The 57,671-nt window shown below is 55.5% G+C and carries 40 protein-coding genes (2 of these 40 only partly in view); 26 read left to right on the top strand and 14 right to left on the bottom strand.

All coding sequences use genetic code 11. From position 1 onward, the window contains the following. From prc to AC2D8U_RS05350, 15 genes are all read left to right on the top strand, one after another. A protein-coding gene (gene prc / locus AC2D8U_RS05420) for a carboxy terminal-processing peptidase (RefSeq protein ID WP_484618036.1) crosses the window boundary here: on the top strand, positions 1-1,594 show its 3' portion. Its footprint begins 446 nt before the window's first position; 1,594 of the gene's 2,040 nt are visible here — the last part of the coding sequence; the start codon falls outside the window, past its left edge; its stop codon occupies positions 1,592-1,594. 129 nt (positions 1,595-1,723) lie between these two features. Next, positions 1,724-3,097, top strand: a complete 1,374-nt coding sequence (locus AC2D8U_RS05415; protein ID WP_484618035.1) for a sodium-dependent transporter — start codon at positions 1,724-1,726, stop codon at positions 3,095-3,097. Between the two features lie 173 nt (positions 3,098-3,270). Continuing rightward, the gene (pepN, locus tag AC2D8U_RS05410) at positions 3,271-5,874 is read left to right on the top strand and encodes an aminopeptidase N (protein ID WP_484618034.1); all 2,604 of its coding nucleotides are present in this window, start codon (positions 3,271-3,273) and stop codon (positions 5,872-5,874) included. Positions 5,875-5,915: 41 nt separating this feature from the next. Further along, the gene (locus AC2D8U_RS05405) at positions 5,916-6,137 is read left to right on the top strand and encodes a DUF2835 family protein (protein ID WP_484618033.1); all 222 of its coding nucleotides are present in this window, start codon (positions 5,916-5,918) and stop codon (positions 6,135-6,137) included. 305 nt (positions 6,138-6,442) lie between these two features. Further along, positions 6,443-8,614 carry a DUF1302 domain-containing protein gene (locus AC2D8U_RS05400; protein ID WP_484618032.1) on the top strand — a complete coding sequence of 724 codons (2,172 nt, stop codon included), beginning with the start codon at positions 6,443-6,445 and terminating at the stop codon, positions 8,612-8,614. 10 nt (positions 8,615-8,624) lie between these two features. Beyond that, entirely contained in the window at positions 8,625-9,989 is a 1,365-nt protein-coding gene (locus tag AC2D8U_RS05395; RefSeq protein WP_484618031.1) for a DUF1329 domain-containing protein, read from the top strand. A 44-nt stretch (positions 9,990-10,033) separates the two neighbouring features. Further along, a complete protein-coding gene (locus AC2D8U_RS05390; RefSeq protein WP_484618030.1) occupies positions 10,034-11,050 on the top strand; it encodes a WD40/YVTN/BNR-like repeat-containing protein in 1,017 nt (338 codons plus the stop codon). Positions 11,051-11,058: 8 nt separating this feature from the next. Further along, on the top strand, positions 11,059-13,398 hold the full coding sequence (locus AC2D8U_RS05385; protein WP_484618029.1) for an efflux RND transporter permease subunit: 2,340 nt from the start codon (positions 11,059-11,061) through the stop codon (positions 13,396-13,398). A 276-nt stretch (positions 13,399-13,674) separates the two neighbouring features. After that, positions 13,675-18,525, top strand: a complete 4,851-nt coding sequence (locus AC2D8U_RS05380) for an NAD-glutamate dehydrogenase (protein WP_484618028.1) — start codon at positions 13,675-13,677, stop codon at positions 18,523-18,525. 63 nt (positions 18,526-18,588) lie between these two features. Beyond that, positions 18,589-19,614, top strand: a complete 1,026-nt coding sequence (pyrD, locus tag AC2D8U_RS05375) for a quinone-dependent dihydroorotate dehydrogenase (protein WP_484618027.1) — start codon at positions 18,589-18,591, stop codon at positions 19,612-19,614. A 187-nt stretch (positions 19,615-19,801) separates the two neighbouring features. Then, positions 19,802-20,341, top strand: coding sequence for a cell division protein ZapC domain-containing protein (locus AC2D8U_RS05370; RefSeq protein ID WP_484618026.1), 540 nt, complete (start codon positions 19,802-19,804; stop codon positions 20,339-20,341). A 372-nt stretch (positions 20,342-20,713) separates the two neighbouring features. Further along, the gene (gene rlmKL, locus AC2D8U_RS05365; RefSeq protein WP_484618025.1) at positions 20,714-22,819 is read left to right on the top strand and encodes a bifunctional 23S rRNA (guanine(2069)-N(7))-methyltransferase RlmK/23S rRNA (guanine(2445)-N(2))-methyltransferase RlmL; all 2,106 of its coding nucleotides are present in this window, start codon (positions 20,714-20,716) and stop codon (positions 22,817-22,819) included. After that, positions 22,806-23,042, top strand: coding sequence for a glutaredoxin family protein (locus tag AC2D8U_RS05360; RefSeq protein WP_484618024.1), 237 nt, complete (start codon positions 22,806-22,808; stop codon positions 23,040-23,042). Before rlmKL ends, AC2D8U_RS05360 begins: the two co-directional genes overlap by 14 nt. Continuing rightward, a complete protein-coding gene (uup, locus tag AC2D8U_RS05355) occupies positions 23,039-24,949 on the top strand; it encodes an ATP-binding cassette ATPase Uup (RefSeq protein WP_484618023.1) in 1,911 nt (636 codons plus the stop codon). Before AC2D8U_RS05360 ends, uup begins: the two co-directional genes overlap by 4 nt. A 9-nt stretch (positions 24,950-24,958) precedes the next feature. Further along, positions 24,959-27,061 carry a DUF3466 family protein gene (locus AC2D8U_RS05350; protein ID WP_484618022.1) on the top strand — a complete coding sequence of 701 codons (2,103 nt, stop codon included), beginning with the start codon at positions 24,959-24,961 and terminating at the stop codon, positions 27,059-27,061. A gap of 49 nt (positions 27,062-27,110) precedes the next feature. Here AC2D8U_RS05350 and AC2D8U_RS05345 read toward each other — a convergent pair whose 3' ends face one another. Together AC2D8U_RS05345 and AC2D8U_RS05340 are read right to left on the bottom strand one after the other, a co-directional pair. After that, on the bottom strand, positions 27,111-30,032 hold the full coding sequence (locus AC2D8U_RS05345) for a sialate O-acetylesterase (protein WP_484618021.1): 2,922 nt from the start codon (positions 30,030-30,032) through the stop codon (positions 27,111-27,113). Positions 30,033-30,154: 122 nt separating this feature from the next. After that, positions 30,155-30,658: a TlpA family protein disulfide reductase gene (locus tag AC2D8U_RS05340; protein ID WP_484618020.1), complete on the bottom strand. Its 504-nt coding sequence runs from the start codon at positions 30,656-30,658 to the stop codon at positions 30,155-30,157. A 499-nt stretch (positions 30,659-31,157) separates the two neighbouring features. On the opposite strand from AC2D8U_RS05340, the gene rmf reads away from it, so the two are divergent. Beyond that, positions 31,158-31,334 (top strand): ribosome modulation factor, encoded by a 177-nt coding sequence (rmf, locus tag AC2D8U_RS05335; RefSeq protein WP_484618019.1) that lies wholly within the window; start codon positions 31,158-31,160, stop codon positions 31,332-31,334. Between the two features lie 133 nt (positions 31,335-31,467). On the opposite strand, the gene fabA is transcribed toward rmf, so the two are convergent. The 4 genes from fabA to AC2D8U_RS05315 all read right to left on the bottom strand — a co-directional run bounded on the left by fabA (position 31,468) and on the right by AC2D8U_RS05315 (position 35,848). After that, on the bottom strand, positions 31,468-32,004 hold the full coding sequence (gene fabA / locus AC2D8U_RS05330; RefSeq protein WP_484618018.1) for a bifunctional 3-hydroxydecanoyl-ACP dehydratase/trans-2-decenoyl-ACP isomerase: 537 nt from the start codon (positions 32,002-32,004) through the stop codon (positions 31,468-31,470). Between the two features lie 67 nt (positions 32,005-32,071). After that, positions 32,072-33,805 carry a S16 family serine protease gene (locus AC2D8U_RS05325; protein ID WP_484618017.1) on the bottom strand — a complete coding sequence of 578 codons (1,734 nt, stop codon included), beginning with the start codon at positions 33,803-33,805 and terminating at the stop codon, positions 32,072-32,074. Between the two features lie 246 nt (positions 33,806-34,051). After that, positions 34,052-35,104: a tyrosine-type recombinase/integrase gene (locus AC2D8U_RS05320; RefSeq protein WP_484618016.1), complete on the bottom strand. Its 1,053-nt coding sequence runs from the start codon at positions 35,102-35,104 to the stop codon at positions 34,052-34,054. A 339-nt stretch (positions 35,105-35,443) separates the two neighbouring features. Then, positions 35,444-35,848, bottom strand: coding sequence for a hypothetical protein (locus AC2D8U_RS05315; RefSeq protein ID WP_484618015.1), 405 nt, complete (start codon positions 35,846-35,848; stop codon positions 35,444-35,446). Positions 35,849-36,102: 254 nt separating this feature from the next. On the opposite strand from AC2D8U_RS05315, the gene AC2D8U_RS05310 reads away from it, so the two are divergent. From AC2D8U_RS05310 to AC2D8U_RS05295, 4 genes are all read left to right on the top strand, one after another. Further along, on the top strand, positions 36,103-36,300 hold the full coding sequence (locus AC2D8U_RS05310) for a hypothetical protein (protein ID WP_484618014.1): 198 nt from the start codon (positions 36,103-36,105) through the stop codon (positions 36,298-36,300). A 664-nt stretch (positions 36,301-36,964) separates the two neighbouring features. Next, positions 36,965-38,029 carry a DUF2804 domain-containing protein gene (locus tag AC2D8U_RS05305; RefSeq protein WP_484618013.1) on the top strand — a complete coding sequence of 355 codons (1,065 nt, stop codon included), beginning with the start codon at positions 36,965-36,967 and terminating at the stop codon, positions 38,027-38,029. 39 nt (positions 38,030-38,068) lie between these two features. Continuing rightward, positions 38,069-38,950: a sterol desaturase family protein gene (locus AC2D8U_RS05300; protein WP_484618012.1), complete on the top strand. Its 882-nt coding sequence runs from the start codon at positions 38,069-38,071 to the stop codon at positions 38,948-38,950. 333 nt (positions 38,951-39,283) lie between these two features. Continuing rightward, complete coding sequence (locus tag AC2D8U_RS05295; protein WP_484618011.1) at positions 39,284-40,507, top strand: hypothetical protein; 1,224 nt, start codon at positions 39,284-39,286, stop codon at positions 40,505-40,507. A 296-nt stretch (positions 40,508-40,803) separates the two neighbouring features. On the opposite strand, the gene AC2D8U_RS05290 is transcribed toward AC2D8U_RS05295, so the two are convergent. After that, on the bottom strand, positions 40,804-42,105 hold the full coding sequence (locus tag AC2D8U_RS05290) for a tyrosine-type recombinase/integrase (RefSeq protein ID WP_484618010.1): 1,302 nt from the start codon (positions 42,103-42,105) through the stop codon (positions 40,804-40,806). Between the two features lie 329 nt (positions 42,106-42,434). Here AC2D8U_RS05290 and AC2D8U_RS05285 point away from each other — a divergent pair, with 329 nt between their 5' ends. Beyond that, on the top strand, positions 42,435-43,475 hold the full coding sequence (locus AC2D8U_RS05285) for an alpha/beta hydrolase (protein ID WP_484618009.1): 1,041 nt from the start codon (positions 42,435-42,437) through the stop codon (positions 43,473-43,475). Between the two features lie 344 nt (positions 43,476-43,819). Then, positions 43,820-45,475, top strand: a complete 1,656-nt coding sequence (locus AC2D8U_RS05280; protein WP_484618008.1) for a mechanosensitive ion channel family protein — start codon at positions 43,820-43,822, stop codon at positions 45,473-45,475. Positions 45,476-45,492: 17 nt separating this feature from the next. Here AC2D8U_RS05280 and AC2D8U_RS05275 read toward each other — a convergent pair whose 3' ends face one another. The 4 genes from AC2D8U_RS05275 to AC2D8U_RS05260 all read right to left on the bottom strand — a co-directional run bounded on the left by AC2D8U_RS05275 (position 45,493) and on the right by AC2D8U_RS05260 (position 49,968). After that, positions 45,493-46,431, bottom strand: coding sequence for a LysR family transcriptional regulator (locus AC2D8U_RS05275; RefSeq protein ID WP_484618007.1), 939 nt, complete (start codon positions 46,429-46,431; stop codon positions 45,493-45,495). Positions 46,432-46,721: 290 nt separating this feature from the next. After that, complete coding sequence (locus AC2D8U_RS05270) at positions 46,722-47,813, bottom strand: calcium:cation antiporter (protein ID WP_484618006.1); 1,092 nt, start codon at positions 47,811-47,813, stop codon at positions 46,722-46,724. Positions 47,814-49,115: 1,302 nt separating this feature from the next. Beyond that, positions 49,116-49,460 (bottom strand): hypothetical protein, encoded by a 345-nt coding sequence (locus tag AC2D8U_RS05265; protein WP_484618005.1) that lies wholly within the window; start codon positions 49,458-49,460, stop codon positions 49,116-49,118. A gap of 316 nt (positions 49,461-49,776) precedes the next feature. Continuing rightward, positions 49,777-49,968 carry a hypothetical protein gene (locus AC2D8U_RS05260; RefSeq protein ID WP_484618004.1) on the bottom strand — a complete coding sequence of 64 codons (192 nt, stop codon included), beginning with the start codon at positions 49,966-49,968 and terminating at the stop codon, positions 49,777-49,779. A gap of 161 nt (positions 49,969-50,129) precedes the next feature. Here AC2D8U_RS05260 and AC2D8U_RS05255 point away from each other — a divergent pair, with 161 nt between their 5' ends. Both AC2D8U_RS05255 and AC2D8U_RS05250 read left to right on the top strand, forming a co-directional pair. After that, on the top strand, positions 50,130-51,368 hold the full coding sequence (locus AC2D8U_RS05255) for an NnrS family protein (RefSeq protein WP_484618003.1): 1,239 nt from the start codon (positions 50,130-50,132) through the stop codon (positions 51,366-51,368). Positions 51,369-51,377: 9 nt separating this feature from the next. Further along, positions 51,378-52,754, top strand: coding sequence for an ammonia-forming cytochrome c nitrite reductase subunit c552 (locus AC2D8U_RS05250; protein ID WP_484618002.1), 1,377 nt, complete (start codon positions 51,378-51,380; stop codon positions 52,752-52,754). Positions 52,755-53,118: 364 nt separating this feature from the next. Here the strand turns inward: AC2D8U_RS05250 and purU are convergent, their stop codons facing one another. From purU to AC2D8U_RS05235, 3 genes are all read right to left on the bottom strand, one after another. Continuing rightward, complete coding sequence (purU, locus tag AC2D8U_RS05245) at positions 53,119-53,982, bottom strand: formyltetrahydrofolate deformylase (RefSeq protein WP_484618001.1); 864 nt, start codon at positions 53,980-53,982, stop codon at positions 53,119-53,121. A 136-nt stretch (positions 53,983-54,118) separates the two neighbouring features. Then, positions 54,119-55,144 carry a LacI family DNA-binding transcriptional regulator gene (locus AC2D8U_RS05240; protein WP_484618000.1) on the bottom strand — a complete coding sequence of 342 codons (1,026 nt, stop codon included), beginning with the start codon at positions 55,142-55,144 and terminating at the stop codon, positions 54,119-54,121. A gap of 161 nt (positions 55,145-55,305) precedes the next feature. After that, on the bottom strand, positions 55,306-55,734 hold the full coding sequence (locus tag AC2D8U_RS05235) for a hypothetical protein (RefSeq protein ID WP_484617999.1): 429 nt from the start codon (positions 55,732-55,734) through the stop codon (positions 55,306-55,308). Positions 55,735-55,964: 230 nt separating this feature from the next. Here AC2D8U_RS05235 and ccoN point away from each other — a divergent pair, with 230 nt between their 5' ends. Together ccoN and ccoO are read left to right on the top strand one after the other, a co-directional pair. Next, positions 55,965-57,395, top strand: a complete 1,431-nt coding sequence (gene ccoN, locus AC2D8U_RS05230; RefSeq protein ID WP_484617998.1) for a cytochrome-c oxidase, cbb3-type subunit I — start codon at positions 55,965-55,967, stop codon at positions 57,393-57,395. A gap of 13 nt (positions 57,396-57,408) precedes the next feature. Further along, a protein-coding gene (ccoO, locus tag AC2D8U_RS05225; protein ID WP_484617997.1) for a cytochrome-c oxidase, cbb3-type subunit II crosses the window boundary here: on the top strand, positions 57,409-57,671 show its 5' end (the start). It continues 352 nt past the right edge of the window; the window shows 263 of its 615 coding nt (coding positions 1-263); the start codon lies at positions 57,409-57,411; its stop codon lies off the right edge, out of view.

Below are 57,671 nucleotides of genomic sequence, written 5' to 3'. Positions count from 1 at the left end.
TCGTGAAGAGGCCGCCTGGCCCAAAACTGAGGCAGAGCTGGATGAGCTGTGGCGTCAACGGGTCAAGTATGATGCGTTGAACCTGGCGATGACCGGCAAGGAGTGGGATGAGATCCAGTCCATGCTGACCAAGCGTTACAATAACGCCATCAAACGTCTGACTCAGACTCAGAGTGAAGATGTCTTCCAGTCGGTGATGAACGCCTTTGCCTACACGGTTGAACCTCACACCAGTTATCTTTCGCCACGTAACGCGGATCGTTTTCAGCAGGAGATGAACCTCTCTCTTGAGGGGATCGGAGCTGTGCTGATGATGAACGATGACTACACGGTGATCCGTTCTTTGGTGACCGGTGGCCCGGCTGATCGTCAGGGCGAACTCAAACCGGATGACCGCATTATCGGTGTGGGCCAGTCCGGTAAAGAGATCGTCGATGTGATCGGTTGGCGCCTGGACGACGTGGTGGAGCTGATCAAGGGACCCAAGGATACTGTGGTGACCCTGGAGATCTTGGCGGCCAAGGACGGTAATAATGCCCGTGCCCGCACCATAGAGATCACCCGTGACAAGGTGCGCCTCGAGGACCGCGCGGTAAAATCCGAGGTGCTGGATATTGATCAGGGTAATGGCCAGGCACGCCGCCTGGGCGTGATCAATATTCCGAGCTTTTACATGAACATCAGCCAGGACGTCCTGACTGAGTTGGTGAAACTCGAGTCGGAAAGTGTTGAAGGGATCATCATTGATCTGCGCGGTAACGGTGGGGGCGCCCTGAGTGAGGCCAGCCTGCTGTCCGGGCTGTTTATCCGCCAGGGTCCTGTGGTCCAGATCCGGGATCAGCGTGGACGCATCACGGTGAACGGCGATAGCGATGGCAAGTTGGCTTACGACGGTCCCTTGACTGTGCTGGTCGATCGCTACAGTGCGTCTGCTTCCGAGATCTTCGCCGCTGCGATGCAGGATTATGGCCGTGCTCTGGTACTGGGAGAGCAGACCTTTGGCAAGGGCACGGTGCAGCAGCATCGGCAGCTAGGCCGGATCTACGATCTGTATGACAAGCCTATGGGCAATGTCACCTACACCATTGCGAAGTTCTACCGGATCAATGGTGGCAGTACCCAGCTTAAGGGGGTGATGCCGGATCTCCAGTTCCCTAGCTATGTGGTGGACGGTGAGTTTGGCGAATCTCAGGAGAAGAACGCCTTGCCGTGGGACAGTGTGCCACGGGCCCGTTACGGTACTCTCAACCGGATCGACGCTAAGATGTTGGCGCAGTTGGAACAGCGTCATCACAATCGGATCGGCGATGAGATGGAGTTCTCCATGCTCAAAGACGACATCCAGCGTTACCGGGAGAACAAGGATCGTCAGTGGGTCTCCCTGGTGTTGGCTGAGCGCCGTGCCGAGGAGCAGGAAGACGATGATCGGGCGCTAGAGAGACTGAACCTGCGGCGCCAGCTGCAAGGGATGCCTGCCGTCGAGGAGTTGGCGGATGCGGATGAGATGGAGTTGCCCGACTATCTGCTGGACGAAGCCGGTGCCATCACCTTGGATATGGTGGACTGGACCTTGACGGCCAAACAGCAAGATTGATCTTAAACCCTTTGATCTAAAAACAAAAAGCGTCGCCTTAGGGCGGCGCTTTTTTGTTCGCTTCGCTTGCGGTCGGGGGAGCCTGGGTGTAGAACAGGAAAGGGTCTGCAAGGAATAACAGGACGTGATATGAGCCAAAACAGGGTCACCCATGCCCGTTGGTCGAGTCGTTTCAGCTATGTGCTCGCGGCAACGGGAGCCGCCGTCGGACTGGGTAACATCTGGAAGTTTCCCTATATCATGGGGGAGAACGGAGGCGGCGCTTTTGTCCTGGTTTATCTGCTGTGCATCGTGTTGATCGGGATCCCTGTGATGATGGGGGAGGTGATGATCGGCAAATTCGGTCGCCAGGCCCCGGCCCGCAGTGCCCATCTGATGGCCGAGGCGTCCGGTGCCAGGGGGTATTGGGCTGCGGTGGGGTGGTTCGGTGTCTTGGCGGGTTTTTTGATCCTCAGTTTTTATGTGGTGATCGCCGGTTGGGCGCTGGCTTATACCTATTTTGGTTTTACCGGTCGTTTTACCGGCTTGGATCCACAGCAGATCCAGCAGGTGTTCGGCGAACTGAACGCCGATCCCAAGCCGCTGATGGGCTGGAGCGGGATCCTGTTGCTCACTACGGTGATGGTAGTAGGTAAGGGGGTACGGGAGGGGCTGGAGCGAGCAGTAAACTGGATGATACCTGTGCTCTTTGTCTTGTTGGTCATCATGGTGGTGTATGCCGCAAACCGGGGAGACTTTGGCCAGGCGTTTTCCTTCATGTTTAATGCCGATTTCTCCAAATTAACCTGGCAGGGGGTGCTCATTGCCCTGGGCCACAGCTTCTTTACCCTCTCCCTGGCCTCCGGGATCATGACCATGTATGGCGCCTATCTGCCCGAGGGGACTTCGTTGATCAAGACCTCGGTGTGGATCGCCTTTATGGATACCCTGGTGGCGGTGATGGCGGGGCTGGCGATCTATCCCATTGTCTTTGGCCATGGACTGGAGCCCGGTGCCGGGCCCGGGTTGATCTTTATCACTCTGCCCATCGCCTTTGCCGAGATGCCTTTTGGTGCCCTGTTTGGAGGGTTATTTTTCTTGATGTTGGTGGTGGCGGCACTGACCTCGGCGCTGGCGTTGATCGAGTCGTCGGTTGCCTGGTTGGTGGAACGCCGAGGCTTTCATCGAATGAGGGCGGCTCTGACTGCCGGGACCGGGATCTGGCTGGTTAGCCTGTTGACCATCTTTTCTCTTACCGGCTCGGATTGGGCGACATTCCAATTTGGTGAAGGGACGGTGACCCTGTTTGATGGCCTCGATTTCCTTACCTCCAGCCTGATGCTGCCATTAGGAGGACTGATCACCTCGATATTTGTCGGTTATGTCGTCAGCAAGGGGATCAGCTGTCGCACCCTGGATACCTATCCGGCTCTGTACAAACTGTGGCGCCTGTGTGTGCGTTATATCGCGCCCGTCGCCATCGCCATGGTGTTCCTGCAACTCTCAGGATTGATCGATCTTTAATCTTACCTAGGTCGCGTTGTTGGTACGAGAACCTCGGTCAGTACAAAGAGTGAGCAGTTGCGTTGGCCTAGGGTTTCGTGTCCTGTTCGCCCTTTATTCGCTTGATATACTCAATGCCGTAATTGGACCGGCCTCGGGTCGGCCTCGCCTGTAAAGTAAGGAGACTGCAACCGATGCAGGAAATACTCGCCAAGCGGCGGTGCGACTACCGTGCGCCAGAATACACCATTGAAACCGTATCTCTCGATGTCCAGTTGGATGACCATGCAACCCTGGTTACCGCTCGTTCTCTGGTACGCCGCTGTGATCCAAACGCGAAGGTGCTGATCCTTGATGGGGAGCAATTGGAACTGGTTTCAGTTGCCATTGATGACCAGGCGCTGACGGTCGAGCAATACCAGTGTGAAGGGACCCAACTGGCTGTCGATGTGGACAAGGAAGAGTTTGAGCTGGTTATAGTGACCCGGATCGATCCGGCCAACAACACGGCGCTGGAAGGTTTGTATAAGTCCGGAGGTGCTTTCTGCACCCAGTGTGAGGCGGAAGGGTTCCGTCGTATTACCTATTTCCTTGATCGGCCCGATGTGCTGGCCCGTTACACCACACGGATCGAGGCGGACAAGGCGGCTTACCCGTATCTGCTGGCCAATGGCAACAAGGTTGCCGAAGGCGAGCTGGAAGGGGGCCGCCACTTCTGTCAGTGGGAAGATCCCTTCCCCAAGCCCAGTTACCTGTTTGCCCTGGTGGCGGGCGATTTTGATCTGCTGTCCGATCACTACACCACGGCCAGCGGTCGAAAGGTGGCTCTGGAGCTGTTTGTGGATCGTGGCAACCGGGAACGGGGCCAGCATGCCATGGCATCCCTCAAGCGAGCGATGCGCTGGGATGAGGAGCGGTTTAGCCTCGAGTACGATCTCGATATCTATATGATCGTTGCCGTGGACTTCTTCAACATGGGGGCGATGGAGAACAAGGGATTGAACGTGTTCAACTCCAAGGCGGTGCTGGCCGATCCCCAGACCGCCACTGATGACGAATACCACCGCATCGAATCCATCATTGGCCATGAGTATTTTCATAACTGGACCGGTAACCGGGTGACCTGTCGTGACTGGTTCCAGCTGAGTCTGAAAGAGGGGTTAACCGTCTTTCGGGATCAGGAGTTCTCCGCCGATATGGGCTCCCCCGTGCTCAATCGGATCCTGGCGGTAAAGACCATCCGTAATCATCAATTTGCCGAGGACGCCGGTCCCATGGCTCACCCGATCCGGCCGGATCAGGTGATAGAGATGAACAACTTCTACACCGTGACCGTGTACGACAAGGGCGCGGAGGTGATCCGCATGATGCATACCCTGCTGGGGGAGGAGAAGTTCCAGGCCGGGATGCGCTGCTATTTTGAGCGTCATGACGGTCAGGCGGTGACCTGTGATGATTTTGTCGCCGCCATGGAATCCGCCAGCGGAGTGGATCTGACTCAGTTCCGTCTCTGGTATAGCCAATCCGGCACGCCGGTGGTGACCGCCACTGAGCAGTATGATCCCGAGGCGAAAACTTTTAGTCTGACGCTGAGCCAGCACACGCCGGCCACCGCAGATCAACCTGGCAAGCAGCCATTGCACATCCCGGTTGCTGTGCAGCTGCTCGACATCGAAGGACGGGATCTGCCGCTGATCCAGCAGGGTAAGACTGTCTCTCCTGTGCTGGATCTGACTGAGTCCGAACAAACCTGGGTGTTTGAGCAGATCGAGGGCCCTGTGGTGGCCTCTGTGCTCGATAACTTCTCGGCCCCGGTCAAGTTGGTTCAGTCCTTGGAAGAGCGCGAATTGGCGCTGCTGATCGCCCATGCGGGGAATGATTTTGCCCGCTGGGATGCCAGCCAGCGCCTGTTGTCCCAGCAGATCTTCGCCCTGCAATCGGGCGATCAGACGGCCCTGACCCCTGTGCTGATCGACGCATTGCGCGCCGTATTGTTAGCGCCGGATCTGGATCCGGCCCTGGTGGCCCAGATCCTGACGTTGCCCGCCGAGGCCGCCTTGGCTCAGGAACGGCCCGGACTGGATCCGGAAACCCTCTATCAGGCGCGGCGTGAGGCGCTGGGCCAGCTGGGTCATGAACTGGAAGATGAGTTGATGGCCCGTTACCGCAGCTGTTGTCGAGCCCAATACAGTGACAGCGCGGAAGCTGTGGCAGATCGGGCCCTGAAGAACGCCTGCTTGTTGCTGCTGGCGTACGGTGGTAAAGCGGTGACCGAGCACTTGTGCGTCGAGCAATTCCACCAGGCCGACAACATGACCGATACCCTGGCGGCCCTCAACGCCCTCAACCAATCAGGGATGCCTGCTGGCAAGGCCTGTTTGGCGGCGTTTGAGACCCAGTGGCGCGATCAACCCCTGGTGATGGATAAGTGGTTCAGTCAGGTGGCCACGGGCAGTGGCACCCAGGTGCTGGAGCGGATCCGCAGCGCCATGGCGCACCCCGCCTTTGATCTCTCCAACCCCAACCGGGTTCGTGCCCTGATCGGCGCCTTTGCCTCGGCCAATCGCCGTGCCTTCCATCTCGAAGATGGCAGCGGCTACCAGTTTCTGACTGATCAGCTGATTGAGCTTAATGGGATCAACCCTCAGTGTGCGGCTCGCATCATGACGCCTCTGATGGAGTGGAAAGAGCAGGAGCCGGGCCGGCAGGCCTTGATGAAGGCACAACTGGAGCGTTTGGCTGCGCTGCCGGATCTCAGCCGAGACCTCTACGAAAAAGTGAGTAAATCCCTTCACTAACTGCATTGGGAGTCGGGGGGCAATCGCCCCCCAAGTTTGTCATGGCCAGTTACCGTTTTCATCTTGCCATCAGTTGGCTAGAGTTTTCCCGCTACTACCAGGGGGGGGCCCAGGTGGTGATCTGTCGGGACACTCAGGGCAGGGTTCTGCATATCCACCCCAGGCATTTTCGGCCTTTCCTCAATGCCAGTGGCGTCCGAGGCTGGTTCATCCTGACGTTAAGCCCGTCCGGTGAGTTGGTTGAACTGCTAAGAGAAGGCTAGATTAGAGTAAAAGCTTAAAACGCACATCTCTCTGGTAGGAATCGAACTGCCGCCTGCCACATCTGTAAATACTCTGCTAAATCAATGCTATGGGTCCTGGTTGGGGCATCTGTCACCGTTCAGGCCTTTCCGATTCAAATTGGATAATTCAAATGAGTGTTTGAATTGTATCTAACTTCCTAAAATCAAAGTTGTTTTGACGTTTGTCGTGGTTGCGAGTTGCTCTCGGATGCGTTAACAATGTGGTAATCCTGCGCTCCAGGGTTCTAAACAACCACAACCATCAGGGAAGGGAGAAAGGCGCAATGATCGCAAGTGGATGCCGCTTTCGACGGTCCGTTCTGGCTGCCAGCATCACGACGGTGCTGGCCGCTCCGGCTCAGGCTGTTTCGTTTCAATGGGGAGAGATCCAGGGAAGCTTTGATTCCACCTGGACGGTGGGCGCCGCCTGGCGCGTTGAAGATCGCAATCTGGATAAGATCGCTAAGAGTAATCGTTTTGCCTGGCCCGATGATTATGGTTTTGTTGTGCAAAACGGTATGGTCGCGGGTTTTAACAATGGTGGCTATACGTCGGCTGAGCTGTTTCAGCTGCCGGGCTCCTATTCTGCCAATGGCGATCTGGCCAACATGCTTTACGACAAGGGCGACACCTTTACCGAGCTGTTTAAGGGGTTGCATGAACTGGAGCTGGTCTATGACAACATGGGCGTATTCCTCCGAGGCATGTATTTTTACGATAACAAACTAAAAAACGGCAGTTTTGATTATCGAAACCCGATGACAGGGGCTGAGTTTGATGTCTGTGAAGACAATAAAGCCAGCGAGTATGCGTGCTCGGATCTGCGCTTGCTGGACGCTTACTTCTTTGCCGAGTGGGACTTGGGCCAGATGCCTTTCTCCTTCCGAGTCGGTGAGCAGGTGGTCAGCTGGGGGGAGAGCACCCTGATCTCCCACGGGATCAACAGCATCAATCCGGTGGATCTGGCGCGTCTGCAGGCGCCGGGCGCTGAGCTTAAAGAGGCGTTCATTCCCGTTGGCATGGTGTGGGGCAGTCTGGGGATCACCGAGAATTTTACCCTGGAGGCCTTCTACCAGTATCGCTGGGAGGAGACGCGCTTACCGGTTACCGGTACCTACTTCTCCAGTAATGATTTCGCCGGTGCCGGTGGCTATGTCAACAACGCCCAGTTGGGCTTTACCTCCAACCCGGATATTACCCTGGATCACTTGATTGGCGAGTACAACTTGCTGGCTTCGACGGCGGCCGGAGCCTTTGCCCAGGCGGGGCAGGATTTGTCGGCGCAGCGGGCGGCAGTGGCTCAGCTTGCCCCCCTGGCCCTGGCCTATCCCACCAAGACGACCCTGATCGACCACGAGGTGGAGCCGGATGATCAGGGCCAATATGGTATCAAGCTGAGCTACTTTTCCCCGGCACTCAATGATACAGAATTCGGCCTCTACTACATGAACTACCACAGCCGCCGGCCCCTGATCTCCGGTAAGGCCGCGGACTTTACCAGTGGGGCCCTTGGTGCCGATCTACAAACCCTGGCGGGGATCGCCGCCAGCGGCCAAGCGGTCGATCGACAGGATCTGCTCAATTTGCGCAGCACCTCCAAGGCGGTGATCGAGTATCCGGAAGATATCAAGTTGTATGGTGTCTCCTTCAATACCACGGTGGGGGAAACCTCGGTGGCGGGGGAGATCGCCTACCGCCAGGATGAACCCCTGCAGATCGACGATGTTGAGCTGCTGTTTGCCGCCATGCCCGAGCAGCTGAACCTGGCCGGGATCAAAGGAGTGCAGGACGGTACGATACCGGTTAATGAATACGAGGTTTTTGACGGCCTGTCTCAGTTCCAGGCGGGGACGCGCAGCTGTGAGGGCTTTGATCAAGCGGTGAATGCGGGTTTATGCCCCGGCGAATCGGGCCGGGGATTTGTCCTGACCGACTCCACTCAGGCCCAAATGACCTTTACCCACATCTTCGGGCCCACCCTGGGCAGTGACAACTTCCTGATGCTGGCGGAGGTTGGTGGTGTCTGGTTGCACGACATGCCAGCCCATTCGGTGTTGAGGTTGAACGGGCCAGGGACAGAACGCGCCGGGCTTGAGGGGCGGGAAGAGAATGCCGGGGTGTTGACCATCATTCACAACGGTCCCGAAGAGGATGACTTCCCAACCGACAATGCCTGGGGCTATCGCCTTGTTGGTAAGGCGGATTTCAACAACGTCCTGTGGGGCTGGAATCTCTCTCCTCGGGTGGTGTTTTCCCATGATGTTAACGGCACCACGCCGGATCCCCTGTTTCTCTTTGTCGAGCAACGTAAGTCAGCATCGATAACCCTGTCTGCGGATTACCTGAGTACCTGGTCGATGGATCTGAGTTACAACGCCTTCTGGGGAGGAAAGGGGTCAACCAATTCATTGGAGGACAAGGATTTTGTCTCTTTCAACATCAAGTTCTCGATCTGAGGGGAAAGCAATGAACAAGATCACTCTGATCGCATCGGCTCTGAGCCTGACACTGGCCAGTGGGGCCGCTCTTGCCAAGGTGACCGCCGAGCAGGCGGCCCGCCTGGGCGAGACCTTGACGCCCATGGGGGCCGAGATGGCGGGTAATGCCGACGGCTCGATCCCCGCCTGGACCGGCGGGATCACCCAACTCCCCGCCTCCTACGAAAAGGGTAAGTTTCACGCCGATCCCTATGGTGGTGAACAGCCGTTGGCGACGATCACCAGTGCCAACCTGGCCGAGCATGAACGCTTCCTGACCCCAGGGGTGAAGGAGATGTTCGCTCGATACCCGGAGAGTTTCCGAATTAAACTCTATCCCACTCACCGCAGTGCTTCCTACCCGCAATTTATCTATGACGCGACGGTCGCCAATGCGACGACGGCGGAGTTGGTCCCCAGTGGCAATGGCATCGTCGGCGCGTCCGTGGGGGCGCCGTTCCCCATCCCGCAAAACGGGCTGGAGGCGATCTGGAACCATATTCTGCGCTACCGTGGTGCCACCGCTGAGATCCAGCGTAACCAGGCTGCGCCCACGCCGTCGGGCAAGTTCACCTTGGTGGAAACCCATGAGCAGATCCAATTTCTCTATAACATCCCGGGAACGGATCCGGCGGTGCTGGCCAAAGATAATCTGCTGTTTTACTTCAAGCAGGTGGTGACCGCACCGTCGCGACTGGCGGGCACGGCCCTGTTGGTCCATGAGACCATGGATCAAAGCACCAAGCCCCGCCAGGCCTGGACCTATAACACGGGACAGCGGCGTGTTCGGCGTGCGCCCAATGTGGCGTTTGACACGCCGGGAACCGCCTCGGACGGGCTGCGGACGACCGATGACTTTGATCTCTATAACGGCTCGCCACAGCGCTATGAATGGAGCCTCAAGGGAAAGCAGGAGATCTACATTCCCTATAACGATTACCGTTTGCACGGCAGTGATCTGAATTATGAGGATATCGTTCAGCCCGGGCACATCAACATGGATCTGGTTCGCTGGGAAAAGCATCGGGTCTGGGTGGTGGAAGCGACGCTCAAGGAGGGCGTGCGTCACCTGTATAAGAAGCGCACTTACTATCTGGATGAGGACAGCTGGCAGATCACCCTGGCCGATCTGTATGACAACCGGGATCAGATGTACCGGGTCGGAATGGCTCACACGGTGAACTATTACGAGCAACCCCTGGTCTGGACCACGCTGGAGGTGTTCTACGATCTCAACTCTCGCCGCTATCTGGCCATGGGGTTGGATAACCAGGGTAAGGTGGCCAATTTCGATGTCGAGTTGGCTCCCAAGGACTTTACCGCTAACGCACTGCGTCGCTCCGGGCGACGTTAAGACCACAGTTTAGGGTGCCTTCGGGCACCCTTTGGGATCTTCAAATGCAATTACTGACCTTAGCGGGAGTGCTAGTGGCGATGAGCGCCGGGGGCGCTGATCCCGGGGGCTCGGCACTGGCGCTGCCGGCTTACCCCGCGGCCAAAGCGGCACAGGCCCCGGTGTTGGATCTGATGCAGGGTAGGGAACGGATGCTTGCCGTTGGCGACCGAGGCCATATCTTGATTCAGCAAGGCAACGATTGGCAGCAGCTCGACAGTCCGACCCAGGCTCTGCTTACCGCCATCGATGGACGGGGGGAACAGTTTTGGGCGGTGGGTCATGATGCCACCATTCTTCATTCCGCCGATGGCGGCAGGAGTTGGCAGATCCGGTTGAGACAGCCGGAGAGAGACAAGCCGCTGCTGGATCTGCTGGCGCTTGATGCGCAGCAGATCCTGGCCGTCGGCGCCTATGGTCTGGTGTTTCGCAGCGCGGATGGCGGTGTGTCCTGGCACGAGGAGTTTCATGAAGAGCTGCTGTGGGAAGAGGACAGGGCCTACTTGGCGGAGATCCAGGCGGAGGATGAAGCCCTCTACCTGGATGAGCGCAGCGCCATGCTGCCCCACTTTAATCGGATCCGGCGGTTAGACGATGGCACCCTGGTCTTGCTGGGTGAACTGGGGCTGTATGCCGAGTCGGAAGACCAAGGCGAGCACTGGACGGTTACTGAGCCCTTCTATCCCGGCTCCCTCTATGATCTGCTCGAGACCCCGAAGGGCACTCTGCTCGCCGTGGGGCTAAGGGGAAACCTTTTTCGCAATGAGAAGGGCAGCGAGCACTGGCAAGCCATCGACAGTGGGATCGAAGGGACCATCAACCAATCGCTGCTCCTGACCGATGGTCGCATCGCCATGGTAGCCAACGGTGGTTATCTGCTGCTCAGTGAAGACGATGGACTGAGTTTTCGCCGTCATGAGATCGCCAAAGGCCAGGATCTGGTGGCGCTGGCTCAGGGCGTGGACGGACGTCTGGCGGTAGCCGGAGATGACGGAGTCTACTGGGTGGAACTCCCCAACTAGGATGAATTATGTTGGAACGTTGGACTAATACCCTGGAGGTGGCGCTGTTTCGTCACCGGATCTGGGTCCTGCTGGTGTTTGCCCTGATCACCCTGGTTCTGGGCTACAGTGCTTCGTCGTTAAGAATGGACGCGGCGTTTACCAAGAACATCCCCCTCAACCACCCCTATATGCGCACTTATATGGAGCATCGCGAACAGTTCGGTGGTGCCAACAGCATCATGGTGGCGGTGAGCGATCGTTCCGGGAACATCTATAACCCTAAGTTCTTCGATGTGCTACGCCAGGTACACGACCAGCTGTTTTTTATTCCTGGGGTGGATCGGACCCAGGTGAAATCGCTGTTTTCGCCTTCGACGCGCTTTACCGAAGTGGTGGAGGATGGGTTTCGTGGCGGGCCGGTGATCCCCGCCGACTTTATACCCGATGAGAGGGGGTTGGCTCAGGTTAAACACAATGTTGAAAAGGCCGGCATTATTGGCCGCATGGTGGCGGAGGATCTGAGCGCTGCCATGGTGACGGCAACCCTTATGGACTGGGTTGCGATCCCTAAGGATCAGCAAATACCGGGCGGACCCACCACCAAGGCGCTGGACACTCTGGCCTTTGCCACACAGCTCGAGCAGCAGATCCGGTCTCAATTTCAGGATGAGGAGATCCAGATCCAGATCATTGGTTTCGCCAAGATGTCGGGCGACATCGCCGACGGAGCCAAAGACGTGGTGTTGTTTTTCCTGATCGCCTTGGTGATCACGGCCTTGATGGTCTACGCCTTCTCCCGCTGCTGGTCCCTGACCCTGCTTCCCCTGGCCTGCTCTTTGGTCGCCGTAATTTGGCAAATGGGGGGCTTGACGGTGCTCGGTTTTGGCCTCGACCCTATGTCGATCCTGGTGCCATTTCTGGTGTTTGCCATCGGCGTGAGCCATGGCGTTCAGATGATTAACGCCGTGGGTCATAAAGTGGCCAAAGGTGCCAATGCCAAGGTTGCCGCCGAGTCTGCATTTCGCACCCTGTTGATCCCGGGAATGGTGGCGTTATTGTCGGACACGGTTGGATTTATGACCCTGCTGGCCATCGACATCGGCATCATTCGAGAACTGGCGATCACCGCGTCCCTAGGGGTGGCAATGATCATCCTGACCAATCTGGTGCTTCTGCCTGTTCTCCTCTCCTACAACCGTTTCCATCCCCACTATCTGGAGCGTGTGCGGGCCAGCCAGGGACAGGTTCGACCAATCTGGCGTTGGCTGGCGGGTTGCGCCGAGCGCAAGCGGGCACGCTGGGTCATGGTAGGTACGGCAATACTTTTTATCCTGGGCAGTTACCAGGCACAAACCATCAAAATAGGGGATCTGCATGCCGGGGCGCCGGCACTGAAGAGCGACTCCGTTTATAACCGGGATACCGCTTTTATCACCGAAAATTTTGCTATTACCACAGATGTGCTGACGGTGATTGTCGAAGCCTTTCCTGAAGCCTGTACCTATCACCATGTGATGGCCCAGATCGATCGTTTTCAGTGGCGTATCGCCAATGTTGAGGGGGTGCAGTCCACGGCATCGCTGGCCAGTGTGTCGAAACTGGTTAATGGGGGTTATAACGAAGGGAACCCCAAGTGGCGGGTCTTGCCGAGGACAACGGCCACCTTAGTGCAGGCAACGTCGAGGATCCCCACCTCATCCGGGCTGCTCAATGGCAACTGTTCAGTCATGCCGGTCTATCTGTTTCTGGAAGATCATAAAGCTGAAACCTTATCTCGGGTGGTGACCGCCGTTACGCAGGCCAGCCTCGATTTCAACAGTGATGAGTTAACCTTCCGACTCGCGTCGGGCCCCGCCGGGGTGATGGCCGCGACGAACGAGGCGGTGGCCGCAGCTCAGGCCCCCATGATGCTGTATGTCTATGGTGCTGTATTCCTCTTATGTTTGATCAGTTTCCGCTCGCTGCGGGCGACTCTTGCCGTGGTCCTGCCCCTGTTTGTGGTGTCGACGCTGGCCCAGGCCCTGATGACCTTCCTGGAGATTGGGCTGACGGTCAGCACACTTCCTGTGATCGCTTTGGGGGTTGGAATAGGGGTCGACTATGGGATCTACATCCTTTCCACTATGACACCGCTGCTTCGTAATGGCGCCAGCGTTCGTGATGCCTACCTGCAGGCCTTGTGTGAACGGGGCAATGCCGTGGTATTTACCGGCATTACCCTGGCGGTGGGGGTGAGCACCTGGGTGTTTTCCAGTCTGAAGTTTCAGATGGATATGGGGGTGCTGCTGACCTTTATGTTTTTGGTGAATATGCTGGCGGCGATCCTGATGCTTCCGGCTCTTATCCGTTTGTTTTGGAAGAGTTAGTTTAGTTTTTTACTGCATAAAGGCTGCTCCAGAGCGGCCTTTTTTGCATATTCAGACACTTTCAGTGCCAGTTTGCGCACAAACAGGTGTCCTGTGTCGCAAACGACTTATTCGTCCGAGTGTTGCATCTCACAAAAGCGAAAAAAGGGTGATAGACTTCAACTGACTCTCCGGTCAGCCCTGGCAGTGGGGAGCCGTCGGATCTGCAAGGATCCGGGACATGGAACGACAAAGATAACGATAAAGAGCGCAGCCTGTGCGATAGGAATAACCACGATGGCGACACGACACTCCAGCCCCTCCGTCTTATTGGATAATGTGGTGGCATTAATCCACCAAAAAAATGATGACGCCGAAGCCGTTCTGTTGGAACGCTTTGCTCGACTCCTCTTTGCCACGGTGGCAAAAGATGATCTGAACCAGCGCAAGGACAGCGAGTTATACGGCGCGACGCTCAGCCTTTGGCGAAGTCTCAATAAGTGCCGTTCTGATCAGTATGTCAACCGAGTCTATAACCCGGCACAGAGTACCCATGGTTGGTCTTCGCCCCATACCGTGATCGAGATGGTCCAGCCAGATATGCCGTTTTTGGTGGATTCGGTGGCGATGGCGTTAAATCGAGTTGGGATCACGGCACACCTGATGATCCACTCACCCATCGCTGTGACGAGGGATAAGGCGGGCGAGATCACCGCCATCGATAACGTCATGGAGGCCCCGGAGCAGGCTCAGCGTATGTCGGTATTTTTGGTGGAAGTGGACAATCAGGCCGACAGTGCCAACCGGGACGCATTGGCGACCGAGCTGAATTCGGTGCTCGAGGATATCTCCGCTTCGGTTAAGGACTGGCAGGCGATGCAGGAGCAGTTGGTCCGGGTAACGGAGGAGGTGGAGCAAGGGCCCAGGGCAGGCAGCCTGGAGGACAAAGAGGAGTCGATAAAGTTTCTCAAGTTCCTGTCCGCTCATCACTTTACCTTCCTCGGCTATCGATATTATGCGCTCAATAAATTGGAAGGGGATCTGGCTTTGGAGCCCGATCCCAAGAGCAGTCTTGGGGTCTTGGCCATTCGGCCCAGCCAACACGGGCGCCTGTTGCTGTCGACCCTGCCCGAGGCGGCTCGTAAGGAGGCCCTGGGGCCGAGTCAGCTGATCTTGACCAAGACCAACGCGAAAAGCCGGGTTCACCGTCCTGCGTATATCGATTATGTTGGGGTAAAACGCTTCGATGATCAGGGCCAGGTGGTGGGTGAGCACAGGTTTATCGGTCTCTATGCGTCTACGGTCTATCACCGCAGCCCGACTCAGATCCCTCTGATCAACAGCAAGATGGAACGTGTTATGGCGCGCAGTGGTTTGCCACCTCGCAGTCATGATCACAAGGCGCTGCTGCATATTCTGGAAACCTATCCCAGGGACGAACTCCTCCAGGCAACGGAGAAGCAGCTATTTGATGCGACCATGGGGATCCTGCAGATGCAGGATAGGGACAAGGTCAGACTCTTTGTGCGAAAAGACCTGTTTGGCCGATTTGTCTCTGCCCTGGTTTATATCTCGAAGGAGCGCTACAACACTCAATTGAGAGTTCGTACCCAGGGGCTGTTGGCCAAGACCTTTCAAACCAAGGAGCCGGTTGAGTTCACCACCTATTTCTCCGAATCGAGCCTGGCTCGTACCCATTATCTGGTCAAGGTGGACGATAACGATATGGAGATCGACACCCAAGAGCTGGAAACTAACCTGATGGAGCTGACCCGGACCTGGGATGACAAGCTCGATAGTGTCTTGCTGGAAAATCATGGAGAGTCCAAGGGCAAAGCTTTATGTCGCCGCTTTATCAATGCCTTTCCCCGTAGCTACAAGGAGGATGTGTTACCGACGGCGGCGCTGGAAGATATTGAGCAGCTCCGAGCGTTGGGCGAGGAACACAAGCTGGGGATGCTGTTTTATCGGCCTCAGGAGCATGCGTTGGGGCAGCGTCATGTCAATCTAAAGCTCTACCAGAAGGATGCTCCTATCCCTCTTTCTGATATCCTGCCGATGCTGGAAAACTTCGGCCTTCGTGTGCTGGGAGAACGCCCTTATCGGGTGATCAGCTCAGACGCGGAGGAGTTTTGGATCCTCGACTTTGCCATGATCCTCAACGAAGAACTGGCTGAGGAGATCAGCAGTTATCAGCGCCGCTTCGAGCAGGCCCTGGCCCTGACTTGGGCAGGGGTGTTTGAGAACGATCCCTTTAACCATCTGGTGCTCCGTGCCGGGCTGACCGGTCTCGAGGTTACTGTGTTGCGCGCCTATGCCAAGTACATGCGTCAGCTGGGCAGTACCTTCTCCCTGCGCTACATCGCCGAGACCCTGGATTCGTATCCAGCGATCACTCGGGAACTGATGGCCATGTTCCGTCTGCGTTTTGAGCCCAAGAAGGGACGCAGCAACCACAACACGGACAAGATCCGCGAGCGGATCTGCGAACAACTCGAGGAGGTTGCCAACCTGGACGATGATCGGATCTTCCGCCGTTACATCGAGCTGGTGGATGCGACCTTACGTACCAACTTCTATCAAAAGGATGAGCATGGGGCTGCCAAGTCCTACTTGTCCCTGAAGTTTCAGCCAGAACGTATCCCTGAGATCCCGGCGCCGATCCCCAAGTTTGAGATTTTTGTATATTCCCCCCGGGTGGAAGGTGTCCACCTGCGGGGAGGAAAGGTAGCCCGAGGGGGGCTGCGTTGGTCCGATCGACGAGAGGATTTTCGTACCGAAGTGCTGGGCCTGGTAAAGGCGCAACAGGTTAAGAATACGGTGATCGTGCCTTCGGGTGCCAAGGGCGGCTTTGTCTGCAAGCAGTTGCCCAGTGAACGTGATGCCATGCTGGCGGAGGGGCAGGCCTGTTACCAGACCTTTATTCGCGGCCTGTTGGATGTCACCGACAATATTGTCAAGGGGGAGACGAACCCGCCTCGCGACGTGGTACGCCATGATGGGGACGATCCCTACCTGGTGGTTGCGGCAGATAAGGGCACCGCGACCTTCTCCGACATCGCCAACGCCATCTCACAGGAGTACGGATTCTGGCTGGGTGATGCTTTTGCTTCCGGGGGCCAGTTTGGCTATGACCATAAGAAAATGGGGATCACCGCGCGAGGTGCCTGGGAGTCGGTTAGGCGTCATTTTCGTGAACTGGGGATCGACTGTCAGAAGACGGAGTTTACCTGCCTGGCCGTGGGTGACATGGCGGGAGACGTGTTTGGCAACGGCATGCTGTTGTCCCGATACACTCGGCTTCAGGCTGCCTTCAACCATCTTCACATTTTTATCGATCCTCAACCGGATCCCAAGCGCAGCTACGAGGAAAGGGAACGTCTGTTTCAGCTGCCTCGCTCCAGCTGGGAGGACTATAACAGCAAGCTGATCTCCGAAGGTGGCGGGATCTTCAGTCGGGCCGCCAAGGCGATCAAACTGACGCCACAGATCCAGGCGATGTTGAATACCAAACGGGCTCAAATGACCCCCAACGAGTTGATCCATGCCCTGTTGCAGATGGAGGTGGATCTGTTATGGAATGGGGGGATCGGCACCTATGTTAAAGGCTCTGGCGAGAGCCACCTGGAGGTCGGTGATCGCACCAATGATGCTGTTCGCATCGACGGCAACCAGCTTAACGCCAAGATCGTCGGCGAGGGCGGTAACCTGGGATTCACTCAGTTGGGCCGGGTCGAATATGCCGAGTTTGGGGGCCGGATCAATACGGATTTCGTCGACAATGTCGGGGGAGTGGATTGTTCCGATAATGAAGTCAACATCAAGATCCTGCTGAATCAGTTGGTGGCCGATGGGGAGCTGACCGTTAAGCAGCGTAATGCTTTGCTGGTTGAAATGACGGAGGAGGTGTCGGAGATCGTATTGCAGGATTGCCGGGATCAGACCCTGTCCATTTCGGTGACGGAAACCCGCAACGGCGATCAGCTCAAGGAGCAGATCCGCTTTATTCATTACCTGGAACGCGCCGGTAAGCTGGATCGCAACCTGGAGTTTTTGCCCAGCGATGAGGCTTTGGCGGAGCGGATGGCGGCCGGCCATGGGTTAACCCGGCCCGAACTCTCTGTGCTGGTTGCTTATGCGAAGATGCTGCTCAAAGAGCAGTTGCTGGATAAGACGATCACAGAAAATGCTTTCTTAGCACAACGCCTCATTCAATATTTCCCCAAGCGACTGCAGACAAAATTTGCTCGATGGATGCAAAATCATCCACTGCGTGGTGAGATAGTTGCGACCAGTCTCGCAAACAGTATCATTAATGATATGGGACTGAATTTTATCCAAAGAATGCAGGATGAGACCGGGGCCTCAGTCTCTGAAGTTGCTGTCAGTTACACTATAGCCGCTCACGTATTTGGACTTGATTCCATCAAGTCTGAGATCATTGCTCTGGATGGCGTGATCAGCAGTGAAAGCCAGTATGGCATGTTGTATCAGCTTCAACGCACGGTTCGTCGTGGAACCCGATGGTTCCTGCGTCATCGAGGTGGCAGCCAGGACATTGCCAGCAGCATCGCCATCTTCCGTCCAGTGATGGAGGAACTGCAACAGGATTTCGAATCCTTGTTGCAGCAGGATGAGGCCGATGCGCTGGCAACCCAAGCGAAGACAGCGGTAGAGGAGGGCGTCCCCGCGCCCCTCGCACATCACATTGCTCGATTAAGTACCCTGTTTTCAGCGCTGGATGTGGCTGAGATCGCCGAAGCCGAAGGCAAGCCGGTGCGCCTGGTGGCAGAAACCTATTTCCGTCTCGGTGCCCGCATCGAACTGCACTGGTTCTTGTCTCAGATCAACGAGCAGGTGGTGGCCAACCATTGGCAGGCCTTGGCCCGGGCCGCCTTCCGTGAAGAGCTTGACTGGTTGCAGCGTCGTCTCACCACCGTAGTGTTGGGGCACTGTGACATGGTTTGTCAGGCTGACGCCATCATAGAGCAATGGGTCGATGAAAACGAAGCGACGCTGAATCGTTGGTTACATATGATGGCTGAGTTCAGGACCTCGCAGAGTCACGAGTTTGCCAAGTTCTCTGTGGCGCTCCGGGAACTGAATCTGCTGATCATGCGCTGTGATGCGATGATCGAAGCGCAATAATCAAAAGTGATCAGAGAAAAGCCTCGGTTGGATCACCGGGGCTTTTTTTCAACAGGAGAGATGATGTTTTACCGCCTTGCCCAGAAAGTACTGTTCCAAACCAACCCTGAAGTGGCCCATGCCCTCGCCATGAGTGGGATCCGCATGACGGCGAACACCCCGCTGGACATGTTCTACCGTCAGCATGTACCCCATGCTCCCGTCGAGTTTATGGGCGTTACCTTCCCCAATCCAGTAGGCCTGGCGGCAGGCATGGACAAGGACGGTGAAGCCATTAACGGATTCGCTGCCATGGGATTTGGTCATGTTGAAGTGGGTACAGTTACACCGCGCCCTCAGCCGGGTAATGACAAGCCGCGTGCTTTCCGTTTGAAGCCGGCTCGCGCCATCATCAATCGTATGGGCTTTAACAACAAAGGGGTGGACAACCTGGTGGCCAACATCAAGGCGTCCAACCCCGGTGACTGTGTCATCGGCGTGAACATTGGCAAGAACAAGGATACGCCGCTTGAGGAGGGGAAGAATGATTACCTCTACTGCATGGAGAAGGTCTATGAGGTCTCCGGTTACATCGCGGTCAACATCTCTTCGCCGAATACCCCGGGTCTGCGTACCCTGCAGTACGGTGAGATGCTCGATGATCTACTGGCTTCCTTGAAGGCCAAGCAGGAGGAACTGGCTGAAAAACACGGTAAATATGTCCCCGTCGCGCTGAAGGTCGCCCCAGATCTGAGCGACGAGGAGCTCAAAGCCGTTTGTGACTCCCTGGTTAAGCACCACTTCGATGGGGTGATCGCGACCAATACAACGCTTAGCCGCGAAGGGGTAGAGCATCTTCCTGAGCATGGCGAAGCGGGTGGCTTGTCCGGTGTGCCACTGCGCGATCGTGCGACCGAAGTGATCCGCAAACTGCACGAGCATCTCGGCGATAAGATGCCGATCCTCGGTTGTGGCGGCATCGACTCCGCCCAGGATGCGATGGACAAGGTCGATGTGGGTGCAAAGATGGTGCAGATCTATACGGGCTTTATTTATAACGGGCCAGAATTGATCAAACAGATCACCGAAGCTTACATTAAACGAACTTAATAATTCTGAATTGAATTAAATAAAGGGCGCTAAATGGCGCCCTTTTATTTTGATCTATGATAAGGGAAAAACGATCTCCGGGATCCTTTCGGATCGCAAAGAAAATAAATTGACGCAGTCAAAAAACTTGCATCTAGTGCATTAATTCGACTAGCATCATAGGTGACTGCAAAAAGGATTGACAAACATGTTATTAATGCCCGACAGCCAATGGCACTGGTATTATCATCAAGAATGGGACCGCCTTGTACTGGCTTTGGGTCCTGAGCTTGAGTTTGTCACCGAGTACGCGGCAAAGCAGTTAACGCCAGACAGCCTGCATGGGGGTCAGTTTCAAGCGGAACATGCGTATTACTACCAGGCCGCCTTGCAAAAACTTGAAGGGGCACTCGATGCTCCCGACGCCGTGTTGGTGCAGTGCGTCCTTAACATGAGCGCGGCCCGCTTCTTTTCCCTTCCTGTGATGCCCAAGAGTTGGCACTTTGCCGTCAGCCAGCAGATCGTGTATGCCAATGAGGGCAAGCTGGTATCCCTGAGTACTGAACAAGGCCAACACCAATTTGTGGTGGTCGAAGCGTATGAGCAGAGTGCACTCCTGATGTTGGTGGATCACCAGTGTCCCTTACAGGCCGGCCGGCAACTATCGAAATTTGGCTTAATTAAGGTGATGAACGACCGTCTTATGCCCGCAATACACAATAATCGTGCGGCGTTCGTCGCAGCTTAAATTCCCAAACGCCCTCGCAAGCGGATCAAACTTAGATCGCAAACGATCATTTCTCCGGTAGCATCTGATTAATACAAGTCATGATGTCATATAGGCTGATCGGTATTGCCGATTATTGCTGTCGCATGTGATCTGAAAAGGGCGTGGTGCACTGCTTGTTTAGCCGATAAAATACACACTCACGTTACCGGCCCCCTGATGATCTTGGCCAGCCAGGAGATCGAGTGACAAGCGAGGGGAGGAGCAACTCAGGATCCGGTCATCCCCGACCACTAAAGGAAGGTGTTCGTCGGCGTTTTGACCACGCAGGCCGCGATTGTACTGCGAAAACCCGGTATAATAACGCCTTTGCCCGTAACAAGACGAAACCAAATGAAGCGTTATTATGCTGCAGTGCCGAAAGGCCTCGAGTATCTACTGGTGGACGAACTCAAGGCGCTTGGCGCCGAGCAGGTTCGTGAAGGCCAGGCGGTCGTTCATTTCCATGCCGAATTGGAAGTGGCCTACCGGATCTGCCTGTGGAGCCGACTGGCCAGCCGCATTGTGCTGGTGCTGGCGGAGGTTCCGGCTAAGACCGCAGAGGAGCTGTATGATCACGTCAAGGCCCTATACTGGCCCGCGGTATTCAGCAACCAGAACGATTTTATGGTGGATTTCCATGGGGGCAACCGCGAGATCCGCAACAGCCAGTTCGGCGCACTCAAGGTTAAGGACGCGATCGTCGATGCCTTTGTCGAAGAAAGTGGCGTACGCCCCTCGGTAAGCAAAAGTGCGCCAGCGGTTAAGATCGATTGTGCCCTGCGCGCCGACAAGCTGCTGGTGGGGATCAATTTCAGCGGGGCCGCCATGCATCAACGTGGTTATCGCCTGGAGACGGGGAAAGCTCCGTTACGGGAAAATCTGGCGGCGGCTCTGCTCTATCGCAGCGGCTGGACACAGCACACGGATGCGCCCCTGATCGATCCTTTCTGTGGTTCGGGCACCCTGTTGATCGAAGCGGCGCTCATGGCTACCGATACCGCGCCTTTACTCCGTCGTGAGCGCTGGGGATTCGAGAGCTGGGCAGGGCATCAGGATAGCGTGTGGCTTGAAGTGCTGACCGAAGCACGGGTTCGCTCGCGTCGTGGCATGCAAGATTGCAAAACTACCTTTATCGGCCGTGATATCAACCGGCGGGTCCTGGGGCTTGCCAAGGAAAACGCCGAGTGTGCCGGAGTCGATCACTTGATCCAGTTCGAAGGCGGTGACGCCATGAACATGCCAAAACCACCGGCCCAGCCCGGCTTTGTGGTCTCCAACCCCCCATATGGCGAGCGTCTCGGACAGCTGCCGTCGCTGCTCCATCTCTACAGCGCCCTGGGACGCCAGTTCAAGGCCGATTATGCCAACTGGCGGGTCAGTCTGCTGTGCAGTGAGCCCATGCTGCTCAGCGCCCTGCGTTTGAAGGCCGACAAGCAGTACAAGCTGTTCAATGGCCCGCTGGAGGTCCTGTTGGCCAACTACCAGATTGGTGAAGGGGGCAGTGGCCGGGTGTTTGGCGAGGATTTTGCCAACCGTTTGCGTAAAAACCGCAAGCAGCTTGCCAAGTGGATCAAGAAGGATCAGATCGAGTGTTACCGGGTGTACGATGCGGATCTGCCCGACTATAACGTGGCGATCGATCTCTACCAGGACTGGGTTGTGGTTCAGGAGTATGCACCGCCCAAGTCCATCTCCCCGCAAAAGGCCCAGCAACGCCTGATCGACGTGCTGCTGAATCTGCCAGAGGTACTGGAGATCGATCCCGAGCAGATCGTGCTCAAGACCCGTCAACAGCAGAAGGGTAAAGAGCAGTACCAGCGGATGGCCGAGCATCAGGAGCAGTTGAAGGTGCGGGAATACGGTGCCACTTTCCTGGTGAACCTGACCGATTACCTGGATACCGGCTTGTTCCTCGATCACCGCCTGGCCCGTCGCTACATCCAGGAGCAGGCCCGGGACAAGGATTTCCTTAACCTGTTTGCCTACACCGGCAGCGCCTCGGTGCACGCCGCATTGGGTGGCGCCAAGTCGACCACAACGGTGGACATGTCCAAGACCTATCTGCGTTGGGCCGAGGAGAACTTCCAGGCCAACCGCCTGCGTGGTCGCCAGTACCGCTTCGAGCAGGGGGATTGCCTGGCATGGATGACCCAGTGTGAGCAGCAGTTCGACTTTATCTTTATTGATCCGCCGACCTTCTCCAATTCCAAGCGGATGGAGCAGACCTTTGATGTCCAGCGGGATCACCTCTGGCTGATGACGCAGCTTAAGCGTTTGTTGCGCCCCGGCGGAGAGATCCTCTTTTCCAACAATAAGCGGGGCTTTAAGTTGGACAGCGAAGGACTCGCTGGCCTGGGCCTGGTGGCGCAGAACATTACGGACAAGACCCGTTCGCCGGATTTTGCCCGCAATAAGCATATCCACAACGCCTGGCTGATCCGCCATGACGGCGAGTGACGTCATCCTGTTTCACAGCGACGGCTGCCATCTGTGCGAACAGGCGGCAGCTTTGCTGATCCAGCTCGAACTGGCCTTCACCCCGCAGGAGATCTGTGATCGTCCAGAGTGGGTCGAGCGCTATGGTGTCCGGATCCCCGTGGTTCGGCGTGCCGATGGTGCCGAGCTGGGATGGCCGTTTGAGCTGAGTCAATTACAGGCTTTTTTAGAGGAAGCAGTATGAGCCTGATCCGATTAAACCAAGCCCAGTTGGCGTTTGGTCATATTCCGTTGCTCGACAAAGCGGATTTTGTTTTAGAGCCCAAAGAGCGTGTCTGTCTGGTGGGCCGTAACGGTGCCGGAAAGTCCAGCCTGATGAAGGTACTGGCCGGCATTCAGTTGCTCGATGACGGCCAGGTGGGCGTCAACAGTGGTGTGAAAATCGCCTACCTGCCGCAGGATCCGCCTCGCGACGAGTCTGGCACCGTGTTCCACTATGTGGCATTGGGCCTGGCCGAGACCGGCCAGGCCATTGAAGATTACGAGCAGGCCAGCCAGGCGGTGATGGAAGATCCCAGTGATCGCAACCTGGCGCGAATGGCCAAGGCCCAGGAGGCGATGGATCATCACAACGGTTGGCAGTTTGAGCAGCAGATCCAGCAGACCCTGAGTCACCTGGAGCTCGATGGCCAGCAGAAAATGGGCGCGTTGAGCGGGGGGTGGCAGCGCCGTGCGGCCCTGGCCCGTGCTCTGGTTCAGGCGCCGGATGTGCTGCTGCTGGACGAGCCCACCAACCACCTGGATATCGACGCCATCGAATGGCTGGAGAACCTGCTGCTGGGTTACGAAGGCTCCATTGTCTTCATCAGCCACGATCGCGGCTTCATCCGTAAAATGGCGACCCGCATCGTCGATCTCGACCGGGGCAAGATCATGAGCTTCCCCGGTAACTATGCCGCCTACCTGGAAGGGAAAGAGGAAGCGTTACGGGTTGAAGAGGAGCAGGCCGCGGAGTTTGATCGCAAGCTCGCCAAAGAGGAAGCCTGGATCCGTCAGGGCGTAAAGGCCCGCCGCACCCGTAACGAGGGTCGAGTACGAGCCCTTAAGGCGATGCGGGGCGAGCGCAAGGAGCGGATCACCCGGCTGGGCAATGCCAACATGAGCATGAATCAGAGTGAGCGCAGCGGAAAACTGGTGTTTGATGTGGACGATCTGGGTTATGCCTGGGAAGAGAAACGTATCGTCAAGCACCTGACCACCTCGGTGATGCGGGGTGATCGTATCGCCTTGATCGGTCCCAATGGCTGTGGCAAATCGACCCTCATCAAGCTATTGCTCGGTCAGTTGGCCCCTCAGGAGGGGACCATCAAGATCGGCACCAACTTGGACGTCGCCTATTTCGATCAACATCGCATCGCCCTGGATCTGGACAAGACGGTCCAGGAAAACGTGGGTGAAGGCAAGGATACCGTGACCGTCGGTGGCCGGGATCGCCATGTACTGGGCTATCTGCAGGACTTCCTGTTTGCCCCGGCACGGGCTCGTAGCCCGGTCAGTTCTCTGTCTGGCGGTGAAAAAAATCGCCTGTTGCTGGCCAAGCTTTTCCTTAAACCGGCGAATTTGCTGGTGATGGATGAACCGACCAACGATCTCGATGTCGAAACCCTCGAGTTGCTCGAAGCCAAGCTTGCCGAATTCAAGGGCACCTTGCTTCTGGTCTCCCACGATCGGGAGTTTATCGATAATACCGTGACCTCGACCTGGTGGTTTGGCGGTCAGGGGGGCTGGTCCGAATACGTGGGCGGATACCAGGACGCGATCAGTCAGGGCGCGAGTTTCTTCCGCGAGCCGGAGGCCGGTCAGGCGCCCACGGCGGTTGAACCGCCTAAGCCGGTAAAGACCGCTTCTGTTAGCAAGCCGAAGAAGCTATCCTACAAGCTTCAACGTGAGCTGGAAGCGATGCCAGCCAAACTCGAAGCCCTGGAAGCTGAGATTGATGCGCTGCAAGCGCGCATGGCCGAGCCGGATTTTTACCAGCAAGATCCTCAGACGGTGAATACTACCCTGAAGGATCTGGCCGACAAAGAACAAGAACTGGAACAAGATCTGGAGCGCTGGGAAGAACTCGAAGCGTTATCGGATCAGGCTTAAGGGGAAAGTATGAGCCATATGCCTTACCGCTCACAGGGTGTTGCTGCGGCGGTTGCCGCCGCACTGGCCCTGGGGTGTACGTCCGCTCAGGCACAGACTGAGTGGCCAACTTATGAGATCGTCAACATCGACGCAGCGTTCTCCGTCAAGGGAACACTGGAAAATACCCAGCAGGGTTATGGTGCCGCAGTCAGCAATGGTGTTGGCTTAGGGACTGCTCAGGGTGTCAGTGATGGCAGTACCTCGGACGATGAAAACATCATCGATGACGTGGTCGATGCGATCCTGCCGGATAGCGGCGTACTCGCCAACTCCACCCGTCGTCAGTTCGTTGCCAACAACTTCCTGTTTGAGCATGATCCGGCCAACAGTGGCCAGCCTAGCTATGTGCCGCTGCTTGAAAATAAGCCACCGGTCATGAACCCGGAAGCGGATGGCGAGGACACGCCGAGGATCAATGCCTTCTACTTCGGTGCCGGTGCGGAAGCCTTTGGCCTGCGCTTTGGATCCACCAGCTCCGTTCAACAGTCCATCTGTAATCCAAATTTCAATCCCGAACCCGAAGAGTTTGGTGACATTGATCCCGGTGAGTGTAACCAGGAGGCGACCGACGAGTTGCCCACGGATAACGATCCGCTCTTCTATTTCCGTGAGTTTGAAAGCCGTGCCTTTATCCAGCGCAGCGAGAATTCCTCTGAGTTTGCCCTGGTGGCTCCGCCACTGACCGAGTTTGTCGGGGTTGTGCCTCTTGAAGCGGAACTGCCGGAGCCACTGCCTCCGGTTACCATCGGTGGCACGAGTGTTGTCGCCGATCTGGACGATCACGGTGTGGCCGTGGGCTACGCGGGCGTTGCGCTTTCTGAAGCCAGCAAAAGCACACTGCAGGCCTGTTACGATGCCTTCCTGCCTGATGAAGGTGAGGAGTCGGACGATCCGACTCAGCCTGACGAGCCGGTCGTAGCCGCTCCTACACCGCTGGATATCTGTGTGCAAAACGCCCAGAACAGCGGCAATATCAGTTACCAGACCCGCGCCTACCGTTGGGGGGTGAACTACGGCGATCTTTCCGTTACCGACGAGGGCGAACTCCCCCTGGGCTTCACTCCGGAAGAGGACGACACGGGTTTGTATACCAGCCAGGCGCTGGGGGTAAACAATCTGGGTCAGGTAGTGGGGCGGGCAAATCGCTCGAAGAAAACCGATGAGGCCGATCTGATCAACTCGGCGTTGTGGGCCGTTTCCTGGACGGAGAATAATGAGTTCCGGCCCATTGGCCCGACCGTTGAGAACAATGAGCGGATCCTCGAGTCCATTGCCACCAGCGTTAATAATGCCGGGATCGCCGTGGGCACCGTCCGTCAGTACATCAATGGCTATGTGCGCCTGAAGTTTGGTGTGGTGGATCTCAATGACGAGGGCAACCTGACCTTCACTCAGCCTCTGGACTTCTTCAACGAGCCGTCGGATCTTTCCTCCCGGGCCCGTCATATCAATGATGCCGGTTTGGTGGTGGGGAACATCGAGATCGATCCGGTTCGCAACCTGCCGCGTCGGGTTCGAGGTTTCCTCTATGATCAGCCCAACGACAGCTTCATCAACCTCAACGAGTTGCTCAACTGCGGCTCCCGAGGTTTTACGTCTGAGGCGGATGAAGAGGGTCAGTTCGTCTACAGCAAAGCAATCATCGAAGATACAGATAACTTCGATGAGACCGTGCGTTACGAGGCGGATATCGTGATTGTCGATGCCAACTACATCGACGAGCAGGGTAACATTGCCGCGACCGCCCTGGTGGATCTGCCTCGGTTGAAAACCACCTTTGTGGACGTTACCGATGACGAGGGCAATGTGATCGGCAGCCGGCAGGTGATCGAGCTTGGCGAGGTGAGCGGCAAGCCTATCGTGGTGAAGGATGGCAATGGTGGCTTTACCACCAATCAGGTGGCCCGCTCGGTGATCTTGCGGCCTACCGGCTTCGATGACCGCTGTCCGGTTCCCCTGGATGATGGCCTCAACCAGCAGCCCAATAAGCGTCAGGGCGCTGGCGTTGGCCTGATCTGGGCACTGGTAATGGCACCCCTGGCCTGGTTGCGTCGCCGTCGCGCTCGCTGAGGCGGACACAGCCCATTAAGAAAGGGACCCTCGGGTCCCTTTCTTGTTGCTAGCGTTCGGTGTTTGACGCTTGTTGCGGCTGATTTACGACTTTGCTTAAGTGGCCCAGGAGCGCAAGCTCGGCAATGGCGGCGTAAGGCTTACCGTTGATCTCGCTGAGTGAACGCAGACGGATGTAGCGCCCTGAGCTGGCATTAAACTGAACCACCTGGGTGATCAGTTCAGCTGCAAACTCCCCCTTGGCGACCGGCTCTCCCCAAACATCAGGGGTATCGCTGACGTAGAACTCATAGCCTTTGATGGCACCGTTCTCATTCGGGGTGCGTGGGGTGTAGTGAAAGGCGCTCAGAGTGTAGTGGGCGCCCAGATCGATCTGGATCTCATGGGGATGGTCGGGCGCACTGGAAGACCACTCGGTATGCCAGTAGGTCGAAGGATCGCCGTCAAAGGCATGGGCCGCGGGAGTAAATTCGCCGATTAACTCCTCGCTGTCGACATATAGGAGTGACCAGTTTTCCTGAGGAAGCAAGATCGGCTCAGACACCCCGCAGGCTTCGAACACTGAGGTTAACTGGTGCGCTCCGATATCAGGAGGACAGTCGACGGGCAGGGGGTTGCCCCAGTGATCTTGGCCTCCATTGTTACTGATGATCCGTCCCGCCTTCAGTGCGGGGGAGCCTGCCAACAGCTGATAACCAGAAACTGAGCCCATGCCCTGGGCGGCCGAGCCGGGATCCTTAAGCCGGGGATCTGAGATCACGCCATTGAGGTCCTGGATCCTACCGGAAGGGGCGATGCCAAAATAGAGATTGGCATCAAACAGCGCCTGGTGATTGCTGGGCAGTTTATATTTGGCATCCGGGCTGGTGATGTAAAACAGGTTGTTGGCGATGAGGGAGGTGCCGCCCAGGGTGGCCAACCAACTGGGATCAATATTGATCACCTTGGCAGGGGTTTGTACCGGCTCACCGACATAGAGGGTATTGTTGTAGATCTGGGTGTTGTGGGTGTCATCACAGCCGATGTGGATAATGTCATCCCCATCATTTTGGCTGATGTTGTACCGGATCACGTTGTCTTCAGAGGTTTCCCATCCGCAGATCAGGATCATGCCGCCTTTGTTGTCATGGGAATAGTTGTATTGATAGGTGTTGCGCATGTTGCCGCCATCAATGTCCCATGCCTGGCTGTCCTTGAGGTTTCCATTCCAGCCACCCTGATAAGCCTCATTGTATTGATAGAGGGCGTCATCACAGTTCCAGCACCAGAGGCCTACGTTGGCACCGGCAGAGCGCATATTGAACCGGGAGATGACATTGTATTCGGCGAGGGCACCCTGAGTGTGGTGGGGCACGATACCATCGCCGCCAACATCATCGACAATGTTATTTCTGATAATGACTTCGGTAGAGCCCAGCCAGGGGCCACCACCGTCACGCAGTTCCGGCCGATCATTCCAGTAGGAGTTAAAGTAGATCCCGGTGCGATCGACGCTATAGATGTGGTTGCCGTCGAGGATGACGTCATTAAATTTGGTCGGGATTGTACCGCCCCCCTTAGGGGAGATCTCAAAGGTGATACCCCCGTTATGTTTACAGTGTTTTGTTCCTTCCCCCCCATCCCAAGTGCAGGTGTCTCGTCCGTTGACGCTGTGGACCGTCAGGTTGATCAATCGGAAGTAGTCGGCTGTGCCCTTATCGTGCAGGACCACCTGTACGCCTTTGCGATAACCAACATCACTCCCGGTATTGGTGATCTCCAGGTTATGCAGTTCGATGTATTGGTTGTTGTAGAGCGCCACAGTCGCTTCGAACAGACCATTGGCGGCGATAAGGGGTTTGGGGCCGTTACCGTAAGCATCGATCACTATGGGATTACCGGGTGCGCCTTCCCCGGAAAGGCTAAGTTGCTGATCGGTGCACTGGCTTCCCCGTTTCAACAGGATATGATCGCCGGCACCAAGGACGAGTTCATTCACAGGTTGCAAATGGTTCCAGGGCGCGTCGAGGCTGCCGGTGCCGTTGTCCAGCGCGCCACAGTCGACGTAGTAACTGCGCAGGGGCAGGTTTCCCAGGGCCTGGGCGAAGCGGCTACCCAGGGCAAGCTGCCCCTTCGTGCTGTAGTGGATAAAGGCGTCACCATCGCCGTCATCGGCCAGCAGTTCCAAGTCCATGCCGTCTACTGCAATAACCCCTTTAAGCTGTTGTGTCACCGAATCCACGGCCGACCAGATCAGCTCGGCACCTGACCAGGAAGCGTGGATCTTGGCGACGGCGACAGGCAGGCTGGGGACGCGAAGACGGACGTTACCTGCGGCTCGTTGTTGGAGAGCTAGACGCAGATCTTGGATCAGGTGGGTCAGGTTATCGGCATAGGCGTGGGCCGCAGTGGTGACTCGTGAGTCGTTTTCCCCCTGCATCCAGAGTACCCCGGCGAACTCAATGGTATCTTCTGCGGGGAAGGCAGCGATGGCGTTATCTATGGTCGTTATCAAGTGGTCAAAATGATTGGTGCCATTGAATCGAGGATCCCAAAAGCCGTTTCCCCGGTCCGCCGTCTGGTCCAGTCCGGTATTGCCCATGGCGTACTTGATGATACACAGGTTGCTTGTATCCGTGTTGTTGAGGATCCAGTCACCAAAGGCGGTTTCGGGCCCGAACCGTTGGCCATTCCAGCTGATCCCCTTCTTGGCCGTCAGTGCACGCCAGTTGCCACTGCCCGTGCCGTAACTGCCTTTGAAGATCTTGGCTCGGTCAAAGGCGCTGGTTAATGAAGGGGACAAGCCCAGTTCCGCCTGAAACTGACTCTGGACCAGATCGAAGAGATCCGTATCAGGGTCAACCGTGCCGTAGGCAAGCTTGTTTTTATTGCGCACGGCGTAGCCGTCGGCATTGGATTGCCCCGCCAGGATATAGCACTGGTAGTCATCGGCGAGCGCGCTACTGGTAAAGCCGCCGACGAGGCATAACATGGGAAGAGCGGTCCTTCGTATCAGGGTTGTTATCATATACGCATCTCCTTGGTATCGGGCCGAGGTGGCCAGGTATAACAACAAATTCAGGGGCACCTAGGTTTCGAGTCGGGCAGGGCATGCTAGGGCAGCTCCGTCCCGCCCATTGTGCGGTTTGTCTGAGAGTGCTCCGAGGCTTGCGGTAGGGTAAAAGCAAACTCTTGTGCCGGTGTTAGCCCCTCCCAGCGGAACAGGAGCTGTCTTTGTTCATTGAGCAGGAGGGTTGTGGGAAGGGTGTGGATTTGGTAATCCACCATTAAATCAGCCCCTTGAGCTGCTGGCAGTAGGGCCGACGGGGTAAGGCCCCAGTCATAAACAAAGTTGCTAACTTGATTGTTTGCGGCTGTCCCTAGCTTCGCTGCTGGTGTGGCGTTGACAAAGTGAAGCGTGAGCCTGTCGTCATACTGGCGCTGGAGGCTTTTTACCACGGGGATCTGAGCGCGGGAGGGATCTCGGCGTGTTCCGGTGGGATCGCCTTGAAGATCAACGAAGACGATAAGATGGAGCTGCCCCTTTTCTGCGTGCGCATCATTGCTGGCAAAAAGGAGTGTGTACAGACATAAAATGACGGTGAAAAACGCTTTCATCTTGCCCCCGGAAACATAGAGTCCCTATGACTACCTGCAAGGCCCGTGTCTTTTGTCCGGCACCGGACACAGCTTTAAATCGGAGAGCGAGAGATTACGGACCGATTAAATGGGATAGGCGATACGCAAAGTCTGTCAGAATGGCTCGTAAAGGTGTTTAGGTTTTACAGTAATTTAATAGGGTCAGCATTGGGCCGGTCGTCGATCCATGGTGGCGGAGGCGGACATTGAAGGCTGGCTCGCTGGGCGCACGACAGGGGGCAAACACCAGAGTGGTAAAGAGTCCTTAGGTCCGGTTACTCGTACCACTTGTTCGATACCCTCGTGGGGTGAGGATCAGCCGTCAAAAAAGTAATCTAAAAGAGTCAGAGACTTAACCTTTAACGGCGATCATTTGCACTTTTTTGGGTTGATCTGGCTGTATAAAAGCGCAAATATTGTCCAAGGCCCTTGGCCTTACCGCAGAAGCAACATCACTGTCTAAAGGGATGGAATGCCAATGAAGAGACAAAAACGGGATAAGATGGAGCGGGCTTTTTCCCGCGGGTTTCAAGCCGGACTATCCGGTCGATCGAAAGAGGAGTGTCCTTACCAGTCGGTCGATATCAAAATGCAATGGTTAGGTGGCTGGCGTGAAGCCATAGATGGACGAATAACCGGACTCTTTACTAAATAATCCCTATAAGCCCGCCAAAGCGGGCTTTTTGCTGTCTATGGCTACGAGAGTTGGCTTGAGAGGGTGAGGTTGTTGCGGAACGCACAACAAAAAACGGCCACTAAGGGCCGTTTTTAGAAGAAAGGGGAAGCCGTTAAAAGCTGGAGACATCCTGGAAAACGCCCACTTTCAGATCAGTGGCGTTGTAGATCTCGCGACCATCGACGGACAGGGTGGCGTCGGCCAGACCCATGATCAGCTTACGATGAATGGTGCGTTTCAGGTGGATGTGGTAGGTCACTTTTTTCGCTTCAGGCAACACCTGTCCGGTGAACTTTACTTCCCCTACACCCAGGGCCCGGCCTTTGCCTTCCGCACCTTGCCAGGCGAGGAAGAAGCCAACCAGCTGCCACATGGCGTCCAGGCCAAGGCAACCGGGCATAACCGGATCCCCTTCGAAGTGGCAGTCAAAGAACCAGAGATCTTTGTTGATATCCAGCTCAGCGATCAGTTCACCTTTACCATACTTGCCACCGGTTTCGTTGATCTCAACGATACGGTCGAGCATCAGCATGTTGTCTTTGGGCAGGCGCGGAGAGGTGTCCTGAAACAGTTGGCCATGGCCACTGCGTACCAGTGCCTCTTTATCAAAACTGCTGGCTTTTACTTCTTGGTTTTGACCCACTTGCATTATGCTTTCTTCCTAGATGAAAAACTGGCGACAGAATAGCGAACAGGTGTAAGCCATACAACTCCGATCAGCTAGTACCGAGCAGTTTGTGCAGTAAACGGCTCAGTAACCGGGGCGGCTCAGGTTCGTTTCCGGCCATGGCATCCAGTCGGCTTTGCACCAGCCCATACAGGGTTTTGCTGTCAAAGCGGTTATCGTCGTCGGCTTTACCGACCTGGGTATCGGTGAGCAATACCAGGGCATCTTCAACCTTGTCGACCTGATATAGGTGAAATTGACCCGCTTCGATCGCTTCGATCACGTCATCACTGAGATTAAGCTGGCTGAGGTTCGCATTTGGCAGGATCACGCCCTGATCACCGGTAAGGCCACGGTAACGGCAAAGATGGAAGAAACCCTCGATCTTTTCGTTAATGCCGCCGATCGCCTGCACATTGCCAAACTGGTCGATGGCACCGGTGAGGGCCAGGGATTGTTTGACCGGAACGTTAGCGATGGTGGAGATCAGGCAGCAGTACTCGGCCATGGAGGCGCTGTCGCCATCAATGGTCTGATAGGACTGTTCGAAGACAATATTGGCGCTGAGGTGGAGGGGCTCATCCTGGCCAAATATCCGATAGAGACAGGCCGACAGGATCATCATACCTTTGGCGTGTATGTTGCCACCTAACTCAGATTTTCGCTCGATATCAGCGACTTCCCCGTCACCATAGTGGACCGAGCAGGTAATGCGCGCGGGTTCACCATAGCTATGGCCAAAATAGTCAACAACCGTGAGGCCATTGATCTGGCCTATTTTGCTGCCTTCAGTGTCGACTCTGACCAGGGCTTCTTCGACATTACGCTGTGCATAGATCTCAACGCTGTTATGGCGGTGACTCAGGGCATCCAGGGCAGCATCGATATCGGCTTGGCTGATGGGTTCGATACTGGGTGAGATCTGAGCAAGGGTTTGTCCCAGTTGATGCCAGGCCAGGGTCAGACGGCGCTGATGTTCGCATAAACGGCTGGCGTAGCGAGCCAGTCTTAATAGGCCACATGGGGTGAGGCTCCGACCCGTGTAGTAGTGGCAGATCGCCTGTGCGGCATTCCCCCAGTCCAGGGTGTCGGTGGGTTTGTCAACGAACCACTCCGATTGAGCTTCAGCCAACAGGCTGACGTGATCGGCAAATTCAGGATCGTAGGCATTGAGAGTGTCATAGGCCAGGGCATCACCAAGCACCACAACCTTGCAGGTTAGGGGAATGCGAACAGGGCTGCCGCTAAAAGCGAGGTAGTTACGTTTTAGTGCCTCTTTGATAAGGGTCCAGCGAGAGGGTTTGTCCAGCAAACCTTCTGCAGGGATCACGAGCACTTCGCAACTTGCCAACAGTCCGGGATGATAATGACCTTGCTTATCGATGGTTCCCAGCAATGTTTTCCGGGAAAGGGGTTGATCGACAAAGCGGATCCCCTCCAACGCGCACAACAGGGTGTGACCCACCTGTGGCGTTTGAACCTCTTGGGCAGAGATCTTCTCTAGGCTCTGTCCGTTACTCTGCTCCACCGCGACCAATGCTCCGGGTTGTGCTGCCAACGGATGTGCTTGATAGAGTGCCTGGATCAAGGCTTCGGCGTCGAAACCAGGAAAGGTGGAGAGGAACAGGTGCTGCTCGTCGCAACGTTGGAACAGCTGCCAAGCGTTGAGACAGCGCTGCTGACCCAAAAGCCAGGGGGCCAGATCCGTGATCTGAGTCGGATCGCCAAATTCAAATCTCGGGGAGAGGCGGTGCGGTTCGAGACGCAATGAGTGCAAGGACATTAACTCCGTAGGGGCAAAACCGTCAATATACCATATCCGTATGATGGCACAGGGACTTAACCCACACAGGGGATGGTTTTCTTGCAACGGAGGCGAATGGGTTTGTCTGAGGGTGTAAATAGAATGAGGAGTTCGTCATGAGCGCACTCAGGTATGCCTTCGATGCCTACATACCTAAAGGTTTAAACACCCACACCGACACAGTTTTGAGGCCAACAGAACCTTCCGTGCACGCAAAGTCCAGCATCAATACAAGCCACGGCCGGCGTGATTGTTGAACTGGCCAAGATCATCCAGATAGAGCATCAGGGTTTTGGGGTCCTGGTGTCCGGAAACCTTCATCACTTCACTGATCGGTGCTCCATTCCCTAGGGCCGAATCAATAAAACCACGACGCAGGCTATGACCGGTAAAGCGTCCATTTCGGATCAGCAGGCCAGCGCCACGACGCTCTATGATCCGAGCGATGGATTGGGGATGCAAGGCTCGGCGTAACGGCAAGCCGTTTCGATTCGCCCTGCGGATCAAGGGGCCGCTAAAGTCATCCAAGTCCTGCAGGTAGCACTGAAGTAAATGCTTGGGACATCGATGGGGATCCTCACTCGACAGAATGCTGATCTGGGTAAAGCTTGTTTTGCGTTTACGTTGCTCAAAACCTAGGACCAACCCCTTGGCCTGGATCTGTATATCCTGGATCTGTAAGTCGGCCAGATCGCTGATCCTCAATGCACCGGCAAAGCCTAGGGCAAGGATCAGACGATCACGCTTTGCCACAAACCCTTCTGGTTCGATCCGCTGTAATGCCTGGGGTAGGTGGGACGACGTCAGGCCGGGGGCTCTTTTGGGTTTACTCGGCAATAATCGACTTATTCCTGCCAACTGCTGCACAACGAGATCGTCACGAGCCGGGTTGTTGGCCTGGGTCATCAACTGGTCCAGGTACCATTTCAAGGAGGAGTGACGCCGACGAATAGAGCGGATCGCTAGAGCCGAACCGGGATAGAGGGTGGAGTCATTGCTTGTTGCGCAGTAACGCAGTCGATTCATTCGACCGTTGGTCGCCATATGAGCAAGCCAAAGGCATACATCTGCGGAGGTCGGGGTATTGGGCTGAACTCCATGATACTGGCACCAGATCAGGTATTGACGGAGATCAGACTGGCGTGCCTGCCAGGAGCGCTCTGCAAGCCGGGCTCGGTGGAACTCTCCGAGTCGTTGAAGATCCTGATCGTCGACAGCGGCTGTAAAGCTGGGCAGTTGGCGCGGCGCCTGGAGAGCGGGTAGATCACTCAGTATCATGAGTAAGGTTAAAAACCACAGTAAAACATAAGGTTAGCAATGGTATAGGAGTTTAGCAATTAGATCAACTAACGGTAATTAGTGGATCTAATGTTCCGATCTCCTCCGGTTCTGCACACGTCCGGAGGAGGGGACAAACAACAATCGACGTGTCCAATTGGAGATGGGTTTGTGTCCCGCTTAAACCAATGGGCGTTCTACTGAAGGACAGCTAATGGCACCGATGGCGGGGCACTTTCAAATGCAAGCTCCATTTAACATAACGGAAGGGATAGAAATTCACGCCATCTTGGCGCGTGTTTAGGGAAGGTGCGATACGGCTCGAAGGCCGTTAGAGTCTTATGGCTGATCGACAGCAGGGCGTCGAGCTAACCAGAGCACGGCTTCAGATAGAGATTTAAGATCGTGCGTCCGCTTGATCTGCTCCAGGGCAGATAGCGCCCGTTCATCCAATTCGACAGTACGGGTCTGCTTGGTCTGTCTATGCCTTTGCGTGGCGTAACGACGGCGGAGCATGGGTAATCGCCCTTCGCCAAAAGTCAGTACAACAAACTCTCGGATCTGCTGCTCGAGTTGCTCGGGATCATGAAACTCCAGCTCTTGCCAGTGTGGCAGGTACTGTTTTTGGATGCGTTGTCGCCAGGGCTCAACCTGCGTAAGACTGGCGTATCGACTCAAGAACGCATCGGAGCGCGTCAGTAAAAAAGAAACAAACTGGGAATCGAGGGGTAGGGCTCTAGGCATGGGTGTGTTCCAAATGGTCGTTACCCTGGCATTATCACATGTGGTAAGAAGAAGCGCCCCATAAAATCATTACCTTACATGCTAAACGCAAAGTTAGCCGACTTATTCGCCCAGCATAGTTCGGTATTCATTCGATGCTCTGATCTCGTTTCATATCCTGCGCTCCTGCACGGCCCATTACCACATGTGGTAATGGATGAGGGAGCAGAATTGTTGCGCTACACTAAACGGAAACGACTAAAGGGGAAGAACTCATGGGATTACGCTTCAATGTGCTCGCCGAAAGGGCGGCAAAGCTGGGTTATGGGGTTCGTACCAACCGCACTCAGTCCAATCACTACGATCTGTATGAGTTAATACAGCAAGGTATCGATCACAGCCAAGAGGATATGACGATGGAGGAAATACTTAATGAACTTTCAAAGTTAGAACTAGAGCAGCAAGGAAAGTAAGGATACCTCGGAATCTCTATTACCATTCGAAAGATGGTGCGAGTTACCAACGCCATAAAGCTTTGTTTAGCCCTCATTTTACATAACACCAGGGTGGCTATTTACAGGCCACTTGTTACATAAATTCCTATTCTAGAGATCTAAGATAGGGCTGGATGTTGGGCTGCCGATCAATCGGTCCAAAATTGGTGCGAAAACGATCGACTTTTTCTCGGCTCAATCACCACCAACCCTAGCGCATCTTGTGCTTCGCCCTTAATCGCTAAGGCGTGCGACATCTCCTTTAACGCAGACAGTAATCTCAGCAATGTCGCCGGTTACAAACGCACTGGCCTCATCACGATTAAGGTGCGTTCCGACAGGTCCTTGGCTTCGTTGGGATAAGTCTATAGGAGGCAAAGGCAAAGTCCCAAGACAATAGCCTTGGCGTAACCAATCAGCGTTTCAAGGGAATGCCACGATATGGGGATCAAGGATCTGGCAAACCTGTCAGGATTGAGCGTCCAACCAACACCATACCAGTACATCACCAGATAGGATCGGCGACACAGAAAATAGGACAGCGAATCGATTGGCTAAGGAGATTGATCTCATTGGCTTTTTGATCAACCCTTGGTTATCAAATTAGAGTAATTAGCTTACTCGGTTTTTAGGGAGACTTAGGATGAGTCGACTCCAAATGGACAGATCCCCGTCGGCAATGGCGACGCAGGAGCTTCCTGCTTGCCTGATGAGCCCCTCGGGACAGCCGATTTTTGGTCACTTTGACGGTATTGTTCCTTCACTGGGCTTATCGGAATTTCACTACCGTACAGTAATGGATAAGCCGGCTTCGGCCCTAGCCAAACACTTCCACTACAAGCAGTTTCAGTTCGTAAGCCTGGTAACACCTGAGTATATACTCGGAGTCGCAATCGCCGACATTCGCTATGTGACCAGCGCTTTTTGCTATCGCTACCACCGAGCCTCCGGCAAACTCCGGGATGCGAGTTGGCTCAAGCCACTGGGTGTCGGCGCCACCATGTCTCCCTCGCCTTATTCCGGAGTGTCGGCCATCGCGGGGCGAGCCGGGCAACTCCAATTTACGATCCAAGATGGCCATTGGGCAGTGACACTTGATGCCATAGATATTCAGGCCAAACTCAAGCTGCACCCACTCCCTTTGAGCCTGCCTCTAGCACTATGCACGCCTACCGGTTACAACGGCTGGACATACACGCAGAAACATAATACCCAGACCGTAACAGGGTCTCTTTCTGTCGAGGGTAAGAAACAAGATCTTGGCTCCACCCTGGCCAGCTACGATTTTTCGGCGGGCTACATGCGACGCCAGACTAACTGGCGTTGGGCCAATATTAATGCACAACTGCCAGGCGGTCTGCGACTGGGGCTCAATCTGGCCTGTGGGGTGAACGAAACCGGCACCACGGAGAACGTCCTTTGGGTCGATGGCCAGCGCCACCTGTTGGGACCGGTGCATTTTCACCTCTGCCGTCCTCACGGCGAAGAAAAGATGCGCCGTTGGCGGATCCAAGCCGAGAACGGCCAGGTGGATCTGCAGTTCACCCCCAAAGCCTGCCGGGCTGAGAAGCGCAACTTGGGCCTGTTAAAAAGTAATTTCCGTCAATACCTTGGTGAGTTCAGTGGCACCCTCAAAGACAATAGCGGCACGGTTCATCGGATAGATCATCAACTGGGTTTGACTGAAGACCATTATGCTCTTTGGTAGTCGTGCCCCCCAGAAAAGCCGAATGAAGCGGAGGACAGGATGTCTTTGCAATCCTTAATAGAGCATCCCGAGTACCTATTGCTCGCGCTCACACCGGTTTTTCTCCTGTTCATGGGGGCGGAATGGTATTGGGCGAATCGACTAAAAAAACTGCCTGATAATGCGCGTTACCGACTGGGGGAAGTGGCTTGCAACTTCAGTTTGATGGGGCTGCATCAACTGGCGGATATCGGCACCGGACTGCTGATCAGCAAGCTTTACTTGCTGCTGTTCGGCTGGCGCCTGTTCGATATCGAAATGGCGATGTGGAGCTTTGCCCTATTGATCCTCCTGCAGGACTTTTGCTACTACTGGTTCCACCGTGCCAGCCACAGGATCCGCTGGATGTGGGCCGCCCACGTGGCCCACCACAGCTCAGAAAGCATGAATTTCAGCACGGCTGCACGGCAAAGTCTGATGTATCCCTTTGCGGGGATGTGGTTGTTTTGGCTCCCTCTGGTGTTGCTTGGCTTTGAGCCACAATGGGTGGTTTTGGCCGTATTGCTTAATCTGTCACTTCAATTCTTTGTTCATACACAGGCGATCCGCTCCCTCGGTCCCTTGGAGTGGATCTTTAACACACCATCGCACCACAGGGTCCACCATGGTCGTAATCCACAATATATTGATAAAAATTACGCGGGCCTCCTGATCCTCTGGGACCGTCTGTTTGGCACCTTTGAGCCTGAAGGCGAAACGGTTGATTATGGGATCACCAAACCGGTGAAAACTTTTAATCCGCTGCGCGTCACCTTCAAAGAGTGGGAGCAGATGCTCCGAGAGGGTTTCGCCCCCAACCGAACTGTCTCCCAACGATTCCGTACCCTATTCGGGCCCCCTGAGGCTGGCTCAGATAAAGGCAATTCCCCAAGGGAAAGTTAAGCCGTTAATATCATGGATAGAGCGACTGGGCTATCTACCCAGCCTCTGTTTCCGATAAAAGATATTTGGGTTAGAAAGAAACGGGCTCACTGGTAGAGTTTTATATAGCAAATTCATATTGCCATAGTTAAGAACGGTCTAATCAGAACACAATGATCTGTATGCAATTAATCCATTCATGCTAAAGGCTAATAATATTACACTCAAATTCAATGGTTTAAAAAACGCGGTTCTGACGGGATAAAACCACAATCCCATGGAAGATCCTAAACTGTTACCGTTTCAGACCCATTGGTTTTTCTTCGATGTGATGGACGCAGTTAGGTGAACAGCATGAAGTTTATGAGAAGTATGTTTGTCCTGTCCTGTCTCAGCAATGCGCTGATCATGGCCAATCAGGCCTCAGCCGCCGAGATTGATTTCGAAAATCTGCAAGCTGGTGAGATTGTCAGCGAACTCCGAGAAAACAAAGGCTTAACCGGTACAAGCGGGGGAACCGTTGGTGTATTTGGATTCAATCCAGGTCTCTCCTCGGATGATAATGCCGCCGTGATCTTTGACAGTAGTCAACCCACGGGGGGCGACGATGATCTCGGTACGCCCAATGAAGACTTCTCCGGACCGGGTGTCGACGACGATCCAGGTGATAACACTGGTGGTGAATTTGGCTCTCCCTATCAAAATGATGAAAGCCTAGGGAATGTGCTGATCATCAACGAAGTGGCTGGCTTAATAGATACCAATGCCAGTGGCAATATCGACAGTCAAGACGCGAATGTGTTGGATCCTGACGATGATGATCGTAGGGGCCAATATATGGAGTTTGATTTTACTCAACTCAAACGCAGTAAGAGTGTCACCATCAATTCGGTTAGCTATATAGATATCGATGAAGATGAGGGCGAAAGCGGTGCTCGGGTAGAACTGTATGGACCCAATTTGCCAGCCGTTGGCAAGATGATCTCCCTCAATGCTGTGGGTGATAATGGCCTTAATACCATTCAAGAGATCGGGATTGAGGGCGTTACGATTATGCGTATCACCCTCAATGGCTCAGGCGCCGTCAGTGGTGTGGTCTTCGAAGAAGAGCTGGTTCGTCCCTGCTGGGTCACCACTGGTGGCTTCTTTAATGCGGGAGTGGTTTCCGGGCCAAAACAGTGCACCTTTGGGGGAAATATCGGTCCACCACCCAGCGGTGCCTTCGAGGTCAACTTTCATGACGGCGCAAATGATGGAGACAAATTCCACACCAATGCCATCGAAGTCGTAGAGTGCCTGGACTCAGGCAGCACCGGTCCACAGCAACCCGGTGGCAAGAAGGGGTATGAGATCGACACCCTGGTATTCCAATGTGAAGGGCGTTTCAACAACCAGTCCGGCTACACCTGTGAAGGCTACCTGCTCGACGCTGGCGAACCGTCCGGTAAAAAAGGCAACGACAAAGATCAGATCAACATGGTGATCAAAGACAGTGGTGGCAACGAAGTGGCTGCCTGCGTCGGTGAGCTGGACGGTGGTAATGTCCAGATCCACCCGCCTGTTGGAAAACCTTTGTAATTTGAACCAATTTAAAAGGGGCTTCGGTCCCTTTTCTATGGTCTTCACCGAGAGGGGGACCGGACAAGCGGCAAGGTCCAACCATAGGCGCTGCACCGCGCAGAACAAAGGTTTCAACAACACCTCTAAATAGCCGATCCTAAATATGCTCCACTTTCGCGTAAGCCCAAACATCACGGACTTTGCTCCGGCCTTTAGGATCCAGGGCCATCCCAGTTGCAAAAAGCGCCGTTTCCTCGGCACCCGGTAACCAGCACTGCCGGGGGCTAGCACAAGGGACTGGAACGGCCATTTAGCTATTCCAGCCCCTTATGCTTGGCACTCTCGTATTTCTCTACATAAGACGCCGTGATATAGCGGGAGGTAATGCCGATATCCTGGTGGCCGGCATCGGCCATCACATGGTGCAGGGAACGGCCTTTTTCCAAGTCGGCGCTGATCCCGGTATGGCGCAGGGAGTGCACCGTCATGGTACGCAGTTCTGCCGCATCGTGGGGCCGACCTGCGCTGTCGAGCAGCAACGCGGCCTGACGGTACACGAGCTCCACCTCATCTCGAATGGCGTTGATCCCAAGATTGGCATTGAGCGTGTGCGGATCCCGCCCGTGCTGCGCCACGCGTTGGCGGACCAGCAGCGGCAAGGTTTCATTGGGGGAGGGCAGCTCGGACAGACCCAGGTGGGTTCGGTAACGCTTCACCGCGGCCAGCAGGGCATCACTGACCGCCACGGTTCTGGCCTTACCGTTCTTCGACATGGGGATGTAAAAGCCCCAGGTCTCTCCATTCTTATCCCGGCGGATCTGCGACATCACGGGCGCATAGCCGGCGCGCGCCGCGATCTCAGAGATCCGTGCATAGGTAGAAAACAGCAGGGTGATCAGAAAACGCGTCCGTTCATGCCGTCCCGGGTCCTCCGCCGCCAACTCCTCTACAGCCTTAAACAGATAGGCCAGTTGCAGCGGATTGAGCGCCTTAATGCTCTGCTCGCCATCCTGCCACTCCAGAGGCGAGCGTTGCTCCCTGAACCGGCCCCGTCGCATCGCCAGCGCCGCCGGATTACGATCGCAGTAGTCCTCATCATTAAGGAACTGATAGAAGGCCGACAACACGGCCAGCTGATGCTTGGTGGCCGACGCCTTACGACTGTAGGGCAGGGCATGGGTCGTCCCCATCCCTTTGGGCAGGCGATTGACAAAGGGCCGCCACCTGGGATTAGGCACCCGCATCGCCAGCGTCTTGTTATCAACGAAATGCGGTCTCTGGGCATCGGCAATCAACACAGGTGGCGGCGAGGAACACCAGTTGAGAAAGCGATTCATGTCGTTGCGGGTAACGTCGGACAGGGCGATCCCGTCCACATCCCAACACCAGATCAGAAAGGTGGTGATCTCGGAGCGCGCCGACTTGAAGTTGTTGGGGTTGGCCTTGAGTTCATTCAGATAGGCAATGGCCAGTTCATAGAGGTAACCGGCGTCAGCTATCCCACCGGCGCTGAGCCAGGCAATGTGCTGGTTGACGTAGAGGTTCCCCCCATCAAAGCGATCGATGGCTTCAAAGTAGGGCAGGTAGGCGGGCAGTTTGAGCTCTGGGGTTGGCATTGGGATCAAGCAGTGGATTGCGATCCCTTGATGCTATCGGTCCCAAGGCTGCGACTCAAGCAAAACTGTATATTTATACAGCTTTCCATAAAATGAAGACTTACGCACTCTGGTGACTATTGCTGCGGCAACACCCCCAGCTCGCACTGTATGGCATTGGACAGGCCTCCCATGGGTTAACGCCGGGGAGGCGTATTTCATTGAAATTCCGCTTCACACGGTCCTGCAAAATAGAATTTCTCTAATTCATGGGCGTCACATTCTTCGGCCTAGATAATGCTCACCAAGCTTACACATACGCAGGCTATTCATCACATCGAGGAGACACCATGAAGCCATTATCCAAGCGGTTTATCGTACCGGCACTGCTCACCAGCATCGCCGCTGTGCCCGCGGTTGCCAACACCCAGATGGCCGAGCGCACCATCCCCACGCCCGTTGGCATGTCGCCGCAACTGACTCAGGTGATCGACAGCCGCAAGGCCATACCCGTGGCACCAGTTCCGACCACAGAAGCGGAGTGGCTCAAGTTTCAGCAGGTCTTTAATCAAGAAGGGATCAAGATCTCCCTAGCCGGACTGGAGCGCACGGGCGTGAGCGTTGAGGCAAAAACCTTTGCCGGCGTGGATACTTTTTTCCTGACCCCGAACAAGGTGGATCCACAGTATGAAGATAAGTGGCTGATCCACATCCACGGCGGCGCCTTCGTGTTTGGCGGTGGCGAAGCGGCTCTGCGAGAGGCCACCTGGCTTGCCCATGGCGTGGGCGCCCGGGTGATCTCCATCGACTACCGGAAACCACCGCAGCACCCATTTCCGGCCGCCTTGGAGGATACCGTCGCCGTCTATCAGGAGCTGATCAAAACGCAAAAGCCGGAAGAAACCGCTATCTTTGGCACCTCAGCAGGCGGAAACCTGACCTTGACCACCACCTTGAAGCTGATTGATAAGGATCTGCCGTTGCCCGGCGCCCTGTATGTAGGGACTCCGGCCGTGGATCTGAAGCACACATCGGATTCCTGGCTGGTACTGCAAGGGCTCGATCCACTTGGCCAACGCGATGGTCTGATCCAGAGCACGTTTGACCTGTATGCCGGCGAGGACACACTGGACAACCCGTTGATCTCACCCATCTATGCTGAGATCACTGCGTTTCCGCCGACCATCTTCTTTACCGGGACCCGGGATCTGCTGCTCAGCGATACCGTTCGCATGCACCGCATGCTGAGAAGTGCTGATATTGAATCGACCCTGCACGTGTATGACGGCCAGTCTCATGGCGATTATATGCTGGGCCTGATCGACGATATCCCGGAGTCCGAGGACGCGATCAGAGAGATCGAGCAGTTCTTCAATATTCATATCAACTAAAAGCGTAATTATAACCGACCTGTTTGGGGCCGAACGGGCCAGACAATGCAAGCACACACAGTCTGTCGTTCGTTTTCCAACAGGACATTTGTCTACGCGGCAATCTGGGGGCGCCGGTCAACACGCATATGGCTGGCATCACTGGCGCCTTCGGTTCTGGCCCCAAGCCAGTGCGACGTCATTGTTCTTAAGCGCTTTCCCACGGCAGAGTTATGTCTAAATCATCACTCCTCATTTTCCTCTTTTGTTTGTCATTCAGTAGCGTCGCGCAAGTTTATGCAGCGCCACTAGCCGACACGTCGAGCCCCAAGAAAACGGTTGCCAGCTTCCTTGCGGCCTCGGACGTGTTGATCGAGCACTGGCGAAACGAAGAGCTCAACTCCGAGCCGGCCCAACAGGCCTACCAACAGGCGTTGAGGACCATGGATCTCTCGCAGATCCCCAACCGCAATCGCACTGTCGTCGTGATGGAGCGCATTCTGCTTCTGAAAGAGTTGCTCGACCGGTTTGATCACGACCTGTTGTCGAGCGCCCCCGATCTCGCCGACCCCCAGTTCCCCCTTGAACAATGGCAGTTTGCCCGCACCGATCTCACCATCCGTAAACACCAGATGGGCGATCGAACCGGCCAGTACCTATTCTCGAGCACGACGATGCAGCAGTTACCCATCTGGTATCGTTCGATGCGCAGCTTGCCGTACCGAGATGTCGATCGCATCGACTATTACCAGGAGTTTCTGGTAACACCAGGCCCACTGCTGCCAAGAAAGGCGATTGACGCGCTGCCTGAACAGCTAAAGACCATCTATGGGCCACTTCCAGCCTGGCAATGGCTGGCTCTTTTGTTGATTTTTTGGCTCTCCAAAGTGCTCATTAAAAAGAGCTTTTGGGTAGGTGAACGGTGGAACAAGCGGTTTGAGAATAGAGGAATTAAGTGGCAAGCAGGGAAACTGATCGCGCTGGTCAGTATCGTCTTCTACCTGTTCCTTATGCGCTGGATCATCGACGATGGGATCTGGGTGACCGGGGGTATTTACCAGCTCCTCGGAATGCTGTTCATTCTGGCTCAGTTTTTCGTGATCGCTTGGCTCATCATGGCGCTGTTTAACTACCTTGCCATGATCTACGCCTTCAACAAGCACAATGGAAAACACGTCGATTCCTCCTTGGTGACCGTACTGGCGCGGATCTTCGGCGGCCTTATCATCGTGATCCTCGGGATATACGTCATCGAGTTTGTCGGCTTTTCCATCTCACCCATCCTCGCCGGTATCGGTGTCGGCGGCCTGGCCGTCGCGCTGGCGGTACGTCCGGTGCTGGAGAATGTGATCAACGGCCTGACGCTGTACGCCGACGGTGGCATCAAAATTGGGGAGCTGTGCAAAATCGGCGATAAGCTCGGCACCATCGAGAGCATCGGACTGCGCTCAACGCGGATCCGTACCCTGGAGCGTTCGCTGATCACCATCCCCAACTCCGAGTTTGCCAACATGGAAATCGACAACCTGGAGCGGCGCGATAAACGACGCATGGAGCATGTGTTGCGGCTCCGCGCTGAGCTGAGCCAGGACCAACTGAAACTGCTGCTGGTCAATGTTCGACGCGTGTTGCTAAGACACCCCAAACTGGAGGAGGAGCCGGTCCGCGTGCGTTTTGCCGGGGTAGGGGAGTTTGCCATCCTGGTCAGTGTCCTGGCCTACATTCGCTGCCGCGATCATGAGGAATTCACCGCCATTCAGGAAGACGTCTTGTTTATGGTCATGCAGGAGCTGGAGGCAGTGGGTGCCCAGTTGGCGTTTTCCAATCAATATCAGTTCGCCGGCCGCCTGGAGAGTTTGGACGAAGAGCTGAAGAAAAAGGCGACGGAGACAGTGAAGCAATGGCACGAGACCGAGAATTACCCGTTCCCGGACTTCAGCTATGAGTACAAGTACGATATCAAAGACAGTCTGCCTTACCCGGCACGAACCTCATCCAGTCGCCTCAACACTTCCCGTTAACGCCAGCCCAATACGCCTCATCCTTGAGGCGTATTGGGCTGAACCAAATGCTGGAAAAAGCCGGCGACCGTTTCTTGCAGCAGCTGATTGAGCGGATAACCCCGCTTGGTTTGCAGATAGCCCCCGTTGATCTGTAACGACCGCATCGCTTCCGGCACTTGCGGCAAAGGATAGGTGGCCAGCTCAGGCTCGAGTTGTTGCATATAGCTGCTGCCGTACAAAATGGTATCCGAGGTTTTCAACTGGCTAAGCAAGACACGAACACTGTGCGTCACCAAGGCGGAATGCGCCGTGTAGCCTTTTGAGCGGTAGAACTGTTCGATAGGCGCGTGTTTTGCGTTGAAGCCATCAATAATCAATCGGGCGATGGCCAATGAATGGATCTGTTCCAACGCCGATGTGGTCGACAAAACCGGGTGGTTCTTGCGGGCAACGAGGCACAGTTCAATGTCGGTGAGTCGATGCTGATAGATATCCTGGGGAATCCTAAACCCTTCAAAATTAAGCAGATAGTCTATCTCACCGTCGAGCACCGCCGACAAGGATTGTGGCTGCCAATAGCACAGTTCAAATCGGGCATTGGGCAGCACTTTCCTAAGCGCTTCGAAGATCCCCGCACCGTACACCTCAAGCAGGTAGAGGTTCATGACTATCTTGATCTCACCAGTAAACTGCATTGGTTCGAAGTCCTGGTAGGACCCCATGACCTTCAATATGGGGGTCAGCATCTGCTCTGACGCCTCGGCCAATCTCACCGCCAACTCAGACGGTTCCACACCGTGTGCCTTACGGATAAACAGCCGGTCGCCAAAGGTATCTTTCAGTTTTGCCAGGCCGCGGCTGACGCTGGTCTGTGAGATCCCAAGCTGTTCGGCGGCGGCATGAGTATTCCGAGTCTCGACAACCGCCTTCAACAGCTTCAGTAAATTCAGATCCAGATCCTGTATCTTTTTCATCATTTTCTTCTCGTGAGCTTGAACGAATGGCGTTATCGCAGCAAAGGGCAAGGCTAAGACGCACACAAGTGTAACACCTTGTGTTCTCAGCCTATCGGTTCACGTTAACGGGTTCTGCTTACCGGGTCCAGTTGCCACCGGAGGCTCAGTTCAGTGGGTGAAACAGCAGGAGGATCTGTGCGAAAGGAGAGGGCACAGTTGCAAGGTAATGAGCCGGGACAGGGCAGCGGCATTTGCCCAAAGACAGCGCCGGTTTTGCCTTGCCTACGACAAAACCAGCGCAGAGACCCTCAGTCAAACATCAGGATGATGTAGGCAACGAACAGGATCAGGTGCGTTACGCCATTAAGGGTGTTGGTCTTGCCGCTGCTGAAGCTGACGCAGGTCATCATCAAGGTGGCGCAAAGCAGCACCATTTCAGCCGGCTCCAGTCCGAGTCTGATGGGCTCCTTCATGACCGAGGAGATCAGCAGCACCGCAGGCACCGTCAGCGCGATGGTTGCCAGCACCGAGCCAAAAAACAGGTTCATGGCGCGCTGCAACTGGTTTGACAGCACCGCCTTAACGGCACCGACGGCCTCCGGAGCCAGGACGATCAGGGCAACCAATAAGCCGCCCAAAGCGGCCGGGGCGCCAAGACGGCTGATGCTGTCGTTCATTGGGATGGCCAGGCTCTTTGCCAGGACGATGACCACAAGCAGGTAACACACCAGCATGATCCCGTGGTAGGTGTTGCTCTCCAGCGGGCCATGGTGGCTCTTCTCATCCTTATGATCGGCGTCGATAAAAAAGTGGGTATGGCTTTTGGTCTGCACAAACAGAAACACAGCATAAAGCGCCATGGAGGAGAGCACCAGCATCCAGGTCAGACTGGCGGACATACTGCCAAAGCTATTCTTACTGACAAAATTGGGAAGAATAAGGCAGAGGAACGCCAACGGAATAATGGCAACCAGATAGGATTTTAAGCCATCCAGGTTGTATGCCTGAGTGCGATAACGCAGGCCGCCAATCAACAATGAAATGCCGATCAGGCCATTGAGCAACGCCATTACCACGGCAAACATGGTGTCTCTGGCCATCACAGGGTTTGATCCGCCGGTGAGCATCACTGACGAGATCATGATCACCTCAAGCAGCACCACAGCCAGCGTCAGTATCAGGGTGCCATAGGGGTCGCCCAGTTTGATGGCTAAAGCATCGGAATGGCGAACAACCGCAAAAATTGCGTCCATAACGACGTAGAGCAGGAGGCCGGTAGTGATCACATAGGGCACCAAGGGCACTCTATTGGTCAGCAGGACATTGCCGTACAAGCTGAAAAACAGGGCAACACAGATCCCCAAAAAGAACGTGTGTTCCTTGCGTAATGTTTTGAACATGTCGAACCTTTCTAAAAACGTCTAATGGCAACCGCGGCTGTCTGCGGCGTCACAAGCCCAGCATGGCGTTGCCGCTCGGTATCGCCCTAAGCAGGCAATAGGGGATGTCACCTCAGAAAGCACCGATGGTTGTTTCAGGGTCCGAAGGTGTAAGCGCAGAGGGCGATCCGCTCCCGTTCTGATGGTGGCGGCAAGGGTAAGGTCGAAAGGGCGGCTCTACGACGGTTTAGAGAAATTCATTCTTGGCAGAACGGTCCGATCTCGCAGGCTTCCGCAGTAGCAAGGACGAACGTGGTAGTGGGATATGGACAGATTGACCGCAATGAAAGCGCATCGTGAAAGGGTGGCTTCAGGCCACGGGGGCAGGGGGCTTGAAAGGAATCCCCCGCGTAACCATTAGAAGTGAACGAAGCGGTTCTCATGATATTCTTGATTGTTTGGCTGAAAAGTGGACTTTTCAATGACAGATATTACTGGAGATATACTGGAGGAAACCCTGGCACGTATTGCTATGATTCCAAACAGTTCCGAGCATTTCTAGAAAAAGCAAACCCCGACTTATAGGAAAGTCGGGGTTGAGCGCCAGATCAGCCCGGGCAGGCAGCCTTTTCGTACCCAGCACAAATCAGCCAGCACAAGAGCATCAGTACAGATCATCTTCCATGCACTGCCTAAACGGCTTTCCCTGATAGTCCGGCATCGACTCATTTGAATAGAGCCAATCGCACAACACCACAGTGTTCCGTCACCGACATCGTCCAGCATTGTGTCTATCCGCGACTAAAACCTGGCACGGAGCGCCGATCAGTGGTGCTTGGGCAAAACCGGCGAATAAATTCTTACTAAAAGCATCACTCAAGGCCGTAGTTGAAGCCGTCGGACCTTAATCCTTGATCTAGGGTCGGTGTATCCGGCAACCGGTAACGAACAGCGCGATGACTTATTTAATAAAGCGTACCGGGTTGTGCGTTTAGCATTGATCATTAGTATCGGTCATCAGTCGCAGGCGCCAAGCGACGAACCGGTCCGCTGGGCTAAAGTCGAGCCTATCGGGCATCGGCTCGGCGCCTGGATTGGGCGGTGACTCTTTAGCCTCTAAGCCCCCCTTGTCACACTGCACACCTAACTGCGCACAATGTATATTATGTTAAATGGGCGCAATGTGCGCACGACCCTTCACAGGCCTTTGATTGGCGAAAGTCCTTTAGCTGACTCTCTGCGGATGTTCGGCCGTGAGGCTGCTTTTCGATATCCGTGCGATTGAAGCTGTCGCCCGTGTCGCACTCACTGTTTGTTTTTGCCTCAAGGTTTCTTACAGGACAACATGTATGTCGCCAAAGCACCAAACGAGCCGTCTTCCCGGGTTTGATTGGCCACCTCAACATCCACCACTTTGCAGCCCTGTTCCTCCAGCGACACGATGCAAGGTGCGCATTTGTCAGGGCCACCTGAAGCGTATGATCGACACGATTCGGTACTGACGCCTGTCGCGATGGATTGACTGAGTACCACATGAAAGTCGGCCGTTGCACAGGTGACCAGTGATTCAGGGCTCTGATTAACGGGCTCAAACCCATCGGCGCTCACGCCTGTAGAGCTAGCTAACAGAAAGAAGAACATTGGAGCTAAAGAAGAGCGTGTTTTCATCGTCATTTCCTCGGGAACTGCACGGGCAGACACTTAAGGCTAGATCATCGAATCACCTTTTCCACGGTAATCGGACTTAGGTAAGCGATAATCTGGTCTGCCCCGCATCACGCTACGCAAATAACCAAGACCACTAAGTAAAAATCCAATTAAATCAGGGTCTTTACATATGACAACTTTGACAGTCCTGAATCTGTTTTATCCACTCAAGTGCCCTATTCCATGACAGTTACACACCTCTATGGCTTTGCCGTTATGGGATGTCCATCCCCCTCGACGGGTAGGCATTTCGCCATCGCTCCCTGGGTTTGTCCGTTCACTCATAGGTGTGAGCACCAAGGTCATCCCGCTGCGCCTGGATAAGATTGGCGGGTACCTGATCACTGGTATAGCCATTAAAGAAACACCAACGGGAGAATCGTGCATGCCATGGGCAGCCCGACCGGCAGTGACTCGGTCGCCAACTTACGCCAGACCGATCAGGCTGCGCTCTACACTCATGGATCATGCCCCTGTATCGCTGCTTTTCACGCCGACCGTACTCGCATGAGCAACTAGCGCGATAGACAGTCTAGTCTTGGCCTTACCTCCTGCACTATGCTGGGCTAAAGCCGATGTGCAGCCCACATCTCGTAACCCCGTGTTATCGCCTTCGCCACCGGAGCCTGAATGCTTAACATCGATGAACCGAGCCAACCGAACCGCCGCTGGGCCTTGTGGGATCTCGCCTTTCGCCCCTTCTTTCTGTTCGGTGCCCTGTTTTCCAGCCTCGCCCTGCTGTTGTGGGTCATGCATTGGTATGCCGGAACCGGCGGGCTGGATCCGTTTCCCCAGGCGTTTTACACCGAGATCTCGCCGCTTTGGTGGCATCCTCACGAGATGCTGTTCGGTTACGCCATGGCGATCGTCGTGGGGTTTTTGCTGACCGCCGCCAAAACCTGGACCCAGCAGCCCACCTACACAGGGAACGGGTTGCTTGGGCTGTTTCTGCTTTGGTTGGCGACCCGGGTTGCCCTGTTGTTTGGTGCCCCCCTGTGGCTTGCGGCGCTGACCGAAACCCTGTTCCTGCTGTTGGCCGCCGGTCGCTTGTGGCGCATGGTGTGGCGGGTCCAGCAGCAGCGCAATATGGTGTTTCCCCTGCTACTGGTACTGGCGTCCCTGATCAACCTGCTCAGCTATTACGCCCTGACCGTGCCGGACTTCACCCTGCTGTTCTCACTCTGGCAGGGGATGATCTGGTGGATGGTGTTGATGATCACCTTGATCGGCGGCCGGGTGATCCCCTTCTTTACCGCGGTGCGATTGAAGATCCCAAAGCCCGAACCCATCCCCTGGCAGGAGTGGGCGGTGTGGCTCACCACCGGGGCTTTGGCGCTGCTCGCCCTGCCGCCATTCACTTTGGGTTACGCGCTGGAGCAGCCGTTACGCCCAGTGCTGTATCCCATTTTGCTGGCGATCACCGCGCTGCTGCATCTGAGCCGCCTGGCCCGCTGGAATGGCGGCAAGACCCTGAAAGAGCCGCTGCTTTGGTCTTTGCATCTGAGTTACCTGAGCATTCCCGCCGCCTTGCTGGCCATGGCCTGGTGGCATGACGATCCCTTTGCCCAGCGCCAGCTGTTGCACCTGCTGGCCGTCGGGGCGATCGGCGGCATGACCCTGGCGATGATCGCCCGGGTTTCCCTGGGCCATACCGGTCACGATCTCTACGCCGGCCCCAATATGGCCCTGCCCTTTGCGCTGATCGCCGCCGCTGCCCTGCTCCGCGGGCTGTTTCCCATCCTGTGGCCAGGGCACGTGGCGCTTTGGCACTGGTCGGCGATGATCGGCTGGTTTGGTGCCTTTGGCTGGTTTGCCCTGCGCTATGCGCCGTATTTGCTCCGGCCCCGTCCCGATGGGCGACCGGGTTAGGAGATCAGGATGGGTATTCACACTCGGTTCGCTCTTTCATCCCTCTTTGCCGCTGTGGTCTTGCTGGCAGGATGCACACCGCCGACGGCGTTTGAGGACAACGCCCGTCAGGGCGAAGCGCATCCGACTCAGTACCGGCAGTGGCAGGCCACTGCCGAACACAGCGAGCGCGACGACCTGCTGGCCCAACGACCGTCACTCGTGATCCTTTGGGCCGGTACCGCCTACGCCAAAGAGTTCCACAGCCCCAGGGGACACCAGTTTGCCCTGTCGGATGTCAGCCAAACCCTGCGCACGGCGACGCCGAGCCAAGACGGCGGACAGGCGCCCTCAGCCAGCTGCTGGACCTGCAAAGGCCCCTCTGCCGCCAAACTCACCCGAGTCCTGGGCCAGGCCGCGTTCTCCGAACAGGAGTTTCATCAACTCGGGCCGCAAATGCATCAGGTGATCGGCTGCAGCGATTGCCATGAGCCAGGCAGCAACGCATTGCGCCTGGCCCGGCCCCAGGCCGAAACCGCCATGAGTTATCTGGGCGAGCCCTTCCACAAGCAAAACACCGCGTGGCAAGGGGCACAAACCTGTGGCCAGTGTCATGTCACCTACTACTTCCAACCGGAGAGCCACAACAAGGTGGTGTTTCCCTGGATGTTTGGCGCCAGCGCCGAGGAGATCGAGAAGTACTACGATGAACGCCGATTTATCGAGTGGATCCACCCCATCTCCCGCGCCCCCATGCTCAAGGCCCGCCACCCGGAATACGAAACCTGGCGCTCCACAGGCCACGCCAAGGCCAACGTCACCTGCATCACCTGCCATATGCCGCTGCAGGAGGATGAGTCGGGTCAGCGGCACCATCAGCACAAGATCGTAAGCCATGAGTCCGAGCTCAAGTCGGTGTGCCGTCAGTGCCACAGCGAGAAGCAGGATGTCTGGGGCCAGATCAGCCAGGCCAGGGCGCAGATGGCGGCGATCCGCACCCAAGTAGAAAGTACTCTGGTTGAAGTGCACTACTGGGCGGGCGCCGCCTGGGACGCCGGCGCGACACCGGTGCAGATGGCCGAACCCCTGCTGGCCATTCGTCATAGCCAATGGCGCTGGGACTATGCCGTGGCCTCACACGGCCTGTGGGCCCACAACCCGAAAGAGGGCCTGAGGTTGCTGAGCTCGGCGCTGGAGCGGGCCGAGTTTGCCAGAGAACGGCTCGACGCCCTGCTGGGTGCGCTGCAGGTGACTGACGTGGCGATCCCGGATCTTTCCAGCAAAGCCAGGGCACAGGCGGCGATCGCTCTGCCCATCGAGCAACTGAGCGATGACAAGCGCGCCTACATTGAGTCGGTGATCTTACCATTGTGGCCGCCAGCGCACGCGACCCGTCAGCGGCCTTGAGGTCAATGAATCGGATTAATATCGGGAAGACCAGTCTTGACGCGATCTTAACCTGACGGTGGCGCTTAAGATCCTTTTGGAGGTAGGCCGGGTCAAGGATCCCGCCAAGCGTTTGAGCCTCAGCCAATTGGCCTAACTGGCCCACCTGATGGTCGAATCTCGGTGCTCATACAGGAGCAACCTTACTCCTGTATGAGCAATCATCGCCGGAGAGAGGCCCCCGGCACTTTGAGCGTTCTTCGTGATCGGACTGGCCATCACCTCTTGACGGGTCCCCGCCCCTGACTGGCGCCCCTCGACGTCATATCAGGCGGCGATCTGCTCGGATCCTCAGGGTGAATACTGGGAAAGAGAAACCGGATGGTTACAGGATCACCGTGCGGCCTTCGTTAAGCACCACTCGCTGCTCGGCTACCAGACGCACTGCATCCGCCAGCGTGATCGCCTCGATATCATGGCCAATATGGACATAACGACTGACGGTGGCTCTATGATCCACCGGCTTCACTTCCTGGCAAATAATCGGGCCCTCATCGAGATCCGCGGTGACAAAGTGCGCCGTGGCCCCAATCACCTTGACGCCTCGCTTGTGGGCCTGATGGTAAGGCTTGGCTCCCTTGAAACTGGGCAGGAAGCTATGATGGATATTGATCGCCCTGCCCTCAAGCTTCTCACACAAGCCATCGGAGAGGATCTGCATATAGCGAGCGAGGATGAGGAAATCTGCCTGCTCTTCTCTCATCAGCTCCAGGATCTGCTCCTCCTGCTGAGGCTTGGTCTCCTTGCTGATCGGCAGGTGGTGGTATGGGATCCCATACCACTCTACCAAGGGACGCAGATCGTCGTGGTTGGAGAGTACACCAACGATCTCAACGGGGAGCGCGCCGGATTTCCATTTAGTCAGCAGAACATTGAGGCAGTGATCATCACGGGAGACCGCCAGCATCAACTTGGGCTTTTGCGCCACGGGCCGAAGCTGGTATTCCATCTCGAGCTCCTGCGCCAGTTCGGCGAAATCTTTGAGAAATTGCTCGAACGTGCACTCCATATTGCGATCATCAAATTCGGTTCGGGAGAAAAACGCTTCGGTATCCGGATCACTGTAGTGGGAGACTTCGGTGATAAAGGCGCCGTGCTGGTACAGACAGCCCGAATAGCGGGCCATCACGCCGAGTCGATCGGGACATTTAAGGGTGAGCACAAATTGAGTGGGATTGTTTTTCTGCATCGCCTACACCATCGCTACAACTGTTACACAAGGACAACAGCAAGGATGCCCCAAGCGCTTAAGCACAACAAGGGTCCTGACGTCAGGACGGTGTCTTCATTTGCGTCCGCTATGATCCCATCGCCCTAGCCGGGCTCTACCGGTGAACCGCATCGCTGGAATCGCGAAAAACCAGCTCAAAGTCGAGAGTGTGCTTCAATTGATCACTGTCCTGTGGTGAGGACCCACGTTTATCACACAGGATATCGACCGCCTTACGGGCCATATCCTGAATTGGTTGTCGCACCGTTGTGAGCTGCGGCCAAATGGTCGTGGCGATCTCGATGTCATCAAAGCCGACCACAGACAGATCTTCGGGGATCTTCAAACCCAATTTCATGGTTTCTGCGACTACGGCAGCGGCCATGTCATCATTGCTGGCAAAGATCGCCGTGGGTCTTGGTTGGAGCGACAGTAACTTTTGAGCACACAACATGCCGGACTGATAACTGAAGAAGCCCTGTTCTACATATTCAGCCCTGAGCGGAAGGTTTTTCGCCTTTAAGGCGTCCTGGTAGCCCTGATAACGACGGGTGGACGAGCCTTGGTTGGTATGGCCAATGATAAAGGCGATCGCTTGATGGCCCTGATCCAACAGGTGCGTCGTCATGCTGTAGGCCGCTTGGTAATCATCGATGCAGACCGACGGGATCCCTTCGAGTTCACGTTCGGGGGCGATACGGACAAAGGGAAGATCTCGTTCCTTTAACTGAGCGAGCAGAACCGGGTTATCCGACAGGGGCGGCAGCAAGATAAAGCTGTCCACCTGGGTCGCTCGAAGCATTTCATCTAACTGTGCTTTAAGGTCCTCATTACCCTCATCACACTGCTCTACGATCAGATGGTAGCCTCGTTCTTTGCACTGTCTCAGTGCCCCCAGCAGAAAACGACTGACGTACCCTTCTGATGGGTTATCGTATAAAAGACCAATCATAAAAGAGCGAGAGCTGGCCAGTCGTCGAGCGGCAATGTTCGGCTGATAGTTCAGTTCATCGACGGCCTTAAGTACTTTTGCTCGTGTTCGCGGTGCAACGGCACTGGCACCATTGAGCACTCGGGACACGGTCATAGTCGAAACACCGGCACGTGCCGCCACGTCATTAATCTTCGTTTGTCTTGCCATTGAAAATAAGACACCTATCTGTCGTTAATCAATCCGAACAATGTACCAAAATGGTTCGAAAACAACTAAAAATTTCAAATAAATTGAAGACGTTGGCGATACCCCTCACAGTTACGCCACCGTTTCATTGGCAACAGATGGCGTGGTCATATGCCGCTTGCTTAAGGCCGGTTATCCGCGAGCCAGTCAAAGGTACGGACCTGTTCAACCCCTTGAGCATCTTCAACGGTCACAAACAATCGCCAAACCATATAGCCGGAGCTGCAACTACCGTAGATCGTCGTGGCCTTGCCCTCCTCGTCAAACTGAACCGGGATCACGCCCATAAACATGTCTCGGCCTTCAATTCGAGCACGTTTCACACTCCAATTTGAGGGCAGATCCAAGGCCAGGGTGATGGGATGTTCGCTGGGAGCATGGGCAGGAGATAGCGACAGCTCAAGGGAGGCCGATCGGCAGACACCTTCTGAAAAACGGCACAGCTCGGCCACTTCATTAACATTCGATGCAGAGCTGGCCCAACTGTCACACCCAGTAAGGCTTACCAACATCGACAGGGCAGCAAATACCGCAAAATTGCCTTTCAGCATGAATGAATTTCCTTTTCCTTTGAATCGATTACACCCAGCACACAGGCTTTTAACAAACCTTGATCCGGATCAAGGTTCAATATTGCCTTTCTGTTGGGTTTTTTGATGGTACTCAAGTATCATGGCCGTGCCTTGATGTTAATCACACTTTGGCAAAGGCGTTAAGCGAGCAGATCCAAAGCTCCCCTCGCCCAAAAATAGAAAAGCAGTTAATGCAGTGGAAGCATGATATGAACCAGACCTCACAAGGGCATCCCGATTACAACTATACCGTTGTTCGCCAGTTTGCCATTATGACCGTCGTTTGGGGCATTGTTGGCATGGCTGTGGGGGTGTTGATCGCCGCCCAGCTTATTTGGCCCGCCCTAAATTTTGACACTCCTTGGCTGACCTATAGCCGTCTTCGTCCCCTTCACACCAACGCCGTGATCTTCGCCTTTGGTACCAGCGCCCTGTTTGCCACCTCTTACTATGTGGTTCAGCGTACCTGCCAAACCCGGCTGTTCTCGGATAAGTTGGCTTCGTTCACCTTCTGGGGCTGGCAAGCCATCATCGTTGCCGCCGCCATTACCCTACCCCTAGGGCTCTCTACCAGTAAAGAATACGCCGAACTGGAGTGGCCGATTAAAATCGCCATTACTCTGGTCTGGGTGTGTTATGCCCTGGTGTTTTTTGGCACCCTGATCAAGCGTAAAGTCAGCCACATCTATGTGGCGAACTGGTTCTTCGGAGCCTTCATCATTACCGTGGCGGTATTGCATATCGTCAACTCCATGTCCGTACCCGTGAGCATGTGGAAGTCGTACTCCATCTATGCCGGGGCCGTCGATGCCATGGTGCAATGGTGGTACGGCCATAACGCCGTAGGCTTCCTGCTTACCGCAGGCTTCCTTGGCATGATGTATTACTTCGTCCCAAAACAGGCAGGTCGCCCTGTCTATTCCTATCGCCTCTCCATCGTCCATTTCTGGGCATTGGTTTCCCTCTATATCTGGGCCGGTCCGCACCACCTGCACTACACTGCCCTGCCCGACTGGACACAGTCTTTAGGGATGGTGATGTCTCTGGTGCTGTTTGCACCGTCTTGGGGCGGCATGATCAACGGGATCATGACCCTGTCCGGTGCCTGGCATAAGTTGCGTACCGATCCCATTCTGCGTTTCCTGATCGTCTCCCTCTCCTTCTACGGTATGTCCACCTTCGAAGGGCCTATGATGTCGATCAAGACGGTCAACGCCTTGTCCCACTACACAGACTGGACCGTTGGCCACGTGCACTCGGGAGCACTGGGTTGGGTTGCCATGGTCTCCATCGGTGCGCTCTATCACTTGATCCCGCTGCTGTTTGGTCAGACCCGCATGTTCTCGGTCAAGCTGATCAATGTGCATTTCTGGTTGGCCACCATAGGCACCGTGCTCTACATCGTCGCCATGTGGATCTCAGGTGTGATGCAGGGCCTGATGTGGCGTGCCGTCAACGCCGATGGCACCCTGACCTACAGCTTCGTTGAAGCCCTGTCGGCATCCTACCCCTTCTACTTCGTACGCTTTATCGGCGGATGTTTCTTCCTCGGTGGCATGCTGCTGATGGCTTACAACGTCTATCGCACCGTGACTGCGCCGAAAGGCTCCCTGGCGGTTCAGCCCGCTGCGGCGGCTTAAGGAGGAGATCAGGATGAAATTCAAACACGAAATCGTAGAAAAGAACGTTGGCCTGCTGGCGATCCTCATTGTTATTGCCATCAGCTTCGGCGGTGTAGCCGAGATCGTTCCGCTGATCTTCCAGGATGAAACCACTCAGCCGGTGGATGGGCTCACTCCCTACACCGCACTGCAGATGGAAGGACGTGACGTTTATATCCGAGAAGGGTGCGCCAACTGTCACAGTCAGATGATCCGCCCGTTCCGCGCCGAGACCGAGCGATATGGTCACTACTC

Source organism: Ferrimonas sp. YIN67, from assembly GCF_057219095.1.
Note: the sequence above shows the minus strand (reverse complement) of the source record. Positions and strands in the feature narration are given on the sequence as shown.

Coding starts and splice junctions, on each gene's coding strand:
- AC2D8U_RS05385 (WP_484618029.1), top strand. CDS start 11,059: ATGTTGGAACGTTGGACTAATACCCTGGAGGTGGCGCTGTTTCGTCAC.
- AC2D8U_RS05305 (WP_484618013.1), top strand. CDS start 36,965: ATGAGTCGACTCCAAATGGACAGATCCCCGTCGGCAATGGCGACGCAG.
- AC2D8U_RS05295 (WP_484618011.1), top strand. CDS start 39,284: ATGAAGTTTATGAGAAGTATGTTTGTCCTGTCCTGTCTCAGCAATGCG.
- ccoN (WP_484617998.1), top strand. CDS start 55,965: ATGAACCAGACCTCACAAGGGCATCCCGATTACAACTATACCGTTGTT.
- purU (WP_484618001.1), bottom strand. CDS start 53,982: ATGCAGAAAAACAATCCCACTCAATTTGTGCTCACCCTTAAATGTCCC.
- fabA (WP_484618018.1), bottom strand. CDS start 32,004: ATGCAAGTGGGTCAAAACCAAGAAGTAAAAGCCAGCAGTTTTGATAAA.
- AC2D8U_RS05390 (WP_484618030.1), top strand. CDS start 10,034: ATGCAATTACTGACCTTAGCGGGAGTGCTAGTGGCGATGAGCGCCGGG.
- AC2D8U_RS05275 (WP_484618007.1), bottom strand. CDS start 46,431: ATGAAAAAGATACAGGATCTGGATCTGAATTTACTGAAGCTGTTGAAG.
- AC2D8U_RS05395 (WP_484618031.1), top strand. CDS start 8,625: ATGAACAAGATCACTCTGATCGCATCGGCTCTGAGCCTGACACTGGCC.
- AC2D8U_RS05370 (WP_484618026.1), top strand. CDS start 19,802: ATGTTATTAATGCCCGACAGCCAATGGCACTGGTATTATCATCAAGAA.
- AC2D8U_RS05285 (WP_484618009.1), top strand. CDS start 42,435: ATGAAGCCATTATCCAAGCGGTTTATCGTACCGGCACTGCTCACCAGC.
- AC2D8U_RS05380 (WP_484618028.1), top strand. CDS start 13,675: ATGGCGACACGACACTCCAGCCCCTCCGTCTTATTGGATAATGTGGTG.
- AC2D8U_RS05260 (WP_484618004.1), bottom strand. CDS start 49,968: ATGATCCATGAGTGTAGAGCGCAGCCTGATCGGTCTGGCGTAAGTTGG.
- AC2D8U_RS05235 (WP_484617999.1), bottom strand. CDS start 55,734: ATGCTGAAAGGCAATTTTGCGGTATTTGCTGCCCTGTCGATGTTGGTA.
- AC2D8U_RS05350 (WP_484618022.1), top strand. CDS start 24,959: ATGAGCCATATGCCTTACCGCTCACAGGGTGTTGCTGCGGCGGTTGCC.
- rlmKL (WP_484618025.1), top strand. CDS start 20,714: ATGAAGCGTTATTATGCTGCAGTGCCGAAAGGCCTCGAGTATCTACTG.
- AC2D8U_RS05240 (WP_484618000.1), bottom strand. CDS start 55,144: ATGGCAAGACAAACGAAGATTAATGACGTGGCGGCACGTGCCGGTGTT.
- AC2D8U_RS05325 (WP_484618017.1), bottom strand. CDS start 33,805: ATGTCCTTGCACTCATTGCGTCTCGAACCGCACCGCCTCTCCCCGAGA.
- pepN (WP_484618034.1), top strand. CDS start 3,271: ATGCAGGAAATACTCGCCAAGCGGCGGTGCGACTACCGTGCGCCAGAA.
- uup (WP_484618023.1), top strand. CDS start 23,039: ATGAGCCTGATCCGATTAAACCAAGCCCAGTTGGCGTTTGGTCATATT.
- AC2D8U_RS05400 (WP_484618032.1), top strand. CDS start 6,443: ATGATCGCAAGTGGATGCCGCTTTCGACGGTCCGTTCTGGCTGCCAGC.
- AC2D8U_RS05265 (WP_484618005.1), bottom strand. CDS start 49,460: ATGAAAACACGCTCTTCTTTAGCTCCAATGTTCTTCTTTCTGTTAGCT.
- AC2D8U_RS05340 (WP_484618020.1), bottom strand. CDS start 30,658: ATGAAAGCGTTTTTCACCGTCATTTTATGTCTGTACACACTCCTTTTT.
- AC2D8U_RS05345 (WP_484618021.1), bottom strand. CDS start 30,032: ATGTTATGCCTCGTCGGCGGCTTTACCAGTAGCGCGCTCGCCGATGAC.
- AC2D8U_RS05300 (WP_484618012.1), top strand. CDS start 38,069: ATGTCTTTGCAATCCTTAATAGAGCATCCCGAGTACCTATTGCTCGCG.
- AC2D8U_RS05270 (WP_484618006.1), bottom strand. CDS start 47,813: ATGTTCAAAACATTACGCAAGGAACACACGTTCTTTTTGGGGATCTGT.
- AC2D8U_RS05320 (WP_484618016.1), bottom strand. CDS start 35,104: ATGATACTGAGTGATCTACCCGCTCTCCAGGCGCCGCGCCAACTGCCC.
- AC2D8U_RS05360 (WP_484618024.1), top strand. CDS start 22,806: ATGACGGCGAGTGACGTCATCCTGTTTCACAGCGACGGCTGCCATCTG.
- AC2D8U_RS05315 (WP_484618015.1), bottom strand. CDS start 35,848: ATGCCTAGAGCCCTACCCCTCGATTCCCAGTTTGTTTCTTTTTTACTG.
- pyrD (WP_484618027.1), top strand. CDS start 18,589: ATGTTTTACCGCCTTGCCCAGAAAGTACTGTTCCAAACCAACCCTGAA.
- AC2D8U_RS05255 (WP_484618003.1), top strand. CDS start 50,130: ATGCTTAACATCGATGAACCGAGCCAACCGAACCGCCGCTGGGCCTTG.
- AC2D8U_RS05250 (WP_484618002.1), top strand. CDS start 51,378: ATGGGTATTCACACTCGGTTCGCTCTTTCATCCCTCTTTGCCGCTGTG.
- rmf (WP_484618019.1), top strand. CDS start 31,158: ATGAAGAGACAAAAACGGGATAAGATGGAGCGGGCTTTTTCCCGCGGG.
- AC2D8U_RS05415 (WP_484618035.1), top strand. CDS start 1,724: ATGAGCCAAAACAGGGTCACCCATGCCCGTTGGTCGAGTCGTTTCAGC.
- AC2D8U_RS05290 (WP_484618010.1), bottom strand. CDS start 42,105: ATGCCAACCCCAGAGCTCAAACTGCCCGCCTACCTGCCCTACTTTGAA.
- AC2D8U_RS05405 (WP_484618033.1), top strand. CDS start 5,916: ATGGCCAGTTACCGTTTTCATCTTGCCATCAGTTGGCTAGAGTTTTCC.
- AC2D8U_RS05310 (WP_484618014.1), top strand. CDS start 36,103: ATGGGATTACGCTTCAATGTGCTCGCCGAAAGGGCGGCAAAGCTGGGT.